At 40.4% G+C, this 48,356-nt stretch carries 43 protein-coding genes and 1 pseudogene; 22 read left to right on the forward strand and 22 right to left on the reverse strand.

The annotated features are described in order from the left end of the window. Positions 1–394: 394 nt before the first annotated feature. Complete coding sequence (locus E0H89_RS14760; RefSeq protein WP_131218048.1) at positions 395–964, reverse strand: peptidylprolyl isomerase; 570 nt, start codon at positions 962–964, stop codon at positions 395–397. Between the two features lie 102 nt (positions 965–1,066). On the opposite strand from E0H89_RS14760, the gene E0H89_RS14765 reads away from it, so the two are divergent. Then, on the forward strand, positions 1,067–1,732 hold the full coding sequence (locus E0H89_RS14765) for an acetoacetate decarboxylase family protein (RefSeq protein ID WP_131218050.1): 666 nt from the start codon (positions 1,067–1,069) through the stop codon (positions 1,730–1,732). 56 nt (positions 1,733–1,788) lie between these two features. On the opposite strand, the gene E0H89_RS14770 is transcribed toward E0H89_RS14765, so the two are convergent. Continuing rightward, positions 1,789–2,859: an alpha/beta hydrolase gene (locus tag E0H89_RS14770; RefSeq protein WP_131218052.1), complete on the reverse strand. Its 1,071-nt coding sequence runs from the start codon at positions 2,857–2,859 to the stop codon at positions 1,789–1,791. Between the two features lie 202 nt (positions 2,860–3,061). On the opposite strand from E0H89_RS14770, the gene E0H89_RS14775 reads away from it, so the two are divergent. The 5 genes from E0H89_RS14775 to E0H89_RS14795 all read left to right on the forward strand — a co-directional run bounded on the left by E0H89_RS14775 (position 3,062) and on the right by E0H89_RS14795 (position 8,450). Continuing rightward, positions 3,062–3,562 (forward strand): hypothetical protein, encoded by a 501-nt coding sequence (locus E0H89_RS14775; protein ID WP_131218054.1) that lies wholly within the window; start codon positions 3,062–3,064, stop codon positions 3,560–3,562. Positions 3,563–4,303: 741 nt separating this feature from the next. Further along, the gene (gene grpE, locus E0H89_RS14780; RefSeq protein ID WP_131218119.1) at positions 4,304–4,852 is read left to right on the forward strand and encodes a nucleotide exchange factor GrpE; all 549 of its coding nucleotides are present in this window, start codon (positions 4,304–4,306) and stop codon (positions 4,850–4,852) included. 123 nt (positions 4,853–4,975) lie between these two features. Continuing rightward, entirely contained in the window at positions 4,976–6,919 is a 1,944-nt protein-coding gene (gene dnaK, locus E0H89_RS14785; RefSeq protein ID WP_131218056.1) for a molecular chaperone DnaK, read from the forward strand. A 121-nt stretch (positions 6,920–7,040) separates the two neighbouring features. Next, positions 7,041–7,952, forward strand: a complete 912-nt coding sequence (locus E0H89_RS14790; protein ID WP_131218058.1) for a matrixin family metalloprotease — start codon at positions 7,041–7,043, stop codon at positions 7,950–7,952. Positions 7,953–8,072: 120 nt separating this feature from the next. Continuing rightward, complete coding sequence (locus tag E0H89_RS14795) at positions 8,073–8,450, forward strand: hypothetical protein (RefSeq protein WP_131218121.1); 378 nt, start codon at positions 8,073–8,075, stop codon at positions 8,448–8,450. Between the two features lie 59 nt (positions 8,451–8,509). On the opposite strand, the gene erpA is transcribed toward E0H89_RS14795, so the two are convergent. The 4 genes from erpA to E0H89_RS14815 all read right to left on the reverse strand — a co-directional run bounded on the left by erpA (position 8,510) and on the right by E0H89_RS14815 (position 12,459). Beyond that, entirely contained in the window at positions 8,510–8,845 is a 336-nt protein-coding gene (gene erpA, locus E0H89_RS14800; RefSeq protein WP_131218060.1) for an iron-sulfur cluster insertion protein ErpA, read from the reverse strand. 117 nt (positions 8,846–8,962) lie between these two features. Then, complete coding sequence (locus E0H89_RS14805; protein ID WP_165494062.1) at positions 8,963–9,973, reverse strand: putative solute-binding protein; 1,011 nt, start codon at positions 9,971–9,973, stop codon at positions 8,963–8,965. Positions 9,974–10,208: 235 nt separating this feature from the next. Next, positions 10,209–11,219 carry a putative solute-binding protein gene (locus E0H89_RS14810; RefSeq protein WP_131218064.1) on the reverse strand — a complete coding sequence of 337 codons (1,011 nt, stop codon included), beginning with the start codon at positions 11,217–11,219 and terminating at the stop codon, positions 10,209–10,211. Positions 11,220–11,451: 232 nt separating this feature from the next. After that, the gene (locus E0H89_RS14815; RefSeq protein ID WP_131218066.1) at positions 11,452–12,459 is read right to left on the reverse strand and encodes a putative solute-binding protein; all 1,008 of its coding nucleotides are present in this window, start codon (positions 12,457–12,459) and stop codon (positions 11,452–11,454) included. A gap of 235 nt (positions 12,460–12,694) precedes the next feature. Here E0H89_RS14815 and E0H89_RS14820 point away from each other — a divergent pair, with 235 nt between their 5' ends. Next, on the forward strand, positions 12,695–14,629 hold the full coding sequence (locus tag E0H89_RS14820) for an ATP-binding cassette domain-containing protein (protein WP_131218068.1): 1,935 nt from the start codon (positions 12,695–12,697) through the stop codon (positions 14,627–14,629). Between the two features lie 339 nt (positions 14,630–14,968). Here E0H89_RS14820 and E0H89_RS14825 read toward each other — a convergent pair whose 3' ends face one another. The 5 genes from E0H89_RS14825 to dnaA form a co-directional block, all read right to left on the reverse strand. Next, entirely contained in the window at positions 14,969–15,334 is a 366-nt protein-coding gene (locus E0H89_RS14825; protein WP_131218122.1) for a hypothetical protein, read from the reverse strand. A 173-nt stretch (positions 15,335–15,507) separates the two neighbouring features. After that, a complete protein-coding gene (gyrB, locus tag E0H89_RS14830) occupies positions 15,508–17,979 on the reverse strand; it encodes a DNA topoisomerase (ATP-hydrolyzing) subunit B (protein WP_131218070.1) in 2,472 nt (823 codons plus the stop codon). 54 nt (positions 17,980–18,033) lie between these two features. Then, a complete protein-coding gene (recF, locus tag E0H89_RS14835; RefSeq protein ID WP_131218072.1) occupies positions 18,034–19,116 on the reverse strand; it encodes a DNA replication/repair protein RecF in 1,083 nt (360 codons plus the stop codon). Between the two features lie 27 nt (positions 19,117–19,143). After that, positions 19,144–20,289 (reverse strand): DNA polymerase III subunit beta, encoded by a 1,146-nt coding sequence (gene dnaN / locus E0H89_RS16790; protein WP_131218074.1) that lies wholly within the window; start codon positions 20,287–20,289, stop codon positions 19,144–19,146. Positions 20,290–20,397: 108 nt separating this feature from the next. Continuing rightward, complete coding sequence (dnaA, locus tag E0H89_RS14845) at positions 20,398–21,777, reverse strand: chromosomal replication initiator protein DnaA (protein ID WP_131218076.1); 1,380 nt, start codon at positions 21,775–21,777, stop codon at positions 20,398–20,400. A gap of 660 nt (positions 21,778–22,437) precedes the next feature. On the opposite strand from dnaA, the gene rpmH reads away from it, so the two are divergent. The 5 genes from rpmH to mnmE all read left to right on the forward strand — a co-directional run bounded on the left by rpmH (position 22,438) and on the right by mnmE (position 26,536). Next, positions 22,438–22,572 (forward strand): 50S ribosomal protein L34, encoded by a 135-nt coding sequence (gene rpmH / locus E0H89_RS14850; protein ID WP_000831329.1) that lies wholly within the window; start codon positions 22,438–22,440, stop codon positions 22,570–22,572. A 29-nt stretch (positions 22,573–22,601) separates the two neighbouring features. Next, a complete protein-coding gene (gene rnpA, locus E0H89_RS14855; protein ID WP_131218078.1) occupies positions 22,602–22,991 on the forward strand; it encodes a ribonuclease P protein component in 390 nt (129 codons plus the stop codon). A gap of 9 nt (positions 22,992–23,000) precedes the next feature. Further along, positions 23,001–23,321 carry a membrane protein insertion efficiency factor YidD gene (gene yidD, locus E0H89_RS14860; RefSeq protein ID WP_131218080.1) on the forward strand — a complete coding sequence of 107 codons (321 nt, stop codon included), beginning with the start codon at positions 23,001–23,003 and terminating at the stop codon, positions 23,319–23,321. Positions 23,322–23,326: 5 nt separating this feature from the next. Next, positions 23,327–25,081 (forward strand): membrane protein insertase YidC, encoded by a 1,755-nt coding sequence (gene yidC / locus E0H89_RS14865; RefSeq protein ID WP_131218083.1) that lies wholly within the window; start codon positions 23,327–23,329, stop codon positions 25,079–25,081. Positions 25,082–25,180: 99 nt separating this feature from the next. Then, on the forward strand, positions 25,181–26,536 hold the full coding sequence (mnmE, locus tag E0H89_RS14870; protein ID WP_131218085.1) for a tRNA uridine-5-carboxymethylaminomethyl(34) synthesis GTPase MnmE: 1,356 nt from the start codon (positions 25,181–25,183) through the stop codon (positions 26,534–26,536). A gap of 43 nt (positions 26,537–26,579) precedes the next feature. Here the strand turns inward: mnmE and E0H89_RS14875 are convergent, their stop codons facing one another. Both E0H89_RS14875 and E0H89_RS14880 read right to left on the reverse strand, forming a co-directional pair. After that, positions 26,580–27,749 (reverse strand): MFS transporter, encoded by a 1,170-nt coding sequence (locus tag E0H89_RS14875; protein ID WP_447053821.1) that lies wholly within the window; start codon positions 27,747–27,749, stop codon positions 26,580–26,582. Positions 27,750–27,869: 120 nt separating this feature from the next. Beyond that, positions 27,870–28,136 carry a metal/formaldehyde-sensitive transcriptional repressor gene (locus E0H89_RS14880; RefSeq protein ID WP_131218087.1) on the reverse strand — a complete coding sequence of 89 codons (267 nt, stop codon included), beginning with the start codon at positions 28,134–28,136 and terminating at the stop codon, positions 27,870–27,872. Positions 28,137–28,191: 55 nt separating this feature from the next. On the opposite strand from E0H89_RS14880, the pseudogene dmeF reads away from it, so the two are divergent. Beyond that, positions 28,192–29,162: pseudogene (gene dmeF, locus E0H89_RS14885) on the forward strand (CDF family Co(II)/Ni(II) efflux transporter DmeF). A gap of 81 nt (positions 29,163–29,243) precedes the next feature. Then, entirely contained in the window at positions 29,244–29,945 is a 702-nt protein-coding gene (locus E0H89_RS14890) for a DsbC family protein (RefSeq protein ID WP_131218091.1), read from the forward strand. 87 nt (positions 29,946–30,032) lie between these two features. Here E0H89_RS14890 and E0H89_RS14895 read toward each other — a convergent pair whose 3' ends face one another. From E0H89_RS14895 to E0H89_RS14915, 5 genes are all read right to left on the reverse strand, one after another. After that, positions 30,033–30,290 carry a GlsB/YeaQ/YmgE family stress response membrane protein gene (locus E0H89_RS14895; protein WP_086198927.1) on the reverse strand — a complete coding sequence of 86 codons (258 nt, stop codon included), beginning with the start codon at positions 30,288–30,290 and terminating at the stop codon, positions 30,033–30,035. A gap of 178 nt (positions 30,291–30,468) precedes the next feature. After that, complete coding sequence (gene hpt, locus E0H89_RS14900; RefSeq protein ID WP_131218093.1) at positions 30,469–30,996, reverse strand: hypoxanthine phosphoribosyltransferase; 528 nt, start codon at positions 30,994–30,996, stop codon at positions 30,469–30,471. 201 nt (positions 30,997–31,197) lie between these two features. Then, positions 31,198–32,535 carry a guanine deaminase gene (gene guaD / locus E0H89_RS14905; protein WP_131218095.1) on the reverse strand — a complete coding sequence of 446 codons (1,338 nt, stop codon included), beginning with the start codon at positions 32,533–32,535 and terminating at the stop codon, positions 31,198–31,200. A gap of 204 nt (positions 32,536–32,739) precedes the next feature. Beyond that, positions 32,740–33,696: a TerC family protein gene (locus E0H89_RS14910; RefSeq protein WP_131218097.1), complete on the reverse strand. Its 957-nt coding sequence runs from the start codon at positions 33,694–33,696 to the stop codon at positions 32,740–32,742. A gap of 312 nt (positions 33,697–34,008) precedes the next feature. Then, positions 34,009–35,199: a sugar transporter gene (locus E0H89_RS14915; protein WP_131218099.1), complete on the reverse strand. Its 1,191-nt coding sequence runs from the start codon at positions 35,197–35,199 to the stop codon at positions 34,009–34,011. Between the two features lie 174 nt (positions 35,200–35,373). Here E0H89_RS14915 and E0H89_RS14920 point away from each other — a divergent pair, with 174 nt between their 5' ends. After that, on the forward strand, positions 35,374–35,658 hold the full coding sequence (locus E0H89_RS14920) for a GNAT family N-acetyltransferase (RefSeq protein WP_131218101.1): 285 nt from the start codon (positions 35,374–35,376) through the stop codon (positions 35,656–35,658). Between the two features lie 53 nt (positions 35,659–35,711). Next, positions 35,712–35,996, forward strand: coding sequence for a GNAT family N-acetyltransferase (locus E0H89_RS14925; protein ID WP_131218103.1), 285 nt, complete (start codon positions 35,712–35,714; stop codon positions 35,994–35,996). 99 nt (positions 35,997–36,095) lie between these two features. On the opposite strand, the gene E0H89_RS14930 is transcribed toward E0H89_RS14925, so the two are convergent. Both E0H89_RS14930 and E0H89_RS14935 read right to left on the reverse strand, forming a co-directional pair. Continuing rightward, entirely contained in the window at positions 36,096–37,178 is a 1,083-nt protein-coding gene (locus E0H89_RS14930) for a zinc-dependent alcohol dehydrogenase family protein (protein WP_131218104.1), read from the reverse strand. A 484-nt stretch (positions 37,179–37,662) separates the two neighbouring features. Beyond that, positions 37,663–37,977, reverse strand: coding sequence for a hypothetical protein (locus E0H89_RS14935; RefSeq protein ID WP_131218106.1), 315 nt, complete (start codon positions 37,975–37,977; stop codon positions 37,663–37,665). Positions 37,978–38,189: 212 nt separating this feature from the next. Between E0H89_RS14935 and E0H89_RS14940 the strand changes: the two genes are divergently transcribed. Next, positions 38,190–38,663, forward strand: coding sequence for a BLUF domain-containing protein (locus E0H89_RS14940; protein ID WP_131218108.1), 474 nt, complete (start codon positions 38,190–38,192; stop codon positions 38,661–38,663). Between the two features lie 42 nt (positions 38,664–38,705). Here the strand turns inward: E0H89_RS14940 and mpl are convergent, their stop codons facing one another. Then, positions 38,706–40,070 (reverse strand): UDP-N-acetylmuramate:L-alanyl-gamma-D-glutamyl-meso-diaminopimelate ligase, encoded by a 1,365-nt coding sequence (gene mpl, locus E0H89_RS14945; protein WP_131218109.1) that lies wholly within the window; start codon positions 40,068–40,070, stop codon positions 38,706–38,708. Between the two features lie 254 nt (positions 40,071–40,324). Between mpl and E0H89_RS14950 the strand changes: the two genes are divergently transcribed. From E0H89_RS14950 to E0H89_RS14965, 4 genes are all read left to right on the forward strand, one after another. Continuing rightward, positions 40,325–40,663 carry a DMT family protein gene (locus E0H89_RS14950; protein ID WP_131218125.1) on the forward strand — a complete coding sequence of 113 codons (339 nt, stop codon included), beginning with the start codon at positions 40,325–40,327 and terminating at the stop codon, positions 40,661–40,663. A gap of 180 nt (positions 40,664–40,843) precedes the next feature. Then, complete coding sequence (gene purE / locus E0H89_RS14955) at positions 40,844–41,356, forward strand: 5-(carboxyamino)imidazole ribonucleotide mutase (RefSeq protein WP_131218111.1); 513 nt, start codon at positions 40,844–40,846, stop codon at positions 41,354–41,356. 27 nt (positions 41,357–41,383) lie between these two features. Then, a complete protein-coding gene (locus E0H89_RS14960; protein ID WP_131218112.1) occupies positions 41,384–42,505 on the forward strand; it encodes a 5-(carboxyamino)imidazole ribonucleotide synthase in 1,122 nt (373 codons plus the stop codon). A 679-nt stretch (positions 42,506–43,184) separates the two neighbouring features. Further along, the gene (locus tag E0H89_RS14965; RefSeq protein ID WP_131218114.1) at positions 43,185–44,471 is read left to right on the forward strand and encodes a lytic murein transglycosylase; all 1,287 of its coding nucleotides are present in this window, start codon (positions 43,185–43,187) and stop codon (positions 44,469–44,471) included. A 68-nt stretch (positions 44,472–44,539) separates the two neighbouring features. On the opposite strand, the gene E0H89_RS14970 is transcribed toward E0H89_RS14965, so the two are convergent. After that, positions 44,540–45,667, reverse strand: a complete 1,128-nt coding sequence (locus tag E0H89_RS14970; protein ID WP_131218116.1) for an anhydro-N-acetylmuramic acid kinase — start codon at positions 45,665–45,667, stop codon at positions 44,540–44,542. 80 nt (positions 45,668–45,747) lie between these two features. Between E0H89_RS14970 and tyrS the strand changes: the two genes are divergently transcribed. Continuing rightward, positions 45,748–46,962, forward strand: coding sequence for a tyrosine--tRNA ligase (tyrS, locus tag E0H89_RS14975; RefSeq protein ID WP_131218118.1), 1,215 nt, complete (start codon positions 45,748–45,750; stop codon positions 46,960–46,962). Positions 46,963–48,356 lie beyond the last annotated feature (1,394 nt).

The following is a 48,356-nucleotide window of genomic DNA, read 5'->3' on the forward strand; positions in this document are numbered from 1 at the left end:
TTGGCTCATCAATTTTCTGACAAATATTTCTCAAATAAACTTCGAGTAATTTCTACCATCAATCAATGAAAATAATTTCGATCAATCAACCGGTAAAAATCCACACAAGTTGTTCTTCATAATCTCTTAATGATCTATCTTGCTCTTCGTCAGAGACAAGAAACAACAAGATAATCTTAACAACTCAACGCTTCGCGCTTCGTTCGTTTCAACATATCTCGTTGGTATGCGCCCATTATAGGGCAATTTCCTACACGCGCAAGTGCTTTTGACTGCTTGCTTTATCGAGTGTAGTTTTTTTATGCACCAAATTGGGTCAATTTTATACAAAACCACTATAAGATCTTGTTTTAAAGCAAAAATATTAATTTTTATATTTCTGCTTTAATTTGTATTACTTTTTCTCGGGTGCTGCTTTAACAATCACACTAACGATTTTTACTGCTTGCTTAGGTACATTTTGATGCATTCCGAAGTTTGCAGTCGGTACTTGAGTGATTTTATCGACCACATCCATCCCTTTAGTAACTTTACCAAACACGGCATAGCCTGCATTCATCTGGCTTTTATTTAAAAAGTCATTATCTACTGTATTAATAAAGAATTGGCTGCTTGCAGAATTTGGACTATTGGTACGCGCCATCGCTAAAGTGCCACGGATATTTTTCAAACTATTATACGATTCATTTTGAATAGGAGCTTTGGTTTGCTTCTCTACCATGTTGGCATCCATTCCTCCCCCCTGAATCATGAAACCCGGAATCACGCGATGAAAGATGGTGCCGTTATAAAAGTTATCCTTTATATAGCCTTCAAAATTTTTCGCTGAAATAGGGGCTTTATCATTAAAGAGCTCTATTTCAATATTTCCCATAGATGTTTTCATTTCTACAATCGAGTTTGCCGCGATTGCTTGTAAACTCATAAAGGCAGCGCTCACAGCAAATAGCGTTTTTTTTAACATTTCTTTACTCTTCTACTTCAAGTTGTAATTGTGAATGTCTATATATTAATCGTTCATTATAAATAAAACAGCATCTCTTTTTGAGATAAAACGAGAATGACAATGAATGAAGAATTAATTGCTAAAAATTTTCATCATCCTCCTTGGCATTTACATGGTGATGCCTTTATTTTGAATTATTGGTTAACACCGAACTTTATTAAATCTAATCAAGCTTTCCAGCTTGCTCCCTCTCCGATTGGACGCGTTATACAGATTATGTTGGTTCGTTATCATAAATCCCCAGTGGGGCCATATGATGAGCTGCTGATTCTCGATCATCCATTAATGAGCAAAAGACATTTATCTTCGATTCCTAAAATTTATGTATCTACCCCAGCCTCTGTGATGAATGGTCAACGTTTTTGGGGAATTCCAAAACAATTGGCTCAATTCGAATGGGTGATCAAAGATGATGTGGTGTATTGCAATATTTCATTTCAGCAGCAAGAAATGAGTTTGCATCTACAAAAGTACAAACATAGTCAGACTTTTTATATTAATAGCCATCACATACCTGCACGGCTACTCAATATTCATCAGACTTGGCAAGGTTTACATTATCAGTTCAGCCCGCAATTTCGTGGCAAGCTATGTAAACTTAAACAAGCCTCTTGGAAAAATACGCTGGATATCTTTCCAGATTTTTCTCAAGCTAAATATTTACAGAGTTTTTATGTTCCCGAATTTAAACTCACGCTACCTTCAGCCAAAATGAATAAAAAATAAAAAGGTGTTTCACGTGAAACACCTTTTACTTAGATAGTCGAATTTATTAAAAAAGCTTAAGCGTGCTTATCCCAAAACTTTCTATAGTTTTTACTGATTTCAATGAAGTACTTTTTAGCTCGATAAGAAACTGGGGTTAAATTCACGAAGCCATGCGCTTGATCACTATATTCCTGATAATGCACTTTTACGCCCCGATGACGTAACTTATAGGCATAAATTTCACCTTCATCATGCAATACATCGTGACCCGCGGTAATCACAAATGCAGGAGGTAATTTTTCATGTTTGCCATAGGTCGGTGAAACCATCGGATCATCCAGTTCAACTTGATGAGTTTGTACATAATAGTGAGTTACAAAATCGACATCTTCACCGGTCAGGACCAACCCTTCTTTATAAGCATGGAAGGATGGATGACGGCTTTTAAAGTCTACCGCAGGATAGAGCAGCAATTGCGCTTGCGGTGCATAAACTTTGTTGGCACTGCGCTGGGCAACGACCGCACTAATATTGCCGCCGGCGCTATCCCCGGCGACCGAAATTCTGTTTTTTAAGATTTTAAACTGTTTTCTATTTTGATATACCCATGCCAGTGCATCTTCACAGCTTTGAATGACTTTTCTTGGGTTGGCTTCTGGCGCCAAGGGATAGTCAATACTCAGTACCTGAACTTTTGCATGTACGGCAAGTAAACGACACACCTCATCATGAGAGTCTAGACTCCCCACTACAAAACCACCGCCATGGTAAAACACCACCATCGGAAGTTTTTTATTCGGTGCAGGATGATAATGCCGCGCGAAAATGGTGCCACTATGTAAAGGCAGCCGTATATCTTCAACCCGCTTTACTGGCGTGGGCTTACTCTTAATTGCCTGCATTTGTAAATCAAAATTTTTACGCGCGTGGATAACATCTTCACCAATGAAACCGCTATTGCCCTGTTTTAACTGAGCGGCCATCATGCATTGAATTAAAGGATCAAGTTCAGGATATTGGTGCGGATATCTTAAAATTTTAACTAAAGACTTTTGTGCAAAAACCGGTAACCGATCCAAGGTACGTGCTGCCGTGCCTTGCCCTTTTTCTATCATTGTCTGTAGCGTTCGATTAAAAGCAACCATCGATATTCCTTCCTTTTATTATATTCTTCACATTTTCTACATGATCGGCAAATAAGTGACCATACTCTTATATAAGTCTAATCATCTGTATACACAGTAAAAACATTCATACGCTAATCTTCTTTTTATATCTTGTCATTGACAATTTCCATGTATATTTCGGAGTTTTTTGCTACTCCTTAAAAGAAGAAGGGTGCAAACCATGACTAAAAAACTGATTATACTCGGTTTAACCACTACATTTTTAGCTGTAGGTTGTGTGGCATTTCCCGAAGATGGCGGTTATCACAATGGAGCTTATGATAATCGCTATGACCGTCGCTATGATCGGAATTCTGATAATCAATATGACCGAGAGCGGGACCGTCAACGTTGGGAATATCAACAACGTCAAAATCGAATTGAGCTTGAACGCAAAAAACGTGAGCTTGAACGTCGCCAGTGGGAACAAAATCGTCAAAAGCAGTCTGATTGGGAGCGTAAAAAACGTGAACAGCAACATCAGCTAGAACAGCGTAAGCGAGCTGCTGAACAAAATCGAAATAACCAGTCGAATTGGGATCGCAAAAAGCGTGAACTTGAACGCCAACGCTCAGAGCAACAGCGTAAAAAAATTCAACAGCAAGGTAAATCTCAAGAAAAACGTTGGGATGATCATCGTCGCGATATTGATAAGCGCGTTCGAGATCGTCGCGACAATTAAAAATTCTGTTATTTACTCACTGCCCTTTTAACAAAGGGTTTTTTTATAAAAATCATGAGCATCAACATATAATGCTGTAAAGATTTAATTGTTATACAACGGCAGGACAATAATTGACTTAATAGCCACTTAAAATAAGTCATGAACAATAGCTTGCTTTATTTTAGGCAAAAAAAGCTTACCCATAGGTTGGGTAAGCTTAGAAAACAGATTTCATAAATACCAATAAGAAACTACAGCGATAGAATCTGTGTGAGATAATAATTAACCTTTGCTTTTTTGTAAAATAGATAATTTATTTCATAATGATCGTTTTTAAGTATAAGTTGGGTATTCCACCTCACAACATTAATTTCGCTTGGTATTTCCTATCTCTTCCCTATCTTATTTCTAACACTATCCGATATACAGATTGATAGAGCGCGACAAAACTTGATTCTTCCATTAATTGATAATCAAGTTTTCACATAGGCTGCTTTGTTGTTTTATCTATTCGCTCATTATTGACCTATAAAAAAGCTCATAATTTTTACCTGAATGTTCGAAAAACCCTGTTTTTTTGATAATTTCACTCAAATTAAACAGATTTAATGGATTGTCTCGCTTGATTTTTTATCGCCTGCCCCGACCTTTGTATTAATCATGAATTTTATCACTCATGGCAGTTCAGGATTAACCCAGTTAGCACTGAAGCCAAAAGGACTGTACATGTTTAAGAACCCATTTAAACGGAGTAAATCTATGGCGGCTGAGCAAAATCAACAAGCTCAAGATCTAGGACAAGAGCAAGCTGATCAACAAACCACACAAACTCAAGCTGAGACAGAACAAGTTGAAGTTTCAGTTGAAGATTTACAAGCACAGATCACTAATTTGCAAGAAAGTTTAAAACTTGAGAAAGCACGTACAGCCAATGCGGTATATGAAGCGCAAAAAAGCGTGGAACGCATTCAACGTGATGCTGAAAAGCATAAAGAAACTGTGATTGAGAAGTTTGCCAAAGAATTACTCGACACTGTCGATAATTTAGAACGCGCCATTCAAGCTGCAGGAGATATTGAATCTCCCTTACTTGAGGGTGTGCAACTTACATTGAAATCATTGTTAACTACCCTAGAAAAATTCGGGGTAGTTGAAGTGAATATGAGTAATGGTTTCAATGCAGACTTGCATCAAGCAGTGGGTATCGCACCTGATGTTAAAGCAGGTGAAATTGGCACTGTATTGCAAAAAGGTTATACCTTATCGAACCGTTTACTTCGTCCAGCAATGGTCTTAGTCGGTCAATAAGGTAAAGAAATTCGAGAGTTTTTCACTTTTTTTAATGAAATAAACTTGAAAAATTTTGAATGGCTCTCATATCGGATAACAAGCAAAAAACATTGCAAAAAATAATTTTGAGGAAGCATCCAAATGGCTAAAATCATTGGTATTGATTTAGGTACTACAAACTCTTGCGTAGCAGTACTTGAAGGCGACAAAGTTAAAGTTATCGACAACGCTGAAGGCACTCGTACAACTCCATCGATTATTGCGTATAAAGATGGCGAAATTTTGGTCGGTCAATCTGCTAAACGTCAAGCGGTAACCAATCCTAAAAACACCTTATTCGCAATTAAACGCTTGATCGGTCGTAAGTACCAAGACCAAGCGGTTCAAAAAGATATCGGTCTTGTACCTTACAAAATCATTCAAGCGGACAATGGCGATGCTTGGGTTGAGGTAAACGATAAAAAATTGGCACCACAACAAGTTTCTGCTGAAATCTTGAAAAAGATGAAAAAAACTGCAGAAGATTATTTGGGTGAAACTGTAACTGAAGCAGTAATTACTGTTCCTGCTTACTTCAATGATGCGCAACGTCAAGCCACCAAAGATGCTGGTCGAATTGCAGGTCTTGATGTTAAACGTATCATCAACGAACCAACTGCTGCGGCACTTGCGTTCGGTATGGACAAAAAAGAAGGCGATCGTAAAATCGCGGTTTACGACTTGGGTGGTGGTACTTTCGACGTATCCATCATTGAAATTGCTGACCTAGATGGCGACCAACAAATCGAAGTATTGTCGACTAACGGTGATACCTTCCTGGGTGGTGAAGACTTCGATAACGCTTTAATTGAATACCTGGTTGAAGAGTTCAAGAAAGAACAAGGCTTTAACTTAAAACAAGATCCACTTGCGTTACAACGTTTGAAAGAAGCTGCGGAAAAAGCAAAAATCGAGCTTTCTTCTTCTAACGCAACTGAAATCAACCTTCCATATATCACTGCTGATGCGACTGGTCCTAAACACTTGGTGATCAACGTAACTCGCTCGAAACTTGAAGGTTTGGTTGCTGATTTAGTTGCTCGCACCATTGAGCCTTGCCGTATCGCGCTTAAAGATGCCGGTCTTTCAACAAGTGAAATCTCTGACGTAATCTTGGTGGGTGGTCAGTCTCGTATGCCACTTGTACAACAAAAAGTACAAGAATTCTTCGGTCGCGAGCCACGTAAAGACGTGAACCCTGACGAAGCTGTAGCAATGGGTGCTGCAATTCAAGGTGCTGTACTTTCAGGTGACAAAACTGACGTATTGCTGCTAGACGTAACTCCGTTGACTCTTGGTATTGAGACTATGGGCGGCGTGTTAACAGCGATTATCGAGAAAAACACCACGATTCCTGCGAAGAAATCTCAAGTGTTCTCAACAGCTGCTGACAACCAACCTGCTGTAGACATTTCTGTGTTCCAAGGTGAACGTAAAATGGCGCAGCAAAACAAATTGCTCGGTAACTTCCAATTAGGCGACATCCCACCTGCTCCACGTGGTGTGCCACAAATTGAAGTATCTTTCGACATCAATGCTGATGGTATCTTGAAAGTGTCTGCGAAAGACAAGAGCACAGGTAAAGAACAGTCAATTCAAATTAAAGCAAACTCTGGTTTGAGCGATGCTGAAATTGAAGCAATGATTAAAGATGCTGAAGCGAATGCTGAAGAAGATCGTAAGTTCGAAGAACTGGCTAAAGCACGTAACGAAGCAGATGCACTTGTATCGTCCGCGCAAAAAGCAGTGAAAGATCTTGGCGAACAAGTGACTGCAGACGAAAAAACTGCAATCGAAACTGCGGTTTCAGAGCTTGAAGCTTCAACGAAAGAAAATGACGTTGAAGAAATTAAAGCAAAAACTGAAGCACTTCAAAACATCATCATGCCAATTAGCCAACGTGCTTATGAAGCAGCTCAAGGCGCTCAAGGTGGTGCTGAAGGTTTTGACCCGAACGCTTTCCAAGGTGATGCAGGCCAATCTCAAAAAGCGGACGACGGCGTTGTTGATGCTGAGTTTACTGAAGTTAAAGATGACAAAAAATAATTTGTCGCTTTAATTTGGCTTTAAACAGTTAAAAAAGACCGCGCGAAAGCGCGGTTTTTTTATTTTTATAATTCGAATAAATGTTATACAGTCATTAAAATAAATAACTTTTTAAGCCCTTATGCGCTTGGTTGTACTCTGCCTTTTGGTCATGTTCTTTTTGCTCATGACTTATCAAACTCGAACTCATCCCCAAATTCGGCATAATAATGTGTTGGATCGTATTCAGCACCCATTCGACACACGTCTGCGTTATCGTATTGCAGAAGTCGATCCGCGTTTTGGTTTAACTGAAGATGAAGTGCAGCTCATTAGCCAACAAGCCACGGATATTTGGAAACAAGGTACAGGCAAAGATTATTTTGTCTATGATCCAAATGCCAAACTGGCGATTCATTTAATTTATGATCAACGTCAAGATGAATCTAATCAACGCCGCCAACAACTGGGCAATATCGAACAAGAGCAGCAGATCTGGTCGAATAAAAATCAAAATTTCAAACAATTTAAACAAGAAATAGACCGTGCTAATACCCTGCTCGAGGCTAAAAAAATCCAGCTTGATGACCAATTAAGTCAATATAATCAGAAAATTGCCGTGATCAATCACAATGGTGGTGTAAAGCCTGCACAACGCGATCAATTCATACAACAACGTCATCAATTACAACAACAAATTTTTGCCCTAGAACAGGAAATCAATGTGTATAACCAAAAAATTCAGCAATTGAATAGCCATGTAGATGAACTGAATCAAATTAACCGTCAGTTAAATCAATCTGTTGAGCAATTTAATCAGCGCTTTCGACCGCATTTATTCGATAAAGGCTTATTTAATGGTAAGCAAATTAATATTTATGAGTTCGTGTCAGCAGACGATTTACGTTTAACTCTGGCGCATGAATTTGGACATGCACTGGGCTTAAAACACAATCAAGATCCTCAAGCGCTGATGTATCCGCTAATGAAAGATCAACAGATGCAAAATTTCAGTTTATCGACAGCGGATTTAGCCCTATTTCAGGCACGTTAGGCCAAGACTGAGATACAATGCAAAAATCCCTTACTTTTTATAAGTATATGCATAGTAATAGAGCGGTAAATAGGCTCATTTCATGTTATTGTGATGTCAAGAAATGACAACATAAAATCTCTGGAGACGCGTGTGAGTTACTACCATATTCTGATTGAAATGAATGATCACATTAGTACAATTGAGCAAACACGTGAGATTGAAATCTTTGATATTATTGAGATTCAGCCTTACCTCCATTCTATTTTATTGCCATTTTTAAACGAACAACTGATCGAGCTGGAAGATGAAAATCTTGAATTTAAAGATATTCTGCATTTGGAAATAAAACAGACCTTATTACCTATTCAGCATCTGATTGAAGAAGAACAACGCCTACTGCCAAGCGATACAGATGTCACTATTACAGCGCATGAAATTTTTAACAATCGTGATTTAAGCCAAGACGTGACCACTGTTATTTTTGATATTTTAGAAGCGGCTAAATTAGAACCCTAATAAATTCTCTATTTCATAAAAAAAGTCCTCCAAATCAGGAGGACTTTTTAATTTTTTTATTAAATTGAGAAGGAAGAACCACAGCCACAGGTCGTGGTTGCATTCGGGTTCTGAACCACAAAACGTGAACCTTCTAAACCTTCAATATAATCTACTGCTGAACCAACAAGATATTGGTAGCTTAGAGAATCAACCAGCATCTTCACGTCGCCATTGACAAATTCCGCATCATCTTCGTTCATGCTCTCGGCGAAGTTAAAACCATAAGAAAAGCCTGAACAACCGCCCCCTGTAACATAAACGCGTAACATTAATTCTTGGTTGCCTTCACTATCACGCAATTGGCGTACTTTATTCGCAGCATTGTCGGTCAGCACCAGAGCTTGGGCATTCATGTTGGATTCCTCTGTTCAATTCAGTTGCCTTTAAAAGATAAAGACCATATTTGAAGTATAGCATACCCAATATATGGTCAGTATTTGAAGATTTAAAGTCAAATCTGAGTATTTTTCTCAAGATTGTTTGTAGTTCTCATCTTGAAGACTACATTCAAAATTCTTCGGATCTTCCTTACAGCGGAATTGCCATAATAATTTCATCATACGCTTATCATATACACCACGTTTGGTTAAATCGACACGCGATTCGCGCATCATTTTTTGATAGCCTGGCTTATCTACTGCAGGAATTTGCATCCAATATTTTTGTGGAATATCTGCTTTCATTTTACCCAAAATACCAAATGCACGCGGTAACTGACTTCTTACCCATTCACGTGATTTTTGTCCATAGCCTGCTGGAAATTTATCTGGACGGATAATAATATTACCAGTCACTTGTAAAATTGGATAATTTACAATTGCACCTTTATTACCTAAACCTTTATATAATTCTAGAGGTTTAAATACGGCAGCAGGTGCACCAATTATATCGACCTGACCATTGTTAAATTTAGCCCCAAAATTGGTAACATCCGCACTGACCGCTTGTGCACCAATTTGCTGAACCATGATTTTTTGTGCTTCATCATAATCTAGCACTGCAATTTTTTTACCTGCAGCCTTAGCGACTGTGTTAATGCTACGATCATTGACCATTAAAAAAGCATCTCCAACTGGAATGACACCCACTACTTCATATTTTCCACGTAGCATATGTTTGGCAAAAGTCGGGCTGGCTAAACCTTGCATCACTTTAACCGCAAGTTTTAAATCAGGAATCGCACCAATAGCATCTAGAGAACCGGTAAAATCGTTAAACTGGCGACCCCGCATACCTGTGACACTAATCGCATCGCATTTACCTGCTTTAAAGTCTTCAGCAATAACTGCTTCGTTTTGACCGACACGTAATTCAATATCAGCCCCCCAATTTTTGGCTGCTAATTGATAATCTTTCATTAAGGTAAAGACATCACCACTTTTACCCACCAAATCGAATACGCACATCACCTGTTTTGCTTGACTAACACCCGTTACAGCACACAGACCTACACCAAGTAGTAGCGCTTTAGACCATTGCATCATGAATTTTTCTTCCTTGTGTCTTTGTTTTTATTCAGTTAAAGACTGAATTGTTTTGAGTTTTTATTCATCCTAAATCACATACTTTCTAGGCTTGTTCTTCTTTTTCTGATAAAAATTTTTATCATTATTTTTTAAGATTACGCCTTTTTTGACTCACAACAATGGCAAAAATGACATATTCAATTCAAAAAAAAGCCTAGAGTTAAGCTAGGCTTTTTTTTGAAAATCAAGATTATTCGCCGCCAAGTGAACATTCGAAATTCGCTTTATCGACAGAACAGCGTGCTTTTTTCAATACCGTCATCATGCTTGCATCGTAAACTCCACGTTTGGTCATATCCATACGGCCTTCGCGCAACATTTTTTGATATTTGGTTTTATCATCTGCGGTTAAGTTCATTTTAAACTTGGCTGGAATACTGGCTTCAAGACGATTAATCATCGCAAAACTTTTTGGCAAGTTTTTCACGAACCAATCACGCGATTTTTGTCCAAAACCAGCTGGGAATTGATCGGGACGAATCACAAAATCTGACGTCACTTGCAGTACCGGAAAATTGAACATTGCCCCATTTGTACCTAGACCTTTGTAGATTTCTAAAGGTTTGTACGCATAGGCAGGCGCACCAACCATATCGACCTGACCATTATTAAATTTCGCCACAAAGTTCGATACATCCGAAATTACTGCCTGTGCCCCTACGCGTTGCACCATGATTTTTTGCGCGTCGTCATAACCCAATACTGCAAATTTTTTGCCTGCTGCTTTTTCAATAGAATTGATACTCTTATCACGTACAAAAATAAAAGCTGAACCTAAAGGTGCAATACCGGCAACTTCATATTTTTTACCGCTTAAATTGCTGACCATTTTCGGTGCATTACGCTTATCAAGCGCAAATGTAATTGCACGCTGCGCAATGGCATTGCTTGGTGCGCCGCCGAGAGCATCAATAGAACCCACAAATTTATTGTATTGACGTGCACGCATTGCCGTCATAAAAACGCCATCACATTTGCCCGCTTTAAAATCATTATCCGCAACAGCTTCATCTTGACGTGGAATTAAATTGATATCAACGCCCCAGCCTTTGGCAGCCAACGCCCATTCCTGTGCCATTTGATAAGACTCACCAGATTTACCCAGTAAATCAAATACGCAAACATCCACTTTTTCTGCTTGTGCTGTGGTCGCTAAACCAATAGCAGACAATGCAGCTACTGCCAGAATCGTTTTTTTCATTAGAGTGGTCCTTTTAGAATCTTGTTGTTTGACGAGTTTCCATCCATGGCACAAATATTATGCAAATTTATTAAAAAAAAATAGAGCATTTACTCCATTTTTTTTCAGCTTAAATGTCAATTGATTTATATTTTTTTAATTCAATAATAAAATCAAAATGTTATATAAAAATTATATACACTATTAATAAGTAAATTTTAGATATTTTACAAATTACTACAGAACATTATTTTTATTCTCCATTCAAAGAACACTCAAAATTGGTTCGTTCCACAGTACAACGGGCTTTTTTCAATACTGTCATCATCGCTGGTTCATAAATTCCTTGTTTGGTTAAATCAACCCGTCCTTCACGCAGAATTTTTTGATATTTTACTTGGTCTTCTTTGCTTAAATTTATGCGGTATTTTGCCGGAATTTCAGCTTCCATACGTTTAACCATCGCAAAACTTTTCGGTAATTGTTTGACGAACCAACTACGAGATTGCATGCCAAAACCTTCGGGGAATTTATTTTTACGTATAATCAAATCGGCGGTGACATTCACTACTGGAAAATTAATCATTGCTCCCTGCGTACCTAAACCCTTATATATTTCTAGTGGTTTAAAGGCATAAGCAGGTGCGGCAACAATCTCGACTTCAGCTTGATTAAATTTTTTGATGAAATTTGAAATCTCGGACATGACCGGAACAGCACCAACACGCGTGACCATAATTTTTTGAGCATAATCATAATGTAATACAGCGAATTTCTTGCCTTCTGCGTGAGCTAAAGAATTAATTGAACGATCACGGACAAAAATATACGCCAAACCAATTTGTCCAATTCCTGCCACTTCAAAAGTTTCCTTGCCCATGGTATTGATTAGACGTTTTTCATTACGTTTATCAAGTACATAGCTTATAGATTTTTGTGCTATATCATTACTCGGCACCCCACCCAGCGCATCAATTGAACCCGCAAATTTATTGTAGGCACGCGCACGCATTGAGGTCATGTAAAAGGCATCACATTGACCTGATTTAAAATCTTGTTCAACTTTAGCTTCATCTTGATAAGAAATAAGAGTGACGTCTCCTCCCCATTGCTTACTGGCCAAAGCCCATTCTTCAATCAATTTATAAGATTCACCGGCTTTTCCCAACAAATCAAAAACACATATATTTTCTTTTGCCTGTGCCAAATTTGAAAGACTGAAGAAAAGTCCAGTGGATAAAATCAAAATTCCTTTTTTCATGCTAATCCCTAATTTTTTTTATATATTCCCTATGAAATGACTATAATGTTGTTTTAATGGTAAAAATAGAGACTTAATTCTATTTCTGATAAAAGGCTTATTTCGCATAACTTATCACCTTTTTATTTATTTACTTAAAGTCCGTGTTTTATCCACATAATAATGCCTCAGTCTTTTTCTTTTCTCGGTCACTTCCTTTAGAATACGCACACCATTTTCTCATTTAGATATTTTAATGATTCAGTTAGATCAACTTTCTATACGTCGCAGTGGACGTGTTTTATTTCAAAAAGCATCCATGCAACTTCATCCAGGCTGGAAAATTGGTTTAACTGGTGTAAATGGTGCAGGAAAATCCACGCTATTTTCTGCTCTACTCGGTGGCATGGAATCGGATGGAGGTTCTTTAACTCGTCCTGCGGTTTGGACTGTTGCGCATATGGCACAGGAAATCAAAGCTTTAAATATGAAAGCGATTGATTTTGTGTTGTCTGGCGATGAAGAGTTTTGGGATATTCAAAATAAACTAGATCATCCAGAAAGCTTAAGCGATGATGAACTTGCACATTTATATGGCCGTTTTGACGAAATTAATGGCTATACTGCACCGTCTAAAGCATCACAATTGATGGCAGGTTTGGGTTTCTTTGAACATCAGTCACAATTGGATGTTTCAAGCTTCTCCGGCGGTTGGCGTATGCGTCTAAACCTTGCGCGTACCTTGATGAGCCGTTCAGATCTGTTGTTACTCGATGAGCCGACTAACCATCTAGATTTAGATGCCATTCTGTGGCTAGAGGACTGGTTAAAAGCCTATGAAGGTACATTGATTCTGATTTCGCATGACCGTGATTTCTTAGATGCAATTACCGATCATATTTTACATATCGAAAATCAAGAACTGATTCTATATACCGGCAACTATTCAACTTTCGAACGTACTCGTAGTGAACGTTTGGCTCAACAACAGCAAGCTTATGAAAAGCAATTAGAAACACGCGCACATTTGCAGAAATATATTGACCGCTTTAAGGCACAAGCCACTAAAGCCAAGCAAGCACAAAGCCGGATTAAACAACTTGAACGTATGCAAGAATTATCTGCAGCGCATGTTGATACCCCATTTACTTTCTCATTCCGTGAACCGACTAAAATGAGTTCGCCGCTGCTTGAACTTGAGCATGCGGATATTGGTTATGGTGACAAACTGATTGTGACCAATGTCAGCCTACAAATCACCCCGACCAGCCGTATTGGTTTGCTGGGAATGAATGGTGCAGGTAAATCGACACTGATTAAATCGTTGGTCGGTGACTTACCCCTGCTTCAAGGGACCCGTAAAGATTCTGAATTATTAAATATCGGTTACTTTGCTCAGCATCAAATGGATGCTTTGGATGGTAATGCCAGCCCAATGCTGCAATTGTCCCGTATTGCCGATAAGAAAATCAGTGAAGCCAGTTTGCGTTCTTTCCTCGGCAGTTTCGGTTTTAGTGGCGAACGCATGGATACCCCAAGTGAAAGCTTCTCGGGGGGTGAACGTGCCCGTCTAGCACTGGCACTGATTGTATGGCAACGTCCAAACGTGTTGATTCTGGATGAACCGACCAACCATTTAGACTTGGATATGCGTCATGCATTAACCATGGCATTACAAGATTTTGAAGGGGCTGTGGTGCTGGTATCGCATGAACGCCAACTGATTGCCAGTGTTTGTGATGAGTTAATCTTAGTGCATGGCGGTCAAAGCCGTGAGTTTGATGGTGATCTCACTGCATATGCAGACTGGTTACGTCAAGCGCGCATCGACATGATGAAGTCAGGTCAACAACCGGCTGCACCTGTGAAATCGCAAGTAGAAGTTAAACCGACGATCTCTAAACTGGACAAAGAAGCACAACGTAAAGAAGCTGCGCGTCGTCGTGAACTCAGTCGTCCTGTTCGCAAGAATATTGAAAAAATTGAAGCTCAGATTGCCAAAACACAACCACGTTTAGCGGAAATCGAAATATTACTCGGTGATAGCGCATTATATGAAGCAAATCGTAAAGGTGATTTGTTAAAGCTTATGAATGAACAAACTGAGTTAAAAGCGAAATTGGCTGAAGCTGAAGAACAAATGTTAGAGCTAATGATGGAATTGGAAGAGCTAGAAGGTGCTTGCGAATAAGCCAATCCAACACTCTTAAGCAAAACTAAAGTAATGCTTATTTTATGATCGCAGTACAATTTCAAACGTGTACTGCGATTTTTTAATTTTTCTACATAATACGTTTATAGCAATATCCCTTACCAAGATGTCAGTATCTTTAAATTTAAAAATCCCCATCTATTAATTTTAAATTCAAAACAGACTTTTCAAATTTAAAAAAAATTACCCACATTACACATAAACCAACTTTAAATTTAAAATAAAAGCATCAGTTTAAGTTGTGGATAAATTAATTTTCACATCCTTATGAAACAAAAAAAACTTATCCACATTCGGATTTTCAAAAAATAAGATTTATTATTCATCCTGTTGGGGCTTTTTACGTTTTAAAAACCTGAGTTCGATAATTTTCCAAGTACCTTCATTGACCCATAATTCTTGAATCTTTTTCTGATCTTCCAAACCAATCAAAACCTTACAGTGTGTTAGGTCTCGATCAAACTCGAACTCTTCAAATTCTATCAGTGGTTGTTGCGGTTTCCATACACCATTTTTCACGGCATGAGCAATACGTTCATAACGGGTAAAATTGCTTTCAACTCGACCTTCCTGCTCATAAACCACTTTAAATTGCTCATGTTCATACTGAGCCAATACCTCAAAATTACCGGTAAAAAATGCATTGCTCCAAATGTCCCGAATCTGTTCCAGTTGATTATCCATTGTACTAACCTCGTAATATTGCATGATGATCTCCTTTGCACAGGACTCATCATGACAGAGGAATAAGTCACTTTTATAAAATATAGATGGCTAAAAGTTAATCGTATTTAAATGAAAATAGCATAAAAAAAGCACCCCGAAGGGTGCTTTTTACAATTTAACTGATCAATACATTAAGCATCGATATCTGCATTTAAAGCATTTTCCTCAATGAAAGCACGACGTGGTTCTACATCATCACCCATCAAACAAGAGAACATACGATCTGCTTCAATCGCATCATTAATGGTGACTTGCAACATGTTACGGTTTTCAGGATCCATGGTGGTTTCCCAAAGCTGTTCCGCATTCATCTCACCCAAACCTTTATAGCGCTGGATCATCATGCCGCGACGTGAATCGGCCAAAATATGCTGCCACACTTGATGGAAAGTGATGACATTAATTTTACGATCGCCTTTCTGCAAATATGCGCCGTCTTCAAGCAAGCTAAACCAGCTCTTCGAATTTTGCAGTAAACGCTTATATTCACCAGAAGCCAGTAGTCCCGAATCAAGTAAATACGACTGCGGCAAGTTGTGTACATAGATGGTGACACGTGGCCAGTAATGTGCCACTTTAGAACCATCAGCATGTTCTTTTTCAAACACTTCTAAACTGATTTCAGGACGTAAACTTGGTTGATATTTTTCAATCGCAATACGTAACTGTTCAGACCATTGTTTCACATACTCTTCATCATGATTTTGATCAAGTTTAAATGCATCCAGACCCAATAACCCATCCAGCAAACTTGCAGGATAACGTACGGTTAAACGGTTCAAACTTTTCTGTGAAACTTGGTAATCTTCAATGACTTTTGCCAGGGCTTGACCTGAAATTGCAGGAGATTCAGCACTAATATGCAAAGATAAATCATCAATCGCATTTGAAATCAGGAAGGTTTCTAGAGCATCATTATCTTTAAGATATTGCTCCTGTTTACCTTTTTTCAATTTATACAAGGGTGGCTGTGCAATATAGATATAACCGCGTTCTACAAGTTCAGGCATTTGACGGAAGAAGAAAGTCAACAGTAGCGTACGAATATGCGAACCGTCGACGTCAGCATCGGTCATGATAATGATTTTGTGATAACGCAGTTTATCCGGATTGTATTCTTCACGACCAATACCACAACCAAGTGCGGTAATCAGGGTGCCGACTTCTTGCGATGAAATCATTTTGTCAAAACGTGCACGTTCGACATTCAGGATTTTACCTTTCAGTGGCAGAATCGCCTGCATCTTGCGGTTACGGCCCTGCTTGGCTGAACCACCCGCAGAGTCACCTTCGACCAAGTATAATTCAGACAATGCTGGATCTTTTTCTTGGCAATCAGCCAATTTACCTGGAAGACCTGCAATATCCAGCGCGCTCTTACGACGTGTCATTTCACGCGCTTTACGCGCCGCATCACGTGCACGCGCCGCATCAATAATTTTACCGGCAATTGATTTTGCCGCTTGTGGATTTTCCAGCAAATAAGCAGAAAATTCCTTGTTCATCGCCTGCTCTACAGCAGGTTTCACTTCACTTGAAACCAGTTTTTCTTTGGTTTGTGAAGAGAATTTTGGATCAGGCACTTTCACTGAAACAATTGCAGTTAAGCCTTCACGTGCATCATCACCCGTCACCGCGACTTTTTCTTTCTTCAGAATATTTTCACTATCCAAATACTGGTTTAAGCCCCGGGTTAATGCTGCGCGGAAACCGGCTAAATGCGCACCACCATCTTTTTGCGGAATATTGTTGGTAAAGCAGCGCACATTTTCCTGATAGGTATCATTCCACTGTAAAGCGACTTCAACAGTAATCCCTGTTTCCGGCACTTGACTGGTAAAATGGAAAATATCATTCAAATGGGTTTTGCCCTGATTGATATATTTTACGAATTCAGAAAGACCACCTTCATAATCAAATACATGTTCAGCATCGATACGTTCATCACGCAATACAATACGAACCCCGGCATTCAAGAATGAAAGTTCACGTAAACGACGCGCTAGAATATCAACATTGAAAATGGTTTGGCTAAAGGTTAATTCACTTGGGTAAAAACGAACGGTGGTACCCGATTCGATTGTTTCACCAATTTCACGTAACTTATAAACTGGATCGCCATGCTGATATTCTTGCTCATACACTTTACCGGCACGACGAATATTCAGTAATAATTTACTCGACAAGGCATTTACAACCGAAACACCCACCCCGTGTAAACCACCAGATACTTTATAGCTATTATCGTCAAACTTACCGCCGGCATGAAGAATGGTTAAAATCACTTCAGCAGCAGATACACCTTCTTCTGGATGAATATCAGTTGGAATACCACGACCGTTGTCTGAAACACTGACTGATTCATCTTCATGAATGGTGACTAAAATTTCATCACAATGACCTGCCAAGGCTTCATCGATGGCATTATCCACCACCTCAAATACCATGTGATGTAAGCCTGAACCATCGTCCGTATCACCAATATACATACCTGGACGCTTACGCACAGCATCGAGGCCACGTAATACCTTGATACTAGAGGAATCATAAGCCTTTTCATTGGTTGGTTCTGTTTGAGAAGCAGCTTGATCTTCTGAACTCATGGTTTCTCCCTAGTGAAATATAGGTCTATCCAAAGATGGTTAAAATCTAAAAAACTATTGCACAACAACTTGAACTTGACCGTTTTCAACATTGAATAATTGATATGAAATAGACAAATCATGTAAATGTTTTTTTACTGATTCGTGCTCTAAAGTGGTAATAAAAACTTGACTACCCAGTTGGCTCAATCGCTCAATTAATCGTCGCTGTGCAGTTAAATCTAATTCTGCTGTCACATCATCTAATAATACCACAGTTTCCTTGTTACAGGCATGCAGCATTGCAATCTGTGACAGTTTTAAGGCCACAATCAGCAGCTTTTTTTGACCGCGTGAAAGCACCACATCAGCATCACCCAGTGTTGTTTTTAAACGTAAATCTGCACGATGCGGACCATACTCGGTATAGCGTCTATCCAGGTCTTTTTGATGATGTACAGTGAGGTCATGCAGCAAGCCAAGCTCGGTATGAAAACCAGGAACATATTCCATCTGAATATCCAGATTAGGCAATAAGTGTTTTAAATCCTGCTCAAAGTAAACCTTCCACTGTTCCACAATTCCACTGCGCTGTGAATGCAGCATTTCACCATATTCGGCTAGCATTTTATTCCATGGCTCTAAATCATTCAGATTAAGATTTCGTCTCGATTTCAACAAACTGTTGCGCTGTTTTAAGGCCCGTGAATAATACTGCCAGGCATGATAAAAATCCGGTTCCACGTGGAACATCAGCCAGTCTATCAATTGGCGACGTGGTTTGGCTCCGTAGTCAATAATGTCGGTACTTTGTGGATCAATATGCTGTAAGGGTAAAATTTTAGCCAACTGACCTTGGGTCGCGATATTGTCGCCATTCACTTTAATTAGTTGCTCACCGGATAACAGTTTTTGCATACCAATCTTTTCAGTCGCAGATTGCGCAAAAACAATCGCGTCACTTGTTTCATTCTGAATATAATTCTTTGGGATATGGGTTCGAAAAGAACGTCCGATCGCCAGCAAATGAATGGCCTCTAGAATCGAGGTCTTACCTGAACCATTTTGGCCATAAAAGACATTAAACGGCTGCAACTCTTGGAGTGCAACCGCTTTTAAATTTCGAACACGTTCTATATTTAAACGCGTGATAAACATAATTTGATCTGCTAAGAAGTCTGCAAATTAAACCCGCATTGGCATGACAACATAGGTTTGATCTTGTTGCGCTGGATCGTGTACTAATACAGATTGATTGGCTTCAGTCATGGTCATATAGACATCATCACCATCCAACGCACCGAGTACATCCAATAAATATTGCGCATTGAACGACATTTCCATCGGTGCATCCGCATATTGAATGGCTAGATCTTCAATCGCTTCATCTTGCTCTGGGTTATTGGCACGCAGTTGTAAAGAATCAGCGCTAAAATTCAGGAATACACCGCGCAATTTTTCATTACTTAAAATTGCGACACGTTGCAGGGACTGTTTGAATACATCATGAGCAATCGATACGTTTTTATCGCCACCACGTGGAATCACACGACGGTAATCCGGGAATTTGCCATCAATTAATTTGGTGGTGAAACGAACCGTGATATTGCCCTGTTCTTTGTCGCGGCTTGGTGCACTAATGGTCACGTTCAATAATTCACGACCAATTAGTAGAGACAATTGCTCGTCTTCAATGCTGAGTAAGCGCTGCAATTCTGCCACTGCTTTGCGGGGCACAATCGCTTGGATGGCTTGGGTAACGGTGGACGTTGCTGCGGTTTCACATAAAGCTAAACGGTGACCATCAGTAGTCACGGCACGAAGCTGGTTTTGATCAATTTCAAGCAGAGTACCGGTTAAATAAAAACGTACATCTTGCACGGCCATCGCGAAAGCAGTTTTTTCAAACAAGCGTTTTAACTCACGCTGAGTTACCGTTACTTGTGTACCTTGAGCATTTTCACTGCTCAATAATGGATAGTCTTCAGCAGGCAAAGTACCCAACACAAAACGGCTATTGCCCGATTTTAAAATGCAGCGATCTTCAGTAATTTGCAGGTCAATCAATGCCGCAGTCGGTAATGATTTACAAATGTCCATCAGCTTGCGTGCAGGCACAGTCGTTTCACCAGTTTGCAGGCATGCATCTTCGGCTAGCGTCGTACTGGCAACCAATTCCACTTCCAGATCTGAACCGGTAATGGTTAATGATTCATTACTGACTTGAATTTTTACATTAGACAGGATGTTTAAAGTATGGCGACGTTCAACCGCTCCTACGACATGTGACAGAACATTAAGTAAGCTTTCTTTCGCGATTTTCAAACGCACGGTACATTCCTCTAACAACTGAAGATAAATAGTAAATAAATGTTTTTTAGCAGTGTACTATGCGGCAGAATATGCCGCATTGCAAGAATAGAATTTGATCAGATTCGATCAGCTTTGCAACAAACGTTGCAGGTTTTTATAGTCTTCATTAAAGATCGGATCTTCCTCACGAAGGCTCAATACTTTCTCACAGGCATGCATCACGGTACTGTGATCACGACCGCCGAAGGCCATGCCAATTTCCGGGAAACTATCGCCAGTGAGTTCACGCGCCAACCCCATCGCCAACTGACGTGGACGCGCATAGATACGGGTACGTTTAGGTCCGACAATTTCTTTCAGCGGAATCCGGAAATATTCACTTACTACACGTTGGATATTTTCAGTACTGATGGTTCGGGCACGAATCGCGAGGACATCTTTTAACGATTCCCGCACCACCTCCAAATCAATCGGGGTGCCTTTAAAACGTGAAATAGCCACGACTTTGTTCAGTGCACCTTCGAGTTCACGTACATTGGCGACGACTTGTTGAGCCACAAACAAAGCACAATTACGCGGCAATTCTACCCCGATGTTTTCCGCTTTTTTCAATAAAATTTCGATACGGGTTTCAATATCCGGCGGTTCCACACCCACAGACAAGCCCCAGGAAAAACGCGAAACCAGACGTGCATCCAGTTCAGTCAGTTCTTTAGGATAACGATCTGAGGTTAAAATGATCTGTTTTGATTCATCCAGCAAGGCATTAAACGTATAAAAGAACTCCACCAAACTGGCTTCTTTGCCGGCCAGCAAATGAATATCATCGACCAGCAATAAATCCAGCGAGCGACAATTTTTCTTAAACTCTTCAACCTTGCCTTGTTGCAAGGAACTGACAAAATCTTGCACAAAACTTTCGGCAGTCATATACATGACGCGCGCATTGGGTTTGGCTTGCAATAATGCATTCCCCACCGCTTGCATTAAATGCGTTTTACCCAAACCTGTGGGGCCATACAAAAATAAAGGATTATGTTGAGAAGCCCCTAACTGAGTCAAAACTTTACGACAGGTTTCCGCTGCCATTTGGTTCGAGCGTCCTTCAACAAATAATGAAAAAGTAAATAATGGGTTTAATAAACGCTTACGGCTATTTTTAGGGCCTGATTCTTCTTTTTCTTTTCGCGGTCTAGCCATGGGGGTAGCAACCGATTGCAAAGCAGCAGTCGTGGTTGCAGGTTGTTCATTGGCGGATAGAATGGCACCCGGACGGGAATCGACCAAAATTTCAACTTTGCGTACCCGCCCCTCAGACATTTGTTCTGCCAAGATCGTGATCAGCTCAAGATGGTGTTCCTGAATATAACGGGTCCAATACGGATTGGGTGCATAAAGTTTTAATGTGTCGTTAAGCTCTTCAGCCACCAAAGGGCGAATCCACATTGTAAAGACATTACCCGAAAGCTCTTGTCGCAAACGAGTTAAACAGTCAGTCCAAAGCATGTGAAACCCCTATTTATTCCATTAGTTATAAAAAATCGTTTTGAGCCCGAACAAGCGGGTCGCCATTCTATCGAAGTTATCCACATCTGTCATGGCCCAATTAAAGAAATATCACTCAAAAAAGCAAATTTCAGTTTAAATTTAAATTCAAATCACGGTGTGGATAAGCTTATCCTTAAGCTGTGGATAAAATATATCATAAAGTTATCCACAATTTAATACAATTATAAAAACATGGATATCCACAATTTAAGATATTGTTTACAAAAAATAAAAATAGCTTTTCCACAGAAAAATGGCTCCCTAATAGTAATAAATTTAAATTTATAAATTTGAATTTAATTATAAGAACCCTTGCCCATGGGGATAACTCCCCATATTTTTAAATTTAAATTCAAAAGTCAGAAGAATAATCTTATCAACACTAAGTTGTGGATAATATTGTGAATATTTCTGTTTATAACTTATGTTTCATTATTAATCAAATGCTTATATTGTGTGTAAAATTAAAACAATTTTTAATGTGATAAAAAAATCTTAGATTTATCATTTGTCAAAAAAATACCTTATTTTGAAAGAAATTTTGTTTTTAATTGACAGATCAATGAATGAACACTAAAATCGCGAACCTTCATAGAAGATCATTTTTGGAGTTTCAATATGAAACGTACATTTCAACCATCAGAATTAAAGCGTAAGCGTGTTCATGGTTTCCGTGCTCGTATGGCTACTAAAGCTGGTCGTCAAGTATTAGCTCGCCGTCGTGCAAAAGGTCGTCATAGCTTAACTGTTTAATTAGTTAAGTTATTACGATTTTGGGTGTTATGACACTTTATGGCTTCAGCACAGACGTACGTATACGCTGTGCTGCCGATTATAAAAGTGTGTTTGATGGTGCGCTTTTTAAAGTGCATCAACCCCATTTCTTATTTTTGGCAAAAAATTCCGAACAGCCTTGTAGCCGTTTGGGTATTGTTGTTGCCAAGAAAAAAGTGCGTCGTGCACATGAAAGAAATAGAGTGAAACGTCTTGCTCGCGAAAGTTTTCGCCTTCATCAACAGCAATTAGATTTATTAGATATTGTGGTCATGCCTAAAGTTGGTATTGAAGCAATACCTAATGCAGAATTGCAACAGCAATTACTATTTGCTTGGCAGAAATTGCAACGCCTTGCCAATAAGCATAAAAAGATAGCTCCCTCCCCACAAAAGTAGAGAAGGCCAATGGTACGTTTACTGCATTGGTTGATTCGATTCTATCAGATCGCGATTAGTCCTTTATTGGGACCCCGCTGTCGTTATATTCCAACATGTTCTCAATATTCTTTAGAAGCAGTCCATTCTTATGGTGCTGTGCGTGGTGCGTGGTTAGCTACTAAGCGTATTTGTCGTTGTCATCCTTGGGGTGGTTCGGGTTATGACCCGGTTCCGCAAAAAGCAATTCGTTTTATTTCATTTCAGCAAATGGATTCTCAAACGCTTCACGTTGCTGTACCCTTTCGTGAACGTTTATTGAACCGAAATCACTCTAACTACTTGGGATAATAGATATGCAACAATGGGCCAGGTTTGCAATTCTAGGGGCTATGTTTGTCGTCGCATATTTGCTTATTTTGGCTTGGCAAAAAGATTATGGTCATGCAGAGACTAAACCGCAGCAAGAAGCTGCCGTGGTTTCGCATGAAGTATCTGCAGATTTGCCAAATGCTCAAACAGCTCCGGCAGCGTCTGACGTGCCTCAAGCAAATATTGCCACTCAGCAAACTACAACAGATGCCACTGCACCTGTAAGTCAACAGCTTATTTCAGTACAAACTGACCTTTATAATCTTTGGATTAATCCTAAAGGTGGTGACATTGTTCGTATTGAATTACTCAATCATGACAAAAATAAAGACAGCGATGAACCGTTTGTCATGCTGGAAAGTGATGCGAAACGTACTTACGTCGCTCAGTCTGGCCTGATTGGTTTAAATGGACCGGACAGCAACCGTAATGGTCGCCCGGTGTATGAAGTTGAAAAAGCAACTTATACTTTGGCTGATGCTAAAGCTGAAACAACAAAAGATGGTAAGGCGGTTAAAGTTTTATCGGTACCAATGGTCTATAAAACGGCTGATGGTGTAGAAATCATCAAAACATTTACCTTTAAACAAGGTGAATACCCGATTATTGTCAACCACAAAGTTGTGAACCGTAGTGCTCAGAACTGGCAAGGTCAAATGTTTGGTCAAATCAAACGTGACAATTCGGATGATCCAGGTAAATCAGACCAAGGTATTTTTACCCTAGGTACATTCCTGGGCGGTGCTTGGGGTACACCTGATGAACACTACAACAAGCTTAAATTTGCCAACTTCAATGAAGAAAAATTGAATGTTGAAGCGAAAGACGGCTGGGTTGGTATTGTTCAGCATTATTTCGTAAGTGCCTGGATTCCAGGTGATCTTAAACTGACGCAAGCCAATGGTCAGCCATATAGTGCGAAATTAGAATCGCGTCAATCTACTGATAATATGAATATTATCGGTTTTACTTCACCGATGATCAATGTACCTGCCGGTACTGCGGCTGAGTTGGATGCAACCTTCTATTCAGGTCCTAAAATTCAGTCTGAATTGAAAGACCTCGCGATTGGTTTAAACCAAACCGTGGATTATGGCTGGTTATGGCCAATTGCGAAGTTATTGTTCCTGGGGCTGCAGTTCTTCCATAACATTGTAGGCAACTGGGGCTGGTCAATTATCTTGTTGACTGTGTTGGTGAAACTAATTCTTTGGCCATTATCGTCTAAGAGCTACCGCTCTATGGCGAAAATGCGTGTGATTGCACCTGAAATGCAACGCATGAAAGAAGAGTTCGGTGAAGACCGTATGCGTTTCTCCCAAGAAATGATGGCGCTGTATAAACGTGAACAAGTCAATCCATTATCAGGTTGCTTGCCACTGCTTTTACAAATGCCGATTTTCTTGGCCTTGTACTGGGTATTGATGGAGTCTGTAGAACTTCGTCATGCACCATGGTTAGGCTGGATTCAAGATTTATCTGCAATGGATCCATGGTTTATCCTGCCGTTATTGATGGGTTTGACCATGTTCATTCAGCAGTCTTTAAATCCGCAACCGGCTGATCCGATGCAGGCAAAAGTCTTCAAAATCATGCCGATTATCTTCACCGTATTTATGTTGTTCTTCCCTGCGGGCTTGGTGTTGTACTGGATTGTCAACAACAGTATTACCATCTTGCAGCAAAGTTTGATCAACAAAAGTGTAGCGAAAGAACGCGAAAAACGTGACGTTGTTTAAGTAACGACTAATTGCGAGTAGCTGAATAAATCCGCTTAAGATGGTAATCTTAGGCGGATTTTTATTTGGCTATGATTTGGGATTTTTTAGGTGAATTTTATGCAAAACCGAACAACGATTGCTGCAATTGCAACTCCGCCCGGACGTGGGGGTGTGGGGGTGATTCGTCTGTCAGGTCCAAAATCCTATGCCATTGCAAAAGCCTTGACGCAAAAGGCTTTACCGAGAGCCCGTTTTGCTGGCTTCCGTCAGTTTCATGATGCAGCGGGTGAAGTCATGGATGAAGGACTGGTGATTTGCTTTCCAAACCCAAACTCCTTTACCGGTGAAGATGTGGTGGAGCTGCAAGGTCATGGTGGCCCGGTCATTCAAAATGCTTTATTAGGTCGCTTGCTGGAATTGGGTGCAATTGCGGCCAAGGCGGGTGAATTTTCCATGCGTGCTTTTGAAAATGGCAAGCTGGATTTGGTGCAAGCGGAAGCAATTGCCGATTTGATTGATGCAACGTCACAAGCAGCGGCACGCTCAGCAGTACGTTCACTGCAAGGGGCATTCTCGACCCGAGTCAATACCGTATTAGAAAAGTTAATTCATCTACGTTTGCATGTAGAAGCGGCTATTGATTTCCCGGAAGAAGAAATCGACTTTTTGGCGGATGGTAAAATTTTGGCTTTGCTGGAAGATGTGCAAAGTTCAGTGACTGCGGTACAAAAATCTGCCCGCCAAGGCCAGTTGCTGCGTGAAGGCTTGCAGGTGGTGATTGCCGGTAAGCCGAATGCAGGAAAATCTTCGTTATTGAATACTTTGGCCGGAAATGAACGTGCGATTGTCACCGATATTGCCGGTACCACTCGTGATGTCCTGCATGAAAAAATTACTCTGAATGGCTTGCCGATTACCCTGACCGATACTGCCGGTCTGCGTGAAACCGGTGATATTGTCGAAAAAGAAGGGATTCGCCGCGCAATTAAGGAAATTGAACAAGCCGATTTGTTGCTGTTGGTGTATGACCTAAGCCAAGGTGAAGAGCCTTTGCAACTGGCGCAAAACTATTTTGCCGAACATCTGGAACCACGTCGTCTGATGTTGATTGCCAACAAGTGTGATTTAACTGGTACTGCTGCTGAAATTGGCGATTATCAGGGCTTTCGTCATATTACGGTCTCAGCCAAGCAGGAAACTGGTGTTCAGGCGCTTACAGATGCGATTACAGCACATGCAGGCTTCCAGCCAGAAGAAGATACCTTTATTGCGCGTACACGTCATTTAGACGCGATGAAGCGTACACAGGTGTATTTGGCAGAAGCACATGAGCAGTTAGTGGTGTATCAAGCGGGCGAGTTAGTAGCGGAATCTTTACGTTTGGCACAAAATGCCTTGTCTGAAATTACTGGTGAATTCAGTGCAGATGATTTATTAGGAAAAATCTTTGGATCATTCTGTATTGGAAAGTAATCCAATCGATTTAAAAGAAAAGCCCTCAATTGAGGGCTTTTCTTTAAGCAATTTTCTTATGCCAAACTATCAGTGCAAGACACAGTAAACCAACCCCTAGGCAGAATCCTAAAACACCCAGCATTAAACCAAAATGATCGGCTAAATAACCTACTGCAATAATCGGTATAATCGTGCCTAAGTAACCAATAAACAAATAGGTCGACATTACTGCAGCACGATTATCGGTCGTGGTCATCTGGTGAATTAAACCGAATGCCCCCATCAAGCCAAATCCATGTCCTACACCGACCAAAATATCGCTGATAAAGAACAAAATGCTCCACTGCATACTCATACATAAGCCCAGTAAAATAAAGCTGAGCACGAGCGTTATCAGTCCTAAATTCAGGCTTTTGCCAGCAGGCAAATTTTTAGCAAGAAATTGTACGATGGCGGAAACCATTAAAATGCTGGCAATGGCTGAGCCACTGACCAGAGGTCCATGCCATGGAATCAGATTTTTCACAAAAGATGGGGAAAGCGAGGCAAATAAGCTAAATGCTCCAAAAGCACTAAATGCAGTGAAACCGGCAATAAAGAACAAGGCTTGATGTTGGACTGCAGGCATTTCTAAATGCGGTGCGATTGAAAAAGGTTGGGCTTTAAATTGTCGGACTTTAACCAGAAATAAACCAAAAAAACATAAAACCGCAGCGACAATAACCGGTAAATAAGGGGTAACTAAAGGCTGGCTAGAGAACTGGGCAATCAGCCCACCAATAAATGGTCCTAGTCCAAAACCAATCACGGTAATGATAGAACTTAATTGCGGTGCATTTTGCTTATGACTGTCTGGAATAGTGGTAATTAACCCGAGCATTGCAGAGGTGCTGATCAGTCCGGAGGCGATTCCAATAATAAAGCGACCTAATCCCAGCCAAAGTGCATTCGATGCAACAGAGGAAAGCGCTAAACCCAATATCACAAACACGATACCGATTTGTAATGTACGTAGAAATCCAAAACTGTTACTGGTTCGACCTAAAAATAGCAAGGTTGCCAGACAGCCGAACATATAGGCGACAAAGATATAGGTAATATGGCTCGGCAGTAAATGCCACAGTTCTTGATAGATTGGATATAAAGGACTCGCGAGTGCGGTTCCAATGGTTCCAATACAAAGTGCCAGGCTGACCATTAAAAATGGTCGCCATGATTGTTGAGTCGTCATGTAGGGTCACAGAAACAGCCGCTAGATTATGTGAAAAATAGCGAATACTTACAGAGGAAAAGAAGAGCTATAGATTAATTCTTATCAGCCTCAGAGGTCAATTTAGAAGATGTAAATCATTTAACTATACCGCTTTAATAATTTTAAAAACTCAGTAAGTTCCTGTTCATTAATTTCAGTCTGTTCACCAATCACGTGATGACGTAAATGTGATTCGATCAATTCATTCATTAGACCATTCACGGCGCCTTTAATGGCAGCGACTTGCTGTAATACCGTAATACATGAATGCTCAGGGCTGTTTAAGGCTTGCTCTACGGCGTTAATTTGCCCTTGTAAACGTTTGACTCGATTCTGAATTTTCTTGTCTTGATGTAAATGGCCCAACACAACTCTCCAAAAATAAATATACTACGGGGGAGTATATTTAAGCATTAAGATTATGCAAAAAACCCCATTGACCAGAACACACGCTCATCAGTTTGATGAAGGTAATCCCCTCGCCCAAAAACGCATTCTATGGGCCACTATTCTAACGGCAGTGATGATGCTATTAGAAGTGATTGGAGGATGGATTTACAACTCTATGGCATTGCTTGCCGATGGTTGGCACATGAGTTCACATATGCTGGCCTTGGGACTGGCTTATTTTGCCTATCGTTCTGCACGTCGTTATGCAGAAGATAGCCGTTTTAGTTTTGGCACCTGGAAAATTGAAATTTTAGCCGGATATAGCAGCGCGATCTTATTGATGGTGGTGGCGATATTTATGGCGTTCCAATCAATAGAACGACTAATAAATCCCATAGACATTCATTATAACCAGGCCATTCCAATTGCCATTTTAGGTTTGATGATTAATTTAATCTGCGCCTGGTTGCTGCATGATGATCCTCATCACCATCATGAAAATGAACAGCAACATGAACATCATCACCATGATTTAAACCAGAAAGCCGCCTTTATGCATGTAGTAGCAGATGCGATGACTTCTGTATTTGCGATTATTGCGTTGTTTGCTGCCAAATATTTGGGATGGGGTTTTCTGGATGCACTCTTGGGGATTGTCGGTTCAATTCTGGTGGCAAAATGGGCGATTGGTCTGATCAAAGAGACAGGGAAAACCTTACTCGATGCAGAGATGGATCATCCTGTGGTTGAGGAAATTCGCAAAGTGATTGCAGAGTTTGCGCTGGTAGAAATTACTGACCTACACGTCTGGAAAGTCGGCAAAGGCAAATTTTCCTGTATTTTGGCCTTAGCCACCGATTCCAACTTGAATGCCGACCAAGTTCGTGAAGCACTTTCTATTCATGACGAAATTGTGCATGTGTCGGTGGAAATAAATCCGCTGTAAATCAGGTTCATGTTCCACGTGAAACCTATAGGAGCGAATATGTGTGCTTTGCGTAAGGGCAGCTAAAATTTTAAGATTATCTGGCTAGTTTTTGAGTAGAATCAACAGGAAAGATTTTGAAGCAATGAGCAAAACAGATGATTAAAAAAACATTGGCATTCGCCTTGGTTAGTTTTATTTCCAGCTTAACTTTGGCAAATGTTGATACGGTTAAAACTAACCTGGGTAAGCAACATCCTAAATTGAAGATTGAAAACATTCAAACCACCGAGATGAAAGGCATTTATAGCGGTTCAATGGATGGTCAAGTAGTGTACCTGGGGGAAGATGCGCAATATATTCTGGTTGGTTCAATGTACCGCTTAAGTGATCAGAAAAATTTGACCAAAGATTTAGTGCTTGAACAGAACAGTATTGACTGGAAAAAACTGCCTTTGCAGGACGCAGTAAAAAGTGTACGAGGTAATGGTAAACGCCAGATCGCAATCTTTTCTGACCCAAATTGCCCGTATTGCAAACAACTTGAGGCTGAAATAAACAAGTTAAATGATGTCACTATTTATACTTTTATTTATCCAATCAAAACCCAGTCTATTGCTGTTTCCAAACAAGTGTTTTGTGAAAAAGATCCCGCCTTGGCCTGGTCAAATCTGATCAGTAAAGGCATACAACCTAGTTCGAATAAAAGCTGTACCAACCCGATTGAGCGTAATTTGAGTTTGGGCAAATCTTTAGGTTTAAATGGAACTCCCGCAATTGTTTTCTCTAACGGTTTTAAAGTAATGGGTGTTCGTTCTGCGCCAGAAATTCAACAAATTTGGAAAGAATTAGGTTTATAAACATCATAATTGCCCAATAAAAGCATAAAAAAAGCACCTGATCAGGTGCTTTTTTTAACGGTAACATTGATTGTTTTAAATCAACATTTAAACGCGTGATTTTTTAGTGACCATATTATAAATGAACAAAATAATGAGGGCACCGATCACGGAAGCAATAAAGCCTGCTGCTGAGTTTTCATCGTAAAGGCCGAGTAAACGTCCACCGTAAGTCGCTAGTAAAGAACCTGCAATACCCAACAAGGTGGTCACAATAAATCCTGATTTATCATTTCCAGGATGAATAGCACGCGCAATTAAGCCTGCAATAAAACCTACTACGATGGCAACTATAAGTGTCCACATATGTCTTCTCCATTTATCGTTTGTTTATATATTTTCATTACGCTTTCATTTTTATAATTAATCATTTATGCAAAAGGAAACAGTTGAGTCCTGCTAAAAACTGTTGTTTTTTTGTTTAGGATTAAATCCAGTGCATAAAAAAGTGGCCTGTGGCCACTTTAAATATAGGAGATCAGTCTTAAAGACCAATTTCACCAATAAATGGAATGTGACGATATTTCTGGTCATAGTCTAAGCCGTAACCGACAATAAACTTATCCTCTACTTCAAAGCCTAAAAATTTCACTTCAAGGTCAATTTCACGACGTGAAGGTTTGCTGATTAAGGTGCACAGTTCAATAGAGTTCGGATTACGTGTGCTCAAAATTTCCAGAACTTTGCTGAGAGTATTTCCGGAGTCAATAATATCTTCGATAATGAGCACGTCTTTACCGCGAATTTCGCCGTCCAGATCTTTTAAAATTTTGACATCACGTGTTGAAACCGTACCGCCGCCGTAACTTGATACCGTCATAAAGTCGAGTTCATGCGGTTTAGCAATTGCACGACATAAATCTGCCATAAAAATGACTGAACCACGCAGTAAACCAATCAGAACAAGTTCTTTGTCACTATTGGCATAGTGAGCATCAATTTTTGCACCAAGCTCTTTGACTTTAGCGTGAATTTCTTCAGCTGAGATCATTACGCTCATATGAACGGTCATGGGTAGATACCTAAAAGCAAATCAAAAAATAAAAAAGGTGTTGACCAGCAACACCTCAAAAGATGTTTTAATTTTAATACATCTGCCCGAGAGATGCATCTTTTTTGCGCCTGAAAATGTAATCAAGCCTTGATCTTTGGGGTATCGCACTTAAGCAAAACCGCACACGCCACGCCTAGTCCAATCAGCAGAAAAATCTTTTTATTGGATGTTTTTGTGGTCTTGTTCTTTGACATATACCGGTTCTCCATAAATATAAGTTGCCTGGATATTACGATCATCGCCCGTAGTCATCAGGGCAAATAAAGCATCTTCTATACCTTTAGTACGTTCTTGACGCAATGCCTGCAGTGCTGTGGCTTTTAAATCCAGTACAATAAAATCGGCTTCTTTGCCCAGGTTAAAGTTACCCAGTTTGTCGTCCAGATCCAAGGCTTTGGCTCCACCCAATGTTGCATGATACAGGGACTCAAATGCAGAGAGTTTATCGCCCTGAAGCTGTTGCACTTTGTAGGCTTCATTTAAGGTTTGCAGCTGGTTAAATGAAGTGCCGGCCCCTATATCAGTCCCTAAGCCGACTTTGACCTGCTTTTCCCAGGTTTTTTTCAAAGGAAATAACCCACTGCCCAAGAATAGGTTGGAGGTTGGACAAAAGGCAATCGCCGAGTTGGTCTGGTGCATACAGTCCCATTCGGCATCTTCTAAATGCACGCAGTGGGCGAATACCGAGCGCTGCCCTGTTAGGCCATAATGGTGATACACATCCAGATAGCCTTGTTGTTCTGGAAATAGTTCTTTAACCCAGGCAATTTCATTCTTGTTTTCACTTAAATGGGTGTGTACATAAACTTCCGGATATTCAGCTTTTAACTGCCCCGCTTTTGCAAGTTGTTCGGGTGTAGAAGTCGGTGCAAAACGTGGAGTAATCGCATACAGGTTACGGCCTTTGCCATGCCATTTTTCAATTAGGGCTTTAGAGTCGTTATAAGAACTCTCTGCTGTATCACATAGATCATCGGGAGCATGACGGTCCATCATTACCTTGCCTGCAATTAAACGCATTTGATGCTGTTCTGCGGCTTCAAATAACGCATCGACCGATTCAGCATGGACTGTACAAAACACCAAGGCGGTGGTGGTACCATTTTTCAATAATTGCTGAACAAAAAATTGCGCGATTTTGTCGGCATAGGCTTTGTCTTTAAACTGCAATTCTGTGGGGAACGTATAGGTGTTCAGCCATTCCAATAATTGTTCCCCATAAGCACCCACCATTTCGGTTTGCGGGAAATGAATATGGGTATCAATGAACCCCGGCACAATCAGTTGCTCAGGATAATGTTCAAGGGGCGTATCTTGATTCAGCAAATGCTGCCCATCTTGCCATGTCCCAAACCAGGTAATTTTTCCAGCGCTGCTAATGAGCAAGCCATCTTCAAGATAACGAATGGCTTGGGCAATGTCTGAGGCTTGGGTGACAGTGTGTTGAAGATCAAGAAAGCGGCCACGAACGGCGCGTTGAGCCTGAAGAGGAGACATGCAATAACCTTTTAATTTCTCATTTTTTCGATTGATTGTACCTGAATTTTTTCTTTTAAACCCCATCCCATCAGTTTTAAGCCTGCCCCTGTCCTATAAATTAAACCTAATATTTAGGATTGGAAAAAGTGCTCATAAATTATAATAGATGCAATAAAAAGCCTTCCAGCTATGCGATGGAAGGCTGATCATTTTATTTAAAGGTTACAGTTGCTCTTGCTGTTTGTTGTAGCGAACTGATAACCAGGTAGTAATCGCCAGTACAATCACAATAAAACCAAGTGAAATCCAGATTGGCATATGGAACACATCGAGCATTAGCATTTTGAAACCAATAAACAGCAGGATAATCCCGAGGCCATAAGGTAAATAATGCATTTTAGACGCTGCACCTGCCATGAGGAAGAACATGGCACGTAAACCTAAAATTGCCATCAGGTTTGCGGTCAAGACAATGAAGGGATCGGTGGTAACCGCAAAAATAGCCGGAATGGAATCCACTGCGAAAATCACATCGGAAGCTTCAACCAGAATCAGAACCAGCAATAATGGCGTGGCCCAGAGCACACCATTTTGACGCACGAAGAAGTTATGCCCATCCAGATGCGAGGTAATACGGATATGTTTGCGTAACCATTTGAGTAAGGCCATATCTTCAATATTCGGGTTTTCTTCATGACCTTTAAGAAATTTAAAGCCGGTATAGACCAGGAAGGCACCAAAAATATACAGAATCCAGGAGAATTCCTGAACAAACCATGCACCGATAAAAATAAAAATGGTACGTAATACAATAGCGCCCAGTACCCCATAGAGCAAAATTTTACGCTGCAAGGCTGGAGGAATGGCAAACGCGGCAAAAATCATCAGCCAGACAAATACGTTATCAATGGCAAGTGATTTCTCTAATAAATAGCCCGCAAAATATTCCATGGTTTTTTGATTGGCTAAAGCAACACCCGCCGTTTGCTGTAAATAAAGCCATAAACCGCCAGCGAACAGCATAGAAACACTGACCCAGGCAATGCTCCAATAGGCTGCTGACCTAATTTTAACGGGCTGGTCTTCTTTGTGTCTGAAGCCAATAAAGTCGATGATGAGCATGACTGCCACTATCGCAAAAAATGCCAGATACAACCCAAGGTTGCCGATGGATTCCATAAAAAAATCTCCACACCCGACAACTGGCCATAAAAAAACCTTGACCTGCTGCCAGATGATTTAAACATCTGTGTCAACATGATCAAGGTCTTGCCTACATCTGAATATCAATATTTTGTAATTTCAGATGCTCAGATACCGACTTTTTGCAAAGTGTAATGACGATATTCTGACACGTCGGCTAGAATTGCTTCTAGGGACGCTTGGAGGAGGCTACTCCCCTTGTTCAACTCAATTTCGTTTTGGATCTAATCCAAATGTGGCTGAAGAATCGCATATTTATGTGAATTGTGCAAATTTTATCTAAGCTACCTACACTTTAATAAAATCTTTACGTTGCACCAAAATGAATGCCAATACAGTGCCGAGAATAGCCAGCAAGCCGCCCACAATTCCAATCTGACTTAAGCCATAACTGGCCGTGACCATTCCGCCTAATAATGCCCCGCCGCCAATCCCGACATTATAAAGACCTGAATAAATGGCCATGGCGACATCGGTGGCATCTGAAGCCAGGTTTAAGGTTTTGGCTTGCAGCGCCAGGCTGAAGCAAATAATGCTCATGCCCCAAAATAAGCTCAGCACACTCAAACTGTTCAAACCTTGAGCCAGTGGCAGGAGTAGCAACATGGACATTGCCAATAAAGCACTGCTTAAAGGAATCGCAATTTTGGGATATTGATTGCCAAATTTACCAAACAGATAAGAACCAATAAAACCGGCACCGCCGTAAATGAGTAACAAGGTCGTGGTTTGGCTAGAACTAAAATGGGCAATATTGAGGGTAAAGGGTTCGATATAACTATAAGCAGTAAATTGTGCCGTAATAATGATAACGGTTAAGGCAAACACGATCACCAGGCTCGGGCGTTTAAACAGCATGCCAATACTTTTGAGTGAACCCGAATTGACACTGGGCAGTTTGGGTAAAGTCTTTGCCAGTGTTAGGCAAATGATGGCTGCACCAATGGCAATTAAAGCAAAAGTATTACGCCAGCCATAGGCTTCACCAATCATGCGGCCAAATGGAATTCCCAATACCATCGCTAAAGCTGTGCCAGTTGCCAGTAAACCCAGCGCCTGAAATTCTTTACCTTTCGGGGCAACACGTACCGCTAAAGAGGCGGTAATAGACCAAAACAGCGCATGGGAAAATGCAATCCCGATCCGGCTGGCTAAAAGCACATTAAAGTTCCAGGCAAAATAAGATAAGCCATGACTGAGAATAAATACCACAAATAAGGCAATCAGTAAAAAACGCCGTTCGACATTACGCGTCATCAGCATCATCGGCAGCGAAATAGGCGCAACCACCCATGCATACAGGGTAATCATGATGCCGACATCAGTGGCGGGCATATTGAAACTATTGCCAATATCGCTCAGCAATGCCACCGGGATAAATTCGGTGGTATTAAAAATAAACGCCGCGAAGGCCAAAGTAATCACAGAGACCCATTGCCGCGTGGGATTGGGTGGAGATTCAGAAGATAAGGATGACATAGTCAGACAGTTTGAAAAATAGCGTTGAAGTTTAGGCTTAAAAGTTAAGCTTGTTAAGTTTAATCCTGGGTTGGAAAAGTGCGAATCCGATATAGACCCAACAAAAAACTTAACAATATTGGGCTGGGATTTATGGCATGTTTATTTATATTCGCCTAAATGAGAAAACAAGAAATGTTAGAAATTAAGCACAAAGATGATGGTAAAAAAGGTGAATTTTATATTGGTGACAATGGACAGCGTTTAGCTGAAATGGCATATACCTGGGCAGGCGAAAAGGTATTTATTATTGAGCATACCGATGTGGATGACACGCTGCGTGGACAAGGGGTAGGCAATAAATTACTTGAGCGTGCTGTTGCCATGGCGCGAGAAAAAAATCTCAAAATCATTCCGCTCTGCCCTTTTGCTAAATCGGTTTTTGATAAAGATTCATCTATTCACGATGTGTTGAAATAAGTTATTTTTAAAGTATTCTGATTTTAGTCAAATCAAAAAAGTGAGGGATAGCGATGCAGTTTCAACATGATGATAACGGCCAAAAAGGCGAATTTTTTACTTTGAATGATTCAGGCAAACGGATTGCAGAAATCAGTTATGTCTGGACAGGTGAGCATAAAATTATCGCCAATCATACCTGGGTCGATGACACTTTGCGCGGACATGGGGTCGCGCGCCAGTTACTGGATGTTTTAGTGGAATTTGCACGTCAAAAACAATTGAAAATTGTACCCACCTGTTCTTATGTCGATGTCATGTTTAGACGCGATAAAAGTTTTGCAGATGTTGTGGCTTAAGTTTGTGGTGATTTAATTGGTCGTAATTTAATTGGTTGTGATTTAAAAAGCCCAAAGATTTGGGCTTTTATCATTTAGGGCTTTTCCTTCTTTAGCCCATTAAGCAAGATCGATAATTACTTTCATCGCATTCTCATCTGCGGCATGTTTAAACACATCATAGGCTTTCTCAAATTCCGAAAATTTAAAGTGATGACTGGCCAAGCGTTCCAGAGGCAATTTTCCGGAACAGCAGGTTTTCAGCAACATGCCTGTGGTATTGGTATTGACCAAACCGGTGGTGATGGTCAGGTTCTTAATCCAGAGCTTTTGCAGTTCAAAATTAACCGGCTTGCCATGCACACCGACATTGGCAATATGACCACCTTCTTTGACCACGTTCTGGCAAATATTCCATGTCGGCTCTGCACCCACCGCTTCTATCGCACAATCGACCCCTCGCCCATCGGTAATCTCTAGAATACGTGCAATCGCATCTTCCTTGCCGGAATTAATGGTATGCGTTGCACCTAGTTCTTTGGCAAGTGCAAGACGGCTATCATCCATATCCACCGCAATAATTTGCGCAGGTGAATAGAATTGCGAAGTCAGTAAGCAGCCCATTCCAATCGGTCCTGTTCCCACAATTGCAATGCTATCCCCCGGTTTGACATCGCCATAGCGCACGCCAATTTCATGCGAGGTCGGTAAGACATCGGATAAAAATACCGCGACATCTTCATTTAAGCCTTCGGGTAAGGGATAAAGCGAGGTATCGGCAAAAGGCGTGCGTACATATTCTGCGTGGGCACCATCAATCATGTAACCCATAATCCAGCCCCCTCCGTTACGGCAGTGCGCATAGAGTTGTTTCTGACAGTTTTCACAGGTCCCACAGCGGCTGACGCAGGAAATAATCACCCGATCGCCTTTTTTAACATTCTTGACGCCCGAACCGACTTCTTCAACGATCCCAATACCTTCATGACCTAGAATACGACCGTCAAATTTACCGGTGTTCTTGGTAGCCTCGTCCTGAATTTCGGGATTTTTACCTTTCCAGATGCCTAAATCTGTACCGCAAATGGTGGTTTTGGTGACCCGTATAACTGCATCGGTTGGATCAATAATCTGGGGAATGGGACGGTCTTCAAAACGGATATCATTTTCGCCGTAGTAGACCATGGCTTTCATTGTTGTCATCAGCGTATTCCTTTTCTATTCCCTCTCTTGCATGCTGTGGAGTCAATTTCCTATTTAAAAAGTTTAAGCAAAAACATTTAAATACAGGAAAATTAAACCATGATGAGAGGAAAACAGTTGATCAGAGACTCTGCTGTATTGATAGACATTGAAGCATCGAGCATAAATACACAGAGCTTATCTATCTAAGCTATCAACAGTAATTGATGAAGTCATTACGTGGACAGGTTTGCTTACACAATGACCGGGTTTAATGACAACTAAAGCGGTTCAAGACAAAAAATATCAATACCTAATTTTATTTCAGGTTGTTTATGATCAGATTATTTATGAGGGATAGGCTGATAAAAATAATAAAAATTATTTTCTGGTCTGCACTAGGACATTTAAAAGAAAATGAACTTTGCAGATGTGAGGGTTGAACATCTGCATCGTTTAAAATGGCCTGTTGTTTGTTTAAAACCGTCGCCAATCCTTAGAGCGATTATAAGGATTGGGTTTTATTAAAGTGCAGGTTCTGGGATTGGATCAGGTGAGTTAAAGCAAGACCCAGCAATGACGTCATCAGCATCATTTCCAGCATGGCATATTCGTTTACCCATAAAAAGCATAAGGCCAAGACACCCAAACTGCATGCCAGATATAAGGTATTTTGAACCCAAATTTTAAGCGCAATACCAAGCAGGCCTGAACAGATCGCAATGTTCAGCAGCTCTTCAATCCCATTACGATGCAAGACGATGATTAAGCTTAAATAGCTACAAACTAATCCCATCGTGATGAAAAGTTTTTTTAACATGCTTTTCCCCTGATTCTAGGTAATTAATTGGTTTGATTTGGCTAAATCAATTTTAATTCACCAAACAGTAAAAAATAAGGTGTTTTAAGCTATGCTATTTGTACGAAACAAATGACATTTGCTTAAAAAATAACCAGATCTAATGGTAAGCTCAGCATACTCAGTAATAAAAACCCTCTATTTCAAAATTACATGGCCAAAATAGGAATTTTATGTTTATTCAATTGTGTTATGTCAGTAGCCGGATCGAAGCTGAAAATGACCTATTACAGGATTTAAGCGATATTTTGGCAACAGCGCGATCTTTTAATCAGGCGCATGATATTTATGGTGTGCTGTATTATGCTGAAGGGATTTATTTTCAGTGCCTTGAGGGCGAAAAAGATCAGCTAGAGGCTTTATTTTCACAGATTAATCAGGACCCTCGCCATCATCAAATTCAGCGTTTTCCTGACCATGCGGTTGAGCAGATTCATTTTAAAAAATGGTCGATGAAATATGTCAATCAGCATGGAAAAATCACCAGCCTTTTCAAGAAAATGGGTCTGGAAAAATTTCAGCCACATCAGTTGAATGCTGAGCAAATGAACCAGTTTCTGGATTTATTGCTCAAAATGGAAGAAACCGAACAGAGTCCAAAAGCCAAGGTTGGCATAAAAAACCGCGGCTATCAAAATTATTTTTAAATAAAAAAAGCCCACATGACGTGGGCTTTTTTACGAGCAAGTCTAAGCTTTTAAAGCGCTAATCAACTTCTGATGTAATCCACCAAAACCGCCATTCGACATAATCACTACAGCATCGCCCTCGTCTGCTTCACTAGCTACAGTATTGATGATGTCATCTAATGAACGTGCAACCACAGCTTTGTTTGGTGCAGCATCAATCACGGGTTGCAAATCCCAGTCCAGACCTTCAGGTTGATACCAAATTACTTCATCGGCCAAACGTGCAGAATGGGCCAAGCCATCTTTATGACTACCCATACGCATGGTGTTTGAACGCGGCTCAATAATTGCCCACAGTTTACGTTCGCCTAAGCGTTTACGTGCGCCGTCAAGCGTGGTTTCAATTGCGGTCGGGTGATGGGCGAAGTCATCATAAACTTCAATTCCTTTCACGGTATCCAGCAATTCCATACGGCGTTTTACACCGCCAAAGTTTGAAAGTGCTTCACAAGCTGTTTCAATGGATACACCGACATGCTCAGCTGCGGCAATGGTCGCCAAGGCATTGGCCACAGAGTGCTGACCGGTCATGTTCCATTTAACGATGCCTTTAACCACGCCATTTTCTAACACTTTAAAGTGTGAGCCATCTGCAGAAAGTTGCTCGGCAGAAAGCGCAGCCTTTTCATTGGCATTCAATGAAGTGCGAACCACCGGTGTCCAGCAGCCCATGTCCAGAACTTCATCAATATTGCTTTCAGTAATTGGCGCAATAATACGGCCTTCACTAGGGATGGTACGTACCAGATGATGGAACTGTTTTTGAATCGCAGCCAGATCATCAAAGATATCGGCATGATCAAATTCGAGATTATTTAAAATCGCGGTTTTAGGATGGTAATGCACAAATTTGGAACGCTTGTCGAAGAAGGCAGAATCATATTCATCCGCTTCTACACAGAAGTATTTGCCGCCACCTAAACGTGCACTTTCACTAAAACCGAGCGGTACGCCACCAATCAGGAAACCCGGCTCTAAACCGGCCTGATCAAGCACCCAAGCCAGCATCGTTGTGGTTGTGGTTTTACCATGCGTACCGGCAACACCTAAAACATGCTTACCTTGGAGTACATGATCTGCCAAAAATTGTGGACCTGAAATATAGGCTAAACCTTCATTCAGCATATACTCCACCGCATCAATGCCACGTTTCATGGCATTGCCGACAATCACCAAATCTGGATGGGGTTGCAAATGGCTACGGTCATAGCCTTGCATTAAGGTAATGCCTGCATTTTCCAGTTGGGTCGACATGGGTGGATAGACGTTCGCATCTGAACCCGTCACCTTATGTCCTAAATCACGTGCTAATAACGCCAGCGAACCCATAAAGGTGCCACAGATACCCAAAATATGCAGATGCATTCGTTTTAACTCCACTGCTTTTTTGACACATCACGTTATTGGTGGGTGGTGTCATTATTGATTCAATTTGAAAGCAACGATATCAAGGGTTTTCTGGAAAAGATAGTCTTTCTTGTATCTATTCATAGGATTGCATCATGCGTTTTATCCCGCTGTTTTGAGTAGCGGCTTTGCTGGAAAAATCATGGATGAAATGACATGCTTTTTTACTGGAAAAACGTAAAATATTGACGATTATTCCAGATAAATTGACTATGTTCTTTCCGTTGCTGCTTTTAGTTATTTCTAACTGTTTTATGACCTTGGCCTGGTATGGCCACTTGAAGTTTTTACATGGTGCACCGCTTTGGCAAGCGATTTTATTTGGCTGGGTGATTGCCCTGCTCGAATACAGTTTTATGATTCCTGCAACTCGATTGCTTGCACAACAAGGCTGGGCGGTGGGACAAATGAAAATCACCCAGGAAGTCATGACTTTACTGGTGTTTGTGCCTTTTATGATTTTTATGTTTAAGCAGCCCTTTAAACTGGATTATTTATGGGCAGGATTGTGTCTTTTAGGTTGTGTGTATTTTGTCTTTCGGAGTCAATAAACTGGGCACTGCCCTATTTTTATCTATTTCTATAAAAAATACTGAAAATATCAGCCTGCTTGGGCTGTTAAATTTTGGCGAGATGAAAAATCAGTCTATAATATCGGGCTTGTAATTCATTTAAAGCTTGGCACTTGTCGAGATTTATCCTTCCTTACATTCGTTTATGGAATATTTGCAATGAATGCGGCTGCTGCAGACACTCAACCTCTCGTTGGAATTATCATGGGTTCTCAATCTGATTGGGCAACTCTCGAAAACACTGCCAATATGCTTAAACAACTTGGCGTCCCATTTGAAGCGGAAGTTGTTTCTGCGCATCGTACGCCAGACCGTTTATTCGAATATGCCGAAACAGCACGTGAGCGCGGTATTCAGGTGATTATTGCCGGTGCCGGTGGCGCAGCGCATTTACCAGGCATGTGTGCAGCAAAAACTGATCTGCCGGTATTAGGCGTTCCAGTCAAATCTTCAATCTTGAATGGTGTAGATTCATTGCTTTCAATCGTGCAAATGCCGGCTGGGATCGCAGTGGGTACATTGGCGATTGGTCCGGCTGGTGCAACCAATGCCGCGATTATGGCAGCACAAATTTTAGGTTTAACACGCCCTGAAATTGCAAAAAATGTTGCCCAATTCCGTGCTGCGCAAACTGAGAAAGTGGCGAGCAAAAATATTCCGGGTCAAATCTAAAGCCAAGCTTAAAACGGGACACACGTTATGGATAAAACCATCGGTATTTTTGGTGGTGGTCAACTCGGCCGTATGATGGCGCAAGCTGCCCTACCGCTGAATATTCAATGCACCTTCTTTGAAGCCAATACAGATTGCCCTTCCGCAGCGATGGGTCAGGTGATTTCGACCAAGGCTGAAAATGGCTTACAACAGTTCATCGAAAGCGCAGATATTTTCAGCCTGGAGTTTGAAAATACACCGCTGGCAGATGTTGAGGTGTTAACTAAGCACAAAGATTTGCATCCCCCACGTCAAGCACTCGCGATTGCACAGCATCGTTTGTCTGAAAAAGCACTCTTTGATCAACTCGAAATTCCTGTTGCGCCGTATAAGGCAGTAAATTCTCTAGACAGCTTAAAAGCTGCGGTTGCAGACCTGGGTTTACCCATCGTACTGAAAACCTCACGTGGTGGTTATGACGGTAAAGGTCAGTTTGTGCTTCGTTCAGCAGATCAAATTGATCAAGCATGGGCAGAACTCGGCCCTGCGGGTGAACTGATTGCCGAAAGCTTTGTGACGTTTTCGCGTGAAGTGTCGATTATTGCAGTGCGTGGTCAGAACGGTGACGTTAAAACTTGGCCATTGGCTGAAAACCACCATCACAATGGGATCTTATCGCATTCGATTGTTCCGGCGCCGAACAGTGCAGATTTACAGCCGGTGGCGCAAGACTACATCACTCGCCTGCTGAATCATTTGAATTATGTCGGTGTGTTGACGCTTGAGCTGTTTGTGACTGACAAAGGCTTGTATGCCAATGAGATGGCACCACGCGTGCATAACTCAGGCCACTGGTCAATTGAAGGCGCGGTCTGCTCGCAGTTTGAAAACCACATTCGTGCGGTTGCGGGTTTACCGCTGGGTTCAACTGAAGTGGTTCGTCCAACCGTGATGGTCAACATTATTGGCAAGTATCCAAAATCTGAAGATGTCTTGGCTTTAAATGGCGCCCATTTGCACCTGTATAACAAAACTGAACGTACAGGCCGTAAAATTGGTCATATCACGCTGATGCCAAACGACAGCGCTGAATTAACCGCTTTATGCCGTCAATTGGCGAAAATCTTGCCAGAACCTTTGGCATTAACTCAAGATATGAGCATTTAATCCTTCGATTGAATGATAAAAAAGCGGTCATGCCAATGACCGCTTTTTTTATGCCTGAAGTTCGGGCATGATTGCGCCTCTTTCGAGTTTAAGTACCATTTATCGGAAACAGAATAAAAATAACTGTATGTAATTTATACAATCCTTTATAAATAGACTGGATAAAAAACAAACAAATAGAATTGTGCTGTATTTAATTTTTGCTGCTGTAAAACAATAAAGAAAAAATGCAAAAAAATTTAAATTCAAAAGATAAAAAATAAATTCAAAGTTGTATAAATTTAAATTCAATCTCGCAGATTTGAATTTAAAAAATATGAATTCAAACTTGTATCTGGTGATATGAATTTAAAACTTTAAATTTAAAAACAGACTTTTGAATTTAAAGTTCTATGCATTTAAAAGCATATAAATAAAGAAATTAACTTATCCACAGCGTATTTAAATTTAAAAACCGTGTTTTAAATTTAAAGGAATGAATTTAAATTCATATTTTAATTAATTTGAATTTAAACTTTTTAAAAATATGAGTTGTGGGTAAGTTTTTAAATTTAAAAACAGAATATGAATTTAAAATGAAGGAAAATAAATTTAAATTTACGATTTGATTCAGAAATTATGAAGGGTTAATGGTAAGGTAAAAAACATAATTTAAATTCAAATATCGTAAAGGGATACTATGCATCGCTTAGCTTTCGTTTTAGGTTCAGTTTTCCTTGCAATGACTCAAGCCAATGCTGAGCTGATTATTAATGGTCAACCTGTTACGACCACTTCAACCCCATCATCTACTCCAGTTTTTAGCCCCCAAAATAATTTTCAGCAATGTATTGCCAATTTACGGACTCAAGCCATCAATTCGGGGGTGAGTGCTTCGTCCTATGATCGTTATACACAAAATTTAATGCCTGATTATTCCGTGATTGAAAAACTGAATTATCAACCTGAATTTTCGACCCCAATTTGGGATTATTTATCGGGTTTAGTGGATGAAGAGCGTGTGCAACTAGGGCGACAAAAACTGGCTCAACACCGTGAAGTTTTAAATCGTGTTGCAGCGGCCTATGGTGTACCGGCTGAAACCGTGGTTGCGGTTTGGGGAGTGGAAAGTAACTTTGGTGGTATTTCAGGAAGTTATCCTTTATTGCAGGCGTTGGGCACTTTAAGTTGTGAGGGACGTCGTCAGAGTTATTTCCGTGGAGAATTCTTTACCACGATGCGAATTTTACAACGTGGTGATTTGACCGAGCAGCAAATGAAAGGCTCGTGGGCCGGTGCATTTGGTCATACCCAGTTTATGCCTTCGACCTATGAAGAGCTTGCGGTTGATTTTGATGGCGATGGCCGTCGCGATCTGGTTTCCAGTACCACAGATGCTTTGGCTTCGACCGCAAATTTCTTGAAAAAACGTGGCTGGCAAACTGGCATGCCGTGGGGTTTTGAAGTCCGTATACCTGAAGGCATGTCGATTAGTGGTGAAGGGCGTCGCAATAAAAAGGCTTTAAGTGGTTGGGTAAGTCGTGGCGTGGTTCGTACCGATGGCAGTCCTTTAATTCAAGGCAACTTGTCTGAAAGTAGTTCGGCGGGATTAATGGCGCCTGCAGGTGCTAATGGTCCAGTATTTTTAGTCTTTAAAAATTTCGATGCTATATATAGTTATAACGCGGCAGAAAGTTATGCCTTGGCGATTGCACATTTATCCGATCGTTTACAGGGTCAGGGCGGGTTTAGTAAAGCATGGCCAACCGATGATGCCGGAACCTCACGAGCAGAACGACGTGAAATTCAGCAATTTTTACTCAATAAAGGCTACGATATTGGTACCGCTGATGGCTTAATTGGCGATAAAACCCGTCAAGCCATTCGCCAAGAACAAACACGTTTGGGTTTAAGCCCAACTGGTCGTGCAGGCCAACAAATTTTACGTGCCTTTAGAAATGAAAATGCACAGAAAATGATGAAGTAATCATGTTATAGAAATAAAAAGGTCTGCTTAATGCAGACCTTTTTATTGCGAACTATTTAAATAGGTATTTATACAGCAGTAATAGTACCTAAAACGCGATAACCTGCAGCGCCTGTCACGGTAGGCAAGTTACCACTTTGTTGGGTTATAAAACGCATCGCAAGCCAGGCAAAAGCGGTCGCTTCTACCCATGTTGGTGCTAAACCGAGTGCAGAAGTAGTTTGAACTGACCAATTGTGTTTACGTAAACGCCAACGCAACTGTTCCAGTAAATGTGAGTTATAGGCTCCGCCGCCACAGACATAGACTTCACCGGTATCCATGTCGGAGCGGTAAATGGCTTTTTTAATCGAACGTGTAGTCAGTTTTAATAAAGTTGCCTGAACATTTTCTGGTGTGTTTTCTAAATCATCATATTCAAGATCATTATGCCAGTCGGCAATCTGTTCATCTAACCATTCCAGATTAAAATCTTCACGTCCGGTACTTTTTGGCGGTTCTTTAGAGAAATATTCATGACCCTGAAGGCGGTCGAGTAGACTGCGAATCGGTTGACCGTATGCTGCCCAGTTACCATTTTCATCATAGGGCTGACCGGTATAACGATGACACCAGGCATCCATTAAAATATTGGCAGGCCCGGTATCGAAACCATATACGCCATCTGGATTGCCTGCTGGCAACATGCTGACATTGGCGATGCCGCCTAAATTTAAAATCACACGATGAATGCTTGGGTGTTGGAACAATGCCTGATGAAATGCAGGAACCAAAGGTGCACCTTGACCACCAGCGGCCATATCACGACGACGAAAATCCGAAATCACTGGAATTTTCGTTATTTCAGTGATGATATTCGGATCACCAATTTGCAAGGTAAAACCATGTTCAGGACGATGACGAATGGTTTGTCCATGCGAGCCAATAGCTTTAATCTGGCTACGATCTAAATTGTCTTTTTCAATCAGCTGGTTAATGCCATGACCAATCATTTGTGCCAACGCCACATCGGCTTTGCCCATGCGATCAATTTCGTTGTCACTGGGTAAAGTTAACGCCATGAGCTCGTCGCGTAAGTCCAAATCAAAGGGCAAGGTGAGGGTGGCATGAAGCTGTAATGGATCAAATGAAGCAGCCACGATGTCAACGCCATCCATGCTGGTGCCGGTCATTACCCCAATATAGATCGCTGTCATGATGATAGTTAAGCCTGCATTATGCTGAAAAAGTGTTAGTATATCGCACAAATTGTATAACTGATGTATTGGGTTTTGTGATGTCAAATTTCCTTCCGGCTGAAGAACAACTTGCCCTCATCCAACGAGGCACTCATGAGATTATTTCTGAAGAGGATCTGTTAAAGAAACTTAAAGAAAATCGTCCATTAAAAATTAAAGCGGGCTTTGACCCAACAGCACCTGACTTACATTTAGGTCATACTGTACTGATTAACAAGCTAAAAGTGTTTCAAGACCTAGGGCATGACGTTACATTCTTGATTGGCGACTATACCGCCATGATTGGCGACCCGACCGGTAAAAGCGCAACACGTCCCCCATTGTCGCGTGAACAAGTATTAGAAAATGCAAAAACTTATCAAGAACAAGTGTTTAAAATTCTTGATCCAAATAAAACCAAAGTTCGCTTTAACTCTGAATGGTTTGCAGAAAAAACCGCAGCCGATCTAATTCAATTGGCATCTCAGCAAACGGTTGCGCGTATGCTTGAACGTGATGACTTTACCAAGCGTTATAACAACCATCAACCGATTGCGATTCATGAATTTCTGTATCCGTTGGTACAGGGTTATGACTCAATTGCACTTGAAGCAGATGTCGAGTTGGGTGGTACAGACCAGACTTTTAACCTGTTGATGGGGCGTACGCTACAAGGTCGTTATGATCAAGAAGCGCAGGTCTGTATTACGGTTCCAATTCTAGAAGGTTTGGATGGCGTAAATAAAATGTCTAAATCTTTGGGTAACTATATTGGTGTATTTGATGCACCGGGTGCGATGTACCAAAAAGTCCTTTCAATGCCAGATGCTTTAATCGAGCGTTACTTTGATCTGCTGAGTTTTAAATCACTGGAAGAAATTGCAGTGTTATTGAAAGAAATGCAAGAAGGTCGCAATCCTCAAGAGATTAAAAAAATCCTTGCATTAGAACTGGTAGAGCGTTTCCATGGTGCGGAAGCGGCTGAACATGCACATAAAGGTGCGGGTAATATTATTACTGAAGGTGAACTGCCAGAAGGAACTCCAGAAGTCACTATTTCACGTGCTGAATTTGGTGGGGAGATGTTTATTGCTTCTATTGTACGTACTGCCGGTTTAACCAAAAATGCTGCCCAAGCCAAAGATGCGGTGGCACGTGGTGCTGTAAAAGTCGATTGGGAAGTGGTTGATGCGGGTTTCTCGGTGAATGAGAACAAAACTTTCATCATTCAGGCAGGTAAAAAAGCGATCGCTAAAGTGACCTTCACAGACTAATGATTTCTTAAACTTTCGTTTAAGTTATTGAAATAAAAGCAGGCTTTGGCCTGCTTTTGTTTCTTATATGGTATATTCATATTTTAAATAAGCAAATTTAAAAAAAACCTCATAAAAACAACAGTTAAATTTTTCCAAAACTGTTGCATTATCTTTTGCTTATGTATAAGATTTATCCATCTAGACACTGTGTAGAAAATATATCTAGAGGCTAAGTGTGTAACAAAAAGCTCCACAGTTTTAAGTCTCTTCCCCAATAGACTTTTTTAATTTTTTACCGATAATTATAATAATGACATCATGGATCGAACTATAGATTCAACTCCAAGGAAGAGGTTTTGGGAGAGATCTCTTTCTTTTTTTCTATCTAAAATTTAGTCAATTTTAATTTATTTCATTTTTCCTACTACTTACATAGCAAAAAAATCTACACTTGAGGAGATTTTACTGAGCTTGTTCATTTTTCATAAGTGATAGGTGTTGCGACATTGAAGTGAAAGAAATTGAGTGTGGGTAAAATCATTTTGATTAAGCTGCCGATACATAAGCGGGTATAATGATTCCTTGGCGCCCATCTATAGATAGGATGTAAGCATAAATAAGTACTGATTACTGCAATTAAAACGAGTTACAAGTATTTAATACAAAGCTTTCCCAGTCAAAAAGACTAAATTTAATTTTACCACTCAACACACTCCAAATGCCGTGATCAAGCAGCTTAATAAGCATGGAAATTCAAACAGAAAAATAAAACCAAGTTTAAGCAACTACATAATTCTTATTATTCACCTATATAGTTATAAAAATCAATTTTTTGAAGTAAGGAATGTTATTCCTAACGATGCAATCATTCATGATAAATATTTAGTCTTAAATATTCTTAGCTATAGGTAAAAGATGATTTAGGTGGAGAGATTGGTTGGTTTAGGTAGATTTGAGTTAAGTAAATAGTATTTCTAGCTCTATGGGGACTTTTGAAGATAGATATAGGTATATTAAGAAGAGATTGATCATTTAGGATGTTAGTTAAAATATAAAATTCCAAGAAAATCAAAAAAAACTAATTTTTTCATCAAAAAAGTATAAAAAATGACTAAAAAACATGTTTTTTCACTGATTTTGTAGAAAAAACAGACATGCGTGATAAATATATCCTTTTAGGGGTTGCGCCCCTCGAGAAACTGTATAGAATACGCAGCATCCCGACGCGATACAGCAAACGAACTGAGCTGATTTGGTTAAGTTGTTTATTTTATTGCGTTGAAACTTGTCTCTGACGAAGAGCAAGATAGATCATTAAGAGATTATGAAGAACAACTTGTGTGGATTTTTACCGGTTGATTGATCGAAATTATTTTCATTGATTGATGGTAGAAATTACTCGAAGTTTATTT

Source organism: Acinetobacter sp. ANC 3781, assembly GCF_004331285.1.
Lineage (GTDB): Bacteria > Pseudomonadota > Gammaproteobacteria > Pseudomonadales > Moraxellaceae > Acinetobacter.

Bases quoted from the DNA above. Each gene is read 5' to 3' on its own strand.
- E0H89_RS14760 (WP_131218048.1), bottom strand. From the start codon at position 964: ATGTTAAAAAAAACGCTATTTGCTGTGAGCGCTGCCTTTATGAGTTTA.
- E0H89_RS14765 (WP_131218050.1), top strand. From the start codon at position 1,067: ATGAATGAAGAATTAATTGCTAAAAATTTTCATCATCCTCCTTGGCAT.
- E0H89_RS14770 (WP_131218052.1), bottom strand. From the start codon at position 2,859: ATGGTTGCTTTTAATCGAACGCTACAGACAATGATAGAAAAAGGGCAA.
- E0H89_RS14775 (WP_131218054.1), top strand. From the start codon at position 3,062: ATGACTAAAAAACTGATTATACTCGGTTTAACCACTACATTTTTAGCT.
- grpE (WP_131218119.1), top strand. From the start codon at position 4,304: ATGGCGGCTGAGCAAAATCAACAAGCTCAAGATCTAGGACAAGAGCAA.
- dnaK (WP_131218056.1), top strand. From the start codon at position 4,976: ATGGCTAAAATCATTGGTATTGATTTAGGTACTACAAACTCTTGCGTA.
- E0H89_RS14790 (WP_131218058.1), top strand. From the start codon at position 7,041: ATGCGCTTGGTTGTACTCTGCCTTTTGGTCATGTTCTTTTTGCTCATG.
- erpA (WP_131218060.1), bottom strand. From the start codon at position 8,845: ATGAATGCCCAAGCTCTGGTGCTGACCGACAATGCTGCGAATAAAGTA.
- E0H89_RS14805 (WP_165494062.1), bottom strand. From the start codon at position 9,973: ATGCAATGGTCTAAAGCGCTACTACTTGGTGTAGGTCTGTGTGCTGTA.
- E0H89_RS14810 (WP_131218064.1), bottom strand. From the start codon at position 11,219: ATGAAAAAAACGATTCTGGCAGTAGCTGCATTGTCTGCTATTGGTTTA.
- E0H89_RS14815 (WP_131218066.1), bottom strand. From the start codon at position 12,459: ATGAAAAAAGGAATTTTGATTTTATCCACTGGACTTTTCTTCAGTCTT.
- E0H89_RS14820 (WP_131218068.1), top strand. From the start codon at position 12,695: ATGATTCAGTTAGATCAACTTTCTATACGTCGCAGTGGACGTGTTTTA.
- E0H89_RS14825 (WP_131218122.1), bottom strand. From the start codon at position 15,334: ATGGATAATCAACTGGAACAGATTCGGGACATTTGGAGCAATGCATTT.
- gyrB (WP_131218070.1), bottom strand. From the start codon at position 17,979: ATGAGTTCAGAAGATCAAGCTGCTTCTCAAACAGAACCAACCAATGAA.
- recF (WP_131218072.1), bottom strand. From the start codon at position 19,116: ATGTTTATCACGCGTTTAAATATAGAACGTGTTCGAAATTTAAAAGCG.
- dnaA (WP_131218076.1), bottom strand. From the start codon at position 21,777: ATGCTTTGGACTGACTGTTTAACTCGTTTGCGACAAGAGCTTTCGGGT.
- rpmH (WP_000831329.1), top strand. From the start codon at position 22,438: ATGAAACGTACATTTCAACCATCAGAATTAAAGCGTAAGCGTGTTCAT.
- rnpA (WP_131218078.1), top strand. From the start codon at position 22,602: ATGACACTTTATGGCTTCAGCACAGACGTACGTATACGCTGTGCTGCC.
- yidD (WP_131218080.1), top strand. From the start codon at position 23,001: ATGGTACGTTTACTGCATTGGTTGATTCGATTCTATCAGATCGCGATT.
- yidC (WP_131218083.1), top strand. From the start codon at position 23,327: ATGCAACAATGGGCCAGGTTTGCAATTCTAGGGGCTATGTTTGTCGTC.
- mnmE (WP_131218085.1), top strand. From the start codon at position 25,181: ATGCAAAACCGAACAACGATTGCTGCAATTGCAACTCCGCCCGGACGT.
- E0H89_RS14875 (WP_447053821.1), bottom strand. From the start codon at position 27,749: ATGACGACTCAACAATCATGGCGACCATTTTTAATGGTCAGCCTGGCA.
- E0H89_RS14890 (WP_131218091.1), top strand. From the start codon at position 29,244: ATGATTAAAAAAACATTGGCATTCGCCTTGGTTAGTTTTATTTCCAGC.
- E0H89_RS14895 (WP_086198927.1), bottom strand. From the start codon at position 30,290: ATGTGGACACTTATAGTTGCCATCGTAGTAGGTTTTATTGCAGGCTTA.
- hpt (WP_131218093.1), bottom strand. From the start codon at position 30,996: ATGACCGTTCATATGAGCGTAATGATCTCAGCTGAAGAAATTCACGCT.
- guaD (WP_131218095.1), bottom strand. From the start codon at position 32,535: ATGTCTCCTCTTCAGGCTCAACGCGCCGTTCGTGGCCGCTTTCTTGAT.
- E0H89_RS14910 (WP_131218097.1), bottom strand. From the start codon at position 33,696: ATGGAATCCATCGGCAACCTTGGGTTGTATCTGGCATTTTTTGCGATA.
- E0H89_RS14915 (WP_131218099.1), bottom strand. From the start codon at position 35,199: ATGTCATCCTTATCTTCTGAATCTCCACCCAATCCCACGCGGCAATGG.
- E0H89_RS14920 (WP_131218101.1), top strand. From the start codon at position 35,374: ATGTTAGAAATTAAGCACAAAGATGATGGTAAAAAAGGTGAATTTTAT.
- E0H89_RS14925 (WP_131218103.1), top strand. From the start codon at position 35,712: ATGCAGTTTCAACATGATGATAACGGCCAAAAAGGCGAATTTTTTACT.
- E0H89_RS14930 (WP_131218104.1), bottom strand. From the start codon at position 37,178: ATGACAACAATGAAAGCCATGGTCTACTACGGCGAAAATGATATCCGT.
- E0H89_RS14935 (WP_131218106.1), bottom strand. From the start codon at position 37,977: ATGTTAAAAAAACTTTTCATCACGATGGGATTAGTTTGTAGCTATTTA.
- E0H89_RS14940 (WP_131218108.1), top strand. From the start codon at position 38,190: ATGTTTATTCAATTGTGTTATGTCAGTAGCCGGATCGAAGCTGAAAAT.
- mpl (WP_131218109.1), bottom strand. From the start codon at position 40,070: ATGCATCTGCATATTTTGGGTATCTGTGGCACCTTTATGGGTTCGCTG.
- E0H89_RS14950 (WP_131218125.1), top strand. From the start codon at position 40,325: ATGTTCTTTCCGTTGCTGCTTTTAGTTATTTCTAACTGTTTTATGACC.
- purE (WP_131218111.1), top strand. From the start codon at position 40,844: ATGAATGCGGCTGCTGCAGACACTCAACCTCTCGTTGGAATTATCATG.
- E0H89_RS14960 (WP_131218112.1), top strand. From the start codon at position 41,384: ATGGATAAAACCATCGGTATTTTTGGTGGTGGTCAACTCGGCCGTATG.
- E0H89_RS14965 (WP_131218114.1), top strand. From the start codon at position 43,185: ATGCATCGCTTAGCTTTCGTTTTAGGTTCAGTTTTCCTTGCAATGACT.
- E0H89_RS14970 (WP_131218116.1), bottom strand. From the start codon at position 45,667: ATGACAGCGATCTATATTGGGGTAATGACCGGCACCAGCATGGATGGC.
- tyrS (WP_131218118.1), top strand. From the start codon at position 45,748: ATGTCAAATTTCCTTCCGGCTGAAGAACAACTTGCCCTCATCCAACGA.